This window comes from Salmonella sp. SJTUF15581 (assembly GCF_043356775.1).
Classification (GTDB): Bacteria; Pseudomonadota; Gammaproteobacteria; order Enterobacterales; family Enterobacteriaceae; genus Salmonella; species Salmonella enterica.
The window spans coordinates 1-57,671 of record NZ_JBEUJY010000020.1; the positions used below are offsets into that span (position 1 = coordinate 1).

Here is a 57,671-nt window from a genome sequence, read left to right on the forward strand (position 1 = left end):
CACCACCATCAACGACGGCACGCTGATTGCCACTAGCGTTGATGCGCTGGGAAGTGGCGACGTCACCGACAACGCCGTGCTGGAACTGAACACCGGCGGCGATTTTGACAACGCCATCAGCGGCAGCGGGCAGGTGGTGAAATCCGGCGACGAGACGCTCACGCTTTCCGGCACCAATTCTTACACCGATGGCACCCTTATCAGCGGCGGCACGCTGGTTGCCACTAACCTTGAGGCGCTGGGCACCGGCGATGTTACCAACAACGCCACGCTGGAACTGAACACCGGCGGTGACTTCATCAATAACATCGGCGGTACGGGCCGTGTGGAAAAATCCGGCGACGAGACGCTCACGCTTTCCGGCAGCAATACTTACACCGGCGGCACGCTCATCAGCGGCGGCACGCTGGTCGCCACTAACGTTGAGGCGCTGGGTACCGGCGACGTCACCGACAACGCCGTGCTGGAACTGAACACCGGCGGTGACTTCATCAATAACATCGGCGGTACGGGCCGTGTGGAAAAATCCGGCGACGACACGCTCACCCTCTCCGGATCCAATTCTTATACCGGTGGCACCCTTATCAGCGGCGGCACGCTGGTCGCCACTAACGTTGACGCGCTGGGAAGTGGCGACGTCACCGATAACGCCACGCTGGAGCTGAACACCGGCGGCACGTTCGACAACGCCATCAGCGGCAGCGGCCAGGTGGTGAAATCCGGCGACGAGACGCTCACACTCTCCGGCGCCAATTCTTACACCGGCGGCACCCTTATCAGCAGCGGCACGCTGGTCGCCAACGATGTAAACGCGCTGGGCACCGGTGACGTCACCGATAACGCCGTGCTGGAACTGAACACCGGCGGTGATTTTGACAACGCCATCAGCGGCAGCGGCCAGGTGGTGAAATCCGGCGACGAGACGCTCACACTCTCCGGCGCCAATTCTTACACCGGCGGCACCCTCATCAGCGGCGGCACGCTGGTCGCCACTAGCGTTGAGGCGCTGGGAAGTGGCGACGTCACCGACAACGCCGTGCTGGAACTGAACACAGGCGGCACGTTCGACAATGCCATCAGCGGCAGCGGCCAGGTGGTAAAATCCGGCGATAAGACGCTCACGCTTTCCGGCGCCAATTCTTACACTGGCGGCACCACCATCAGCGGCGGTACGCTGGTCGCCAGTAACGTTGAGGCGCTGGGCAGCGGTGATATCGACAATTACGCCAGCCTGCAACTGAACGCCAGCGGCCAGTTCGTTACGGCAAATCTCACCACTCACGATAACGCCACCACCGCAATCGGCGCAGGCAGCGCATTGCGGGCAAATACGCTAACGCAGGAGGCGAACAGCACCCTGGCCGTACACCTGACCGACAGCAACAGCGGCGCCATCGTCACCGCCGACCGCGCCAACCTGGGCGGTACGCTGGATATTACCGGCATCGGCAACGTGGCGAAATCCTGGACCCGCGACGCGTACGCCTACACGCTGATTGACACGGACAGCGCCATCAATAGCGATTTTGCGCAATTCACCGTAGCCGGTATGGACGCCAAACAGGTGGATTTTCTCACCGTCGATGGGCGCGTGAACGCCGACGACGACACCCGCTATGACGTAACCGCCTCGTTGTCCTGGTATGCCGACAGCGACAACGCCGCCACCGACGCCCACGGCACCTTCACCCTGAGCGAGCAAGGTCATAGCTTCACGTTGAACACCGCGCTGACGGACGTTGACGCCACGCTCAATCCCGACAGCGCCACCTACTGGGACGGCAAATCGCTCATCAAACGGGGCGCTGGCACGCTGATCCTGGGGGCGCAAAATACCTACAGCGGCGACACCGACGTGCAGGAGGGCACGCTATGGCTGGCCGAAACGGCGACTATCGGTTCTGCGGGGAGCGCGCAGGCGGTTAATATCGCCGCGAACGCCGCCTTTGGCGGCCACAACGCCACGGTGAACGGCCATGTTAACAATCTGGGCAACCTGTACTTTGTCGATACGTTCACCGTCAACGGCGATGTCGTCAACAGCAGCGCGATGATAAGCGGCAGTGACCAGCCCAACAATACGCTGACGATCGCGGGAAACTATACCGGCAACGACGGTCATCTCTATCTCAATACCCAACTGGGCGATGACAACTCGCCCACCGATAAACTGATCGTCACCGGCGACACCGCCGGCAGCACCACGCTGCATATCACCAACGTCAATGGCTTGGGCGCACAAACGGTTAACGGTATTGAAGTCATTGAGGTGGGCGGCCAGTCCGACGGTGATTTTACGCTCTACAAAGGGCATGTTGATATTAACGCCTGGACTTACACGCTGAAACAAGACGGCGGCGACTGGTACTTGCGCTCCGAGTCTGATGACGTGCCGGACGACGGCGGTGACGTCACTCCGCCGGACGATGGCGGCGATGTCACTCCGCCGGACGACGGTGGCGATGTCACTCCGCCGGACGACGGTGGCGATGTCACTCCGCCGGACGACGGTGGCGATGTCACTCCGCCGGACGACGGTGGCGATGTCTCTCCGCCGGACGATGGCGGCGACGTCACCCCGCCGGACGATGGCGGCGATGTCACCCCGCCGGACGGTGACGGCGATATCACTCCGCCTGACGGCGGCGACGTCACGCCCGTGACGCCGCAGTACCGCGCCGACATTGGCGTTTATCTCGGCAACCAGTGGATGGCGCGCAACCTGCAAATGCAGACCCTCTACGACCGGGAAGGCAGCCAGTACCGTTCCGCCGACGGCAGCGTCTGGATGCGTTTTAAGGCCGGTAAAGCCGAATCGCAGGCGGTTAACGGCAATGTAGATATCGACAGCGACTACTCGCAGTTCCAGCTCGGCGGCGACATCCTGACCTGGAGCGACGGCGCGCAGAGCGTCACCGTTGGCCTGATGGGCAGCTACATCAACGCCAGCACCGACAGCACCGGCAACCGGGGGGCGGACGGCAGCCAGTTCTCCGCCAACGGTAGCGTGGACGGCTACAACCTCGGCCTCTACGCCACCTGGTTTGCCGATGCGCAAAGCCATCGCGGGGCTTACATCGATAGCTGGTATCAGTACGGCGCTTACAACAACAGCGTGGATAACGACGGACTCAGCGCCAGCCGTTACGACTCCGCCGCGCACGCCGTCTCGCTGGAAACGGGTTATCGCTATGATATTGCGTTAAGCAACCGTAACACGGTCAGCCTGACACCGCAGGCGCAGGTCACCTGGCAGCGCTACAGCGCTGACACGGTTATTGACGATGGCGGTACCCGCATCAGCGGCCAGAACGATGATAGCTGGACGACGCGCTTAGGCGTGCGTGTGGACGGTAAACTGTACAAAGAGAGCGGCAGGATCCAGCCGTTTATGGAGGTCAACTGGCTGCACGCCAGCGACAATGCCTCGGCCACCTTTGGCGACACGAAGGTATCGCAGGATTTGCCGAACGACCGCGTGGAAGTGAAAGTGGGGATTCAGGCAAACGTCAGCGAACGGCTAAGCGTCTACGCCCAGGCCGCCGGTCAGAAGGGAAAGAACGACTACGGCGACGCCAGCTTTAGCCTGAACATGCGCTATAACTGGTAGGTTGCTGACCAGGCATAGTACAACATTTATGCCGGATGGCGGCTACGCCTTATCCGGCCTGCAGGGTTATCAATATGTGATAATTCGTAGGCCTGATAAGCGAAGCGCCATCAGGCGTTGGGTGAGGCATAGGTTGGGTAGAGCGCAACGCAACATTCGGTATCCGGTTCCGCAAGCAGGCAGTGGAACAACTCTCCCAACTGTTTTCGTGACCCGTTTCCCGGATAAATGTTTATTCATCGACTTCAATGGGAAAAATTTGATCTGAAGCGTATTTCTGTCAGCGTTTTTCAGGGTGTCCGATCGCGCTCAGTTCATTATTTCGTGTGACGGCGGCATATAATCTCTTTCCATCAATAACGTGAGTGTCGGCACGGCTTAATGGATTGCTGTTTGGTGGGTTGTAAAAGGAAGTATCGGCGAGGACACAGTGCAGATAGTCCCCCATCTTATATATTCAATTTTGGTAAATCGGTCACCTGTAAATAGTGTTCTTCACGCAGAATCTGTGGGTCGAACGGCAGCAACTGATTAAGCCGTTCATCTTAAACGTAAATATTATTTGCCTCAAAAATATAATTATCTTTTTTATTATGGGTGGTTATTAACGCAGATAATACCATTTTCTACTTTCGTCATGCTGATAATAAAAGTAAAGCGGAATATAATGCAGGACATCTGCAGAGAATTACCCGAATATAATTGAAAAGGAATTTGTATGCTTAATGGAAAAACATTAATGCTGTTGTTGGGTGGGGTTGTTCTCTCGGGCTGTGGGCCGGAGCCCTCCGACCCACAGGGAAATGATCCGGCTGAGTTAAAACAGGAGCAGGCTATCCAGAAAGAAAATAGCGCTCAGGCCGGGGATGACACTGTCCAGAAAAGACAAGCCGAGGCCGCCCAACAGGCTGCGAAAAAAGCAGCCGAATATAAAGCGAAAGCTGAAGCCAAAGCCCTGGCAGATGCCAAAGCGGGATCTCTGGCAACAGCCGAAGCACCGCAACATGAAATGCGGACACGTGCCGCGGCATCAAAAGCGTTCGCTGCACAAGGCGGTAATGTAATGGGGACCGCGCGTTACGAACACTACGATGAAAATCCGATTAAACAGGTAAGTCAGGCGCCGCTCGCCACGTTTAGTCTGGATGTAGACACTGGCAGCTACGCTAACGTGCGGCGCTTTCTGAATCAGGGACAACTGCCGCCGCCGGAAGCCGTGCGGGTAGAAGAGATGCTCAACTATTTTCCCGCGCCTCAGCCCGTTGCGGATAAGCAGGATAACACGAAACCCATTGCGGCCTGTATACCGATGCCATTTGCGGTTAAATACGAACTGGCTCCCTCGCCGTGGAACGCGCAGCGTACGCTATTAAAAGTTGATGTTCAGGCCCAGGACATGCAGACCAGAGATCTGCCACCTGCCAACCTGGTTTTTCTCATTGATACTTCCGGCTCTATGCAGCCAGCGGAACGCCTGCCGCTGATCCAGTCGGCGCTAAAACTGCTGGTGAACGATCTGCGTGCGCAGGATAACATTACGATTGTGACCTACGCGGGCGGCACTCACGTTGCGCTGGCGTCTACAGCGGGAAATAACACAACCGCGATTAAAGCGGCAATTGATAATCTGGATGCTTACGGGAGTACCGGTGGTGAAGCGGGATTACGACTAGCCTACGAGCAGGCCGAAAAAGGGTTTATCAAAGGCGGCGTTAACCGCATTTTGTTGACCACCGACGGTGATTTTAACCTCGGTATTACCGATCCCAAAGACATCGAAGCGCTGGTAAAAAAAGAGCGCGAGAAAGGTATTACTTTATCTACGCTGGGCGTCGGCGATGACAATTTCAACGAAGCCATGATGGTGAGAATTGCTGATGTGGGTAACGGTAATTACAGCTACATCGACTCCCTCTCCGAGGCGCAAAAAGTCCTCAAAGATGAGATGCATCAAACGCTGGTCACCGTTGCCAAAGATGTAAAATCGCAAATCGAATTTAATCCGCAGTGGGTGACTGAGTACCGGCAGATTGGTTATGAAAAACGCCAACTGCGCGACGAGGATTTCAATAACGATAAGGTTGATGCCGGCGATATCGGCGCGGGTAAACACGTCACGCTATTCTTTGAACTGACGCTTAACGGGCAGAAAGCCTCGGTGGATAAACTGCGCTACGCTCAGGACAAAGCCGCCTCAAAGCCAACAAAATCAAGCGAGCTGGCGTGGATCAAATTGCGCTGGAAAGCGCCGCAGGGCAGCGAAAGTACATTAGCCGAGTTCCCGGTCGTTATGGGAAAAATGCCGATCTTTGCTGACGCCTCTGAAGATTTTCGTTTCCGCGCGGCGGTAGCGGCTTTCGGGCAAAAACTGCGTGGTTCAGAAACGCTGGCAGATACGACCTGGCCGCAAATTATTAAATGGGGTGAACAGGCGCGCGGGGAAGATAGACAAGGCTATCGCGCGGAGTTTATTAAACTGGTAAAACTGGCGGAAGGCTTGTCTCACTAAGCGTCAGGGGATGCCTGTACTGTAGGCATCCCCTGTTACGTTAGGCGCTTTTGCGGCTGATCAGTGGTCCCTGGCTGTTTGTTGCTGCGCGCTCCAGCACTTCCTGAATGACCGAAGAGAGTTCGTTAATCTCAAACTTGGCCACGTAGCCGTCGGCCTGCACTTTACGTATATGATCTTCATTGGCGCTGCCGGAAAGGGAAGAGTGGATAACGACCGGGATCTTTTTCAGCCGTTCATCGGTTTTAATTTTACGCGTTAACGTAAAGCCATCCATCTCCGGCATCTCAAGATCTGTCAGGACCAGCGCGATTTTCTCGCTAATTGGCTTACCTTCGGCCTCCGCTTCCTGCGCCAGTTGCTGGATTCTCTCCCATGCATCCTTGCCGGTCACATGCATCTGATGCGGAATTCCCATCGCGTTCAGCCCTTTTTCCAGCATCGCGCGGGCGACTTTGGAGTCTTCCGCCACAATGGCTACCGCGCCTGGGGTAATATAAAATTTATTGGTCTTCAGATTGGTGGCGCGCAGATCGTGGCTGGAGGGGACAATATCATAAAGGATCTGCTCAACGTCGAGCACCAGCGCCAGGTTGTTGGTTTCTTTGTTGTCATCCAGGCAGGCAATACTGGTGATGTAGCGACCGTTGACGGCTTTCTCGGCGGTATGCACCTGTTGCCAGTCAAGACGCATAATATTTTCCACCGACTCGACGGCAAATGCCTGTACGCTGCGCGCATATTCGGTGATCAGCAAAATATTCAGCCCGGTTTCCGGCTTGCAGCCCGCTACCGCTGGCAAATCAATCACCGGAATGACCTGATCCCGAATATTGACCATGCCCAATAGCGGCGCTTTCATGCCTGCCGGGCGCGTAAAGGCGGGCATTGGTACGATTTCGCGCAGCTTAAATACATTGATGCCGAACAGCTCTGACTTCTGTTCATGCAGCGATGTACCAAGACGGAATAACAGCAGTTCAAAACGGTTGGACAGGGTTAAATTGGCCCTGTCATCAATATCTTTCTGAAAATTGTCCATCCTAACCTCATTATGAAAGCCTGCCTTTTTTAGTGTTATCGGCAATGAGGACAAAAAATGGAGCGCTAAACCGGGAAAACAGAAAAATCGTAAGCCAGCTCCGTCGCCGGGAAAATAGCACGGCATTCCGCCAGTAAGCGCTGACAGCCTTTATCGTCATAGCGTGAGCTAATATGGGTCATGATCAGCCGACCGACGGCAGCTTCCCGCGCCAGCGTCGCGGTTTGACGGGTGGAGCTGTGTCCGCGAGCGTTGGCTTTCTCCTCCATTGACGCATCCAGCGTGGTTTCATGGACCATCACATCCACGCCTTGCGCCAGCGCGAGGGCGGCCTCGCAGGGCGCGGTATCGCCGAAAATCGCCACTGATTTCCCGGCCACGGCGGGAGCAAGGTAGTCGGCGCCATTGATCTGCCTTCCATCGGCAAGCGTGACGGTTTTTCCTGCCTTCAACGCCTGAAACAGCGGGCCGGGCGTAACGCCTGCGGCTTTTAATGCCCTGGCATTCAGCGCGCCAGGCTTGTCATGTTCAACAACACGATATCCGTAGCACTCCAGTGGATGCTCCAGCCTGAACGCGGTCACTTTACGCAGACCGTCGTCAAGAATATCGCCTGCGCTAATTTCTTCAATTTGCAACGGAAAATCGGTCCATGAACCGCTAAGGCGCAGTGTGGTTGCAATAAACTCACGCACGCCTTGAGGCCCGTATACGGTTAGCGGATGGGGATTCCCCGCCATCGACCGGCTGCATAGCAGACCCGGCAGGCCAAACAGATGATCGCCGTGAAGATGGCTGATAAAAATGCGCTCAAGCTTACCGGGATGAAACGCGGTATTAAGCATTTGATGCTGTGTCCCTTCGCCGCAATCAAAAAGCCATACTCCCGGCTGCGTTGGATGTTGCAGATGTAATAAAATTGCCGTTACATTGCGTGAGCGCGTGGGAACGCCTGCGGACGTACCTAAAAAAATTAATTCCATCTTGTCCATACACGTTTGGTTATCGTTTAACCCAAGATTACCACAACACAGGAGCGCATCATGATTGACTGGCAGGATCTCCACCATAGCGAACTTACCGTTCCTCAACTTTACGCGTTACTCAAATTGCGCTGCGCAGTCTTTGTGGTAGAACAGCGCTGTCCTTACCTGGATGTGGATGGCGATGATTTAGTCGGCGACAATCGGCATATTCTGGGCTGGCACCAGGATGAGCTGGTGGCGTATGCGAGGATTCTGAAAAGCGATAACGAATCAGACCCGGTTGTCATTGGCCGGGTGATCGTCAGCGATGCCTGGCGAGGGGCGAAACTGGGCCAGCAATTAATGGCGAAAACGCTGGAATCTTGTGGGCGGCACTGGCCGGATAAGCCGCTATATCTGGGAGCGCAGGCGCATCTGCAACCTTTTTATGCGCGGTTTGGTTTTATTCCCGTCACCGATGTTTATGACGAAGATGGCATTCCGCACCGGGGAATGGCGCGGGAGGTTCATCAGGCATAAACCGAAACCGTTGACTATAGTTAGGAGCAGGTGTTAACACAACGGAGAATGAGAATGTCATATCAATTTGGTGAATCACGTGTTGATGATGATCTGACTTTGCTCAGCGAAACGCTGGAAGAGATTTTACGTTCCTCAGGCGATCCCGCCGATCAAAAATACATTGAGCTGAAAGCCCGCGCGGAACAAGCGCTGGAAGAGGTGAAAAACCGCGTAAGCCATGCGTCGGATAGCTATTATTACCGGGCAAAGCAGGCCGTTTATAAAGCGGATGACTACGTTCATGAAAAACCCTGGCAGGGTATTGGCGTAGGCGCGGCGGTAGGACTGGTACTTGGACTGCTGCTGGCGCGGCGCTAAATCCCCCCACTGAACAGAATTGCAACCCTCCCTAAATGAGGTACTGCTTTTTTAGGGCAGTACCCCGTATAATGTGGGGTTTTTAACAGGGAGGGTCCGCGTGCATTCTATTACTACTGCGCTGGAAAATCTGACGCGTCAGCTATCGCAAGAGATACCGGCGACGCCAGGGCTTTGCGTTTTCGATGCGCCTTTCCCTTTAAACGATGCCTTCGATGCATTGAGCTGGCTGGCCAGCCAGTCATCCTTTCCGCAATTCTACTGGCAACAGCGCAATGGCGACGAAGAAGCTGCCGTTCTCGGGGCAATCACCGTTTTTTCATCGCTCGATCTGGCGCAACGGTTTTTACGTCAGCACGCGCAGCCTGACTTACGTATTTGGGGGCTGAATGCGTTCGAGCCGAAAGAGGGCTACTTATTGCTGCCGCGGCTGGAGTGGCGACGTAGCGGGGGGACGGCGACCTTACGCTTACATCTGCACAGTGACGTTTCGCTACGCGATGATGCGCGCCAGGCGAAAGCGTTTCTCGCTTCTCTGGTCGGCATTAAGCCTGTTCCGGCGCTACGCCTTTCGCTCACGAGCGAACAACACTGGCCGGACAAAGACGGTTGGGTGAAGCTGATTCAGCAGGCCACCCACACCATTGCGCAAGAGGCGTTTGATAAAGTTGTGCTGGCGCGGGCCACCGACTTACAATTCTCCCGTCCGGTCAATGCCGCCGCGATGATGGCGTCCAGTCGTCGTTTAAATCTCAACTGCTACCACTTTTTTATGGCTTTTTCCGCCGATACCGCCTTTCTGGGATCATCGCCGGAGCGGCTCTGGCGGCGGCGTGAAACGGCGCTGCGTACCGAAGCGCTGGCCGGGACGGTGGCGAACCATCCGGATAACCATAAAGCCTGGCAGCTTGGCGAATGGTTAATGAAAGACGATAAAAACCAGCGAGAAAATATGCTGGTTGTCGAAGACATCTGCCAGCGACTGCAAAACTGCACCCACTCGCTGGATGTGCTGCCGCCGCAGGTGCTCAGACTGCGCAAGGTACAGCATTTGCGCCGCTGTATCTGGACGGCGCTTAATCAGGCGGACGATACGCTCTGCCTGCACCAGTTACAGCCTACCGCAGCGGTCGCCGGGATCCCTCGTGAACCCGCGCGTTGTTTTATAGAACAATATGAGCCGTTCGAACGTGAATGGTATGCCGGGTCGGCAGGCTATCTCTCCACGCGGCAAAGTGAGTTTTGCGTGACGTTACGTTCAGCCAAAGTGACGGCCAATGTGGTGCGATTGTATGCCGGCGCGGGAATCGTCCGCGGCTCCGATCCGGAACAGGAATGGCAGGAAATAGATAATAAAGCGGCCGGGTTACGTACCTTATTGCAGATGGATGCGTAATGAGTCACATATTCCCGACCCATATCAATAATCCATTTTTGCAGCTCTTTATACTTAGTCCCAATGATTGATACCGGACAAACTCATGTCAGTAAGTGCATTTAACCGGCGCTGGGCGGCGGTCATCCTGGAAGCCTTAACCCGTCATGGCGTCAGGCATGTTTGTATCGCCCCTGGTTCCCGTTCCACGCCGCTCACGTTGGCGGCGGCAGAGAATCCTGCTTTTATTCACCATACGCACTTTGATGAGCGTGGGCTTGGTCATCTGGCGTTAGGGCTGGCGAAAGTCAGCCAACAGCCGGTTGCCGTTATTGTCACTTCAGGCACCGCCGTGGCGAACCTCTATCCGGCGCTGATTGAGGCGGGTCTGACGGGCGAGAAGCTCATTTTACTTACCGCCGATCGCCCGCCGGAGCTGATTGACTGCGGCGCCAACCAGGCGATCCGTCAGGCGGGGATGTTTGCCTCGCACCCCTCCCAAACTCTGTCGTTGCCGCGTCCCACGCAGGATATTCCGGCGCGCTGGCTGGTGTCGACCATCGACAATGCGCTCGCCATGCTTCATGCGGGCGCGCTGCACATTAACTGTCCTTTTGCCGAACCGCTGTATGGCGATATGAATGATACCGGTCTGGTCTGGCAGCAGCGTCTCGGCGACTGGTGGCAGGATGAAAAGCCCTGGCTGCGCGAAGCGCGTCGACTGGAAAGCGACAAACAGCGCGACTGGTTCTTCTGGCGACAAAAACGCGGCGTCGTTGTCGCCGGGCGTATGAGCGCGGAAGAAGGCAAAAAAGTGGCGCAGTGGGCGCAAACTCTGGGATGGCCATTAATTGGCGACGTATTGTCGCAAACCGGGCAGCCGCTGCCGTGCGCCGACCTGTGGCTCGGCAACGCCAAAGCGGTGACCGAACTGCAGCAGGCGCAGATTGTCGTCCAGCTTGGCAGTAGCCTTACCGGAAAACGCTTACTGCAATGGCAGGCAACCTGCGAGCCGGAAGAGTACTGGGTAATCGACAATATTGAAGGTCGTCTGGACCCGGCGCACCATCGTGGACGCAGACTGGTAGCGAAAATCGCCGACTGGCTGGAGATGCATCCGGCGGAAAAACGTAAACCGTGGTGTGTAGAGATCCCGCGTCTGGCGGAACTGGCGTGGCAACGGGTGGTCGCGCAGCGAGACACCTTTGGCGAAGCGCAGCTGGCGCACCGTATCCGCGACTATCTGCCGGAGCAGGGGCAATTGTTCGTGGGCAATAGTCTGGTGGTGCGTCTGATCGACGCGCTGTCGCAGCTGCCGGCCGGCTATCCGGTATACAGCAATCGCGGGGCGAGCGGCATTGACGGCCTGCTTTCCACGGCGGCGGGCGTGCAGCGCGCCAGCGCCAAATCGACGCTGGCTATCGTCGGCGATTTATCCGCGCTGTACGATCTTAACGCTCTGGCGTTACTACGTCAGGTATCCGCGCCGTTTGTGTTGATTGTGGTCAACAATAACGGCGGGCAGATCTTTTCCCTGCTGCCGACGCCGCAAAGCAAACGTGAGCGCTTTTATTTGATGCCGCAAAACGTCCATTTTGACCATGCGGCCGCCATGTTTAACCTGCGCTATCATCGCCCGGAAAACTGGGAAGAACTTGAATCTGCGCTGGCTGGCGCGTGGCGAACCCCGGCGACAACGGTGATTGAGCTGGTGGTAAACGATACGGACGGCGCGCAGACGTTGCAGCAACTTTTGGCTCAGGTAAGCCATCTATGATGTTGCACGCGCAGCACATGCCCGGACAGCCTGGGGCGCCCTCGCTGGTTTTCCTGCACGGTTTTTCTGGCGATTGCCGTGAATGGCAGCCGGTTGGCGAACAGTTTCACGGCTGTTCGCGGCTTTATATTGACTTACCGGGACATGGCGGATCTGCGGCTATTCCGGTCGGCGGATTTGCCGATGTCATCAGATTGCTGCGCGCTACGTTAATTAGTTACAACATACTAAAGTTTTGGTTGGTGGGATACTCCCTTGGCGGCCGGGTGGCGATGATGGCAGCCTGCCAGGGAATACCAGGCCTGTGCGGCCTGGTGGTCGAAGGCGGTCATCCGGGGCTGCAAAATGAACAGGCGCGCGCTGAAAGACGATTGTCCGACGGGCGCTGGGCAGAGCGTTTTCGTCGTGAACCCCTGACTGAGGTTTTTCACGACTGGTATCAGCAGCCGGTGTTCGCCTCGCTGACGGCGCAGCAAAGGCAGACGCTGACGGCGCTGCGTAGCCAGAATAACGGCGAAACGCTGGCTGCGATGCTGGAGGCGACATCGCTTGCCGCCCAGCCGGATTTACGCGAGGCGCTCAACGCGCTGGCATTTCCGTTTTATTATTTATATGGCGAACGCGACAGCAAATTCCGCGCCCTGGCGCAGGAAGTGGCGGCGACATGCCATGTTATTCGTAACGCCGGACACAACGCGCATCGGGAAAACCCCGCAGGCGTGGTAGACAGTCTGGCTCAGATTCTGCGTCTCTGACTAAAGGACACACTATGATCTATCCTGATGAAACAATGCTTTACGCACCGGTAGAATGGCACGACTGCTCGGAGGGTTACACCGACATTCGTTATGAAAAATCCACCGACGGTATTGCAAAAATCACCATTAATCGTCCGCAGGTGCGCAATGCATTTCGTCCGTTGACCGTCAAAGAGATGATTCAGGCGCTGGCGGATGCCCGTTACGACGACAGCGTGGGCGTGATTATTCTGACCGGCGAAGGCGATAAAGCGTTTTGCGCGGGCGGCGACCAGAAGGTGCGCGGCGATTACGGCGGTTATCAGGATGACTCCGGCGTGCATCACCTGAACGTGCTGGACTTCCAGCGCCAGATTCGCACCTGTCCAAAACCGGTTGTCGCGATGGTCGCGGGGTATTCTATCGGCGGTGGTCATGTGCTGCACATGATGTGCGACCTCACCATCGCGGCGGAAAACGCCATCTTCGGCCAGACCGGTCCGAAAGTCGGCTCCTTTGACGGCGGCTGGGGCGCTTCATATATGGCGCGTATCGTTGGTCAGAAGAAAGCGCGTGAAATCTGGTTCCTGTGCCGCCAGTACGATGCGCAACAGGCGCTGGATATGGGGCTGGTTAACACCGTCGTTCCGCTGGCGGATCTGGAAAAAGAGACCGTGCGCTGGTGCCGCGAAATGTTGCAAAACAGTCCGATGGCGCTGCGTTGCCTGAAAGCGGCGCTGAATGCCGATTGTGACGGTCAGGCCGGGCTGCAGGAGCTGGCCGGCAACGCTACTATGCTGTTCTACATGACGGAAGAAGGGCAGGAAGGCCGTAACGCCTTTAACCAGAAGCGTCAGCCTGACTTCAGCAAATTCAAACGGAACCCATAATGCGTAGCACGCAGGTATACCGCTGGCAGATCCCCATGGACGCGGGGGTGGTTCTGCGCGACAGGCGGTTAAAAACTCGCGACGGGCTGTATGTTTGTCTGCGTGACGGCGAGCGTGAGGGATGGGGAGAGATCTCTCCGCTGCCGGGGTTCAGTCAGGAAACGTGGGAAGAGGCGCAGACGGCGCTACTAACATGGGGGAACGACTGGCTTCAGGGGAGCGAGGGATTACCCGAGATGCCTTCGGTCGCGTTTGGCGCAAGCTGCGCGCTGGCGGAACTGACTGGCGTCTTGCCGGAGGCGGCGGACTATCGCGCTGCGCCGTTATGCACTGGCGATCCTGACGATTTGGTGCTGCGGCTTGCCGATATGCCCGGCGAGAAAATCGCTAAGGTCAAAGTGGGTCTCTATGAAGCGGTACGCGACGGTATGGTGGTTAATTTGCTGCTGGAGGCGATCCCGGATCTGCATCTGCGTCTGGATGCGAATCGCGCCTGGACGCCGCTAAAAGCCCAACAGTTCGCAAAGTATGTTAATCCGGACTACCGCGCTCGTATCGCCTTTCTCGAAGAACCATGTAAGACGCGGGATGATTCCCGCGCCTTTGCCCGTGAAACCGGCATCGCGATTGCCTGGGACGAAAGTCTGCGCGAAGCGGATTTCACCTTTGAAGCCGAAGAGGGCGTCAGGGCTGTGGTTATTAAACCTACGCTGACCGGATCGCTTGATAAAGTGCGTGAGCAAGTCGCTGCCGCCCATGCGTTGGGACTGACGGCGGTCATCAGCTCTTCGATCGAGTCCAGCCTCGGCCTGACGCAACTGGCGCGGATTGCCGCCTGGTTGACGCCGGGAACGCTGCCCGGACTGGATACCTTGCATCTGATGCAGGCGCAACAGGTTCGCCCCTGGCCCGGTAGCGCGTTGCCTTGTCTGAAGCGTGATGAGCTGGAACGACTGTTATGACATTCACGGACTGGCCGTGGCGCCACTGGCGTCAGGTTCGCAGTCAGGCGCCCGCTCTGCGCCTGAACGATGAAGTGCTAAGCTGGCGCGCCCTCTGTGAGCGTATTGATGCGCTGGCGGGCGGGTTTGCCGCGCAGGGCGTACGGGAGGGCGACGGTGTCCTGCTGCGCGCCGGGAATCAGCCGCGCACTCTGTTGGCATGGCTTGCGTTGATGCAGTGCGGCGCGCGGGTTCTGCCCGTCAACCCGCAGTTGCCCCAGACGTTGCTGGAGGCGCTGGTGCCGAAGTTAACGCTGCGTTTTGCGCTGACACTGGAAGGCGAAAACGCGTTTTCCGGGTTAACCGCGTTGCAGATACAAAAGAGCACAGCGGCGTATGCCGTGGCCTGGCAACCGCAGCGTCTGGTTTCCATGACGCTGACATCGGGTTCCACAGGATTGCCAAAAGCGGCCGTACATACGTGCCAGGCGCATCTTGCCAGCGCGCAGGGGGTGCTTTCGCTAATGCCGTTTGGCCCGCAGGATGACTGGCTGCTATCGCTGCCGCTGTTTCATGTATCCGGGCAGGGTATTATGTGGCGTTGGCTCTTCGCCGGGGCGCGCATGACGGTACGCGATAAGCAACCGCTGGAGCAGATGCTGGCAGGGTGTACTCATGCTTCGCTGGTGCCGACGCAGCTGTGGCGGCTGCTGGCGAATCGGGCGGCGGTGACGCTGAAAGCCGTTTTGCTCGGCGGCGCGGTGATTCCGGTTGAACTCACCGACCAGGCCAGCAAACAAGGGATTCGCTGCTGGTGCGGGTATGGGCTCACGGAGTTCGCGTCTACGGTATGCGCCAAAGAGGCCGATGGTTCGGATGATGTTGGCGCGCCGCTTCCCGGCAGAGAGATCAGAATCGTCGATAATGAAGTCTGGCTGCGCGCCGCCAGTATGGCGGAAGGTTACTGGCGTGATGGCAAACTGATCCCGCTGGTTAATGACGAGGGCTGGTTTGCCACGCGCGATCGCGGCGAGCTGAACCACGGCAGGCTAACCATCGCCGGGCGGCTGGACAACCTGTTCTTTAGCGGCGGCGAAGGCATTCAGCCGGAGGAAGTCGAACGCGTTATTAACGCGCATCCGCTGGTGCAACAAGCCTTTGTCGTGCCGGTAGAAGATAAAGAGTTTGGCCATCGTCCCGTTGCGGTTGTGGAGTATGCATCGCAGGCCGGAGACGTGAACCTCGCTGAATGGGTTCGCGATAAGCTGGCGCGTTTTCAGCAGCCGGTTCGCTGGTTGACGCTGCCTTCAGAACTGAAAAACGGAGGGATTAAAATATCTCGCCGTGCGCTCCAGCAGTGGGTGTGTAAGATCTGTAAAAATTAATGTTAGGTTAATATACAACCATTCCATCGCTATTGCCGTTTTGTTTATCCGTTGATGTGTAACGTGTTATGAACAATCAGCGTGAAACGGGGGCGCTATGGAATGGTTGGTTAAGAAATCGCATTATGTCAAAAAGAGGGCGTGCCATGTTCTGGTGCTGTGCGATAGCGGCGGTTCGCTAAAAATGATCGCCGAGGCGAATTCCATGATATTACTGAGTCCCGGCGATATCCTGTCGCCTTTACAGGATGCGCAGTATTGTATTAATCGGGAAAAACACCAGACCTTAAAAATCGTTGATGCACGCTGTTATTCCTGCGACGAATGGCAGAGGTTGACGCGCAAGCCTTCATGATCTGGTGGGCAGAAAAATCAGCATTACCCCTGCCATAATACACAATACGCCGAGCATCGCTTTTAGGCTGAAAGCGCCTTGCAAACCGGGTAACAGCATTGAGGCTACCCAGACAAGCACATAGCTGAGACTCAGTAGCGCATAGGCTTTGCTGAGCGCGAGCGTGTGTAATGTTTTATGCCAGCAGAAGACGGAAACCAGATACCCCGCCAAACCGGCGAATAGCGCCAGGGTCGCGGCATTAAATGCGCCCAGTCCGGAAATAAACGCCAGTGGATGCGCTATCGATGGCAGCCGCATCATGGCGAATCCTAAACTCAACTGGGCGAGGGAGGCAATCGCAACGCTTATCAGTCCCCACATTACGCCCATTATGCCGCACTCCCCAGAATGATAATGCCGCTGATAATCAATGCGACGCCCAACCAGTGGCGGGGCGGAACCTGTTCATGCCAGATTTTCCAGGCCGCCAGCGTGACCCAGACAAAATTCAGACTCAACATCGGGTAAGCAATTCCCACCGGCAGGGTTTGTAGCACCAGCAGCCACAGCACCATCGCTGCGCCCATGCATATCAGCGCCAGGCCCAGCCACAGCATCAGGTGACGGCGGCGTCCGCCCGCCGTCAATGGCCGTGTCGCTTGCTTCTGGCAGAGCTGACCGCCAACGCTGAGCAGACTGGCAAGCACCAGAACGACGCCGATCATTTAGGCCGATACTGAATTAACACCAGACGCCCCTGATAATCAATATTGTCCGCAGGGGGAAGGGAAAGAGCGCTGATGTCTTCATCTTTGGCTATTGAAAGTACTAGCGTAATAATGCCCTCCTGACGATGCTGGTTGAGCCAGGCGTTAAAATCGTCGGCTTTAACGAATTTATCCTGCACATCAGGATAGCTAAGACCATACCTGAGTTCGCCCGCGTGTCCGTAGAGCATAATATCGTCTCGTTTCAGACTCCAGGCCAGCCCGGCGGCGACGCCCACGTTGTCGGCAAGAATATAGCGGCTTGATGCCAAAGGCGCCTGGGTCATTTCGACAAAAAACTGTGGCTGTTTGGACTCCATCACCCTGTCGGGGATGGAAAAGCCGAACAGCAGCGCCAGTCCCAGCGGACAAAACGCGGGTAATAGGTATTTTTGGCTATGACAGAGGCTATACCAGCCCACAAACGCCCAAACAGTAAAGACGCCCCAGACGCAAAAAACTTTATAGGTTTCGATATGCGTCCACACCGGCGATTTCAGCGGGCCCCATGAGGAGACGACAAACGCCGCGACGATCCCGATTATCCCGAACACCAGGTTGATCCCGCCGTTGACACGTAGCGCGGCGACGCCTTCTTTTACGTTATGCAGGACGAAGCGCGCCATGAGTATCGCTATCGGTGCGAAACAGGAAAGAACATAGGTGGGCAGTTTCCCTTTCGCAATGCTGAAAAAGAGAAGCGGCATGATCGTCCATCCGAGCAAATAGAATGCGCCGTTTCGCTCGCGCCAGCCCAGTTTAAGCGCGCCAGGCAGTAACCCCAGCCACGGTAAACTTCCCGCGAGCAGTACCGGCAGATAGTACCAGAAAGGGGCTTTATGCTGGGCATCGCTCATGGCGAATCGCTGGATATGCTCCACCCAGAAAAAGTAATGCCAGAAATCGGCTTCGCGTCGCGCAATGGCGATCGCCCAGGGAAGGACAACCACAAAGCAGCTCAAGACCGCCAGCCAGCCGTAAAGCAAAAAGTCCTTCCAGCGTTTCTGAACAATGACCCACGGCAGCACGCTCACTACCGGTACGGCCAGGGCGAGGAAGCCTTTAGTTAATACACCCAGACCGCAGGTTGCACCCAGTAGCAAAAACATCCCAATCTTGCCCATTCGGGTCGTGGCCTGCATCCCCTGCCAGAAACAACACATCCCGGCCGTAAGCCAAAGGGCGATCATCGGGTCGAGTACCGCATACGTCCCGATACTGTAAACGGCAAAGAGGGAGAGAAAGATCACGGAGGCGAGCAACGCGGTACGTTTATCCTGCCATAAGCGGAACGTCAGCCACGCCACCAGCGCTGCGGCCAGCAATGTCGTTAAAATAGCGCCAGCCCGCACGCCAAAATTGGTAGTGCCAAAAAGCCACTGACCCAGACTGTTTATCCAGTAACCGGCTATCGGTTTTTCAAAATAACGTAATCCCAGAAAATGCGGCACGATCCAGTCGCCAGACGCCAGCATCTCCCGACTTATTTCGGCATAGCGCGTTTCATCCGGCTGCCAGAGCAGGCGGCTATTGGCAGGAATAACATAGTAGAGCGCAATAAACGCGGCGAAAGCCAGATAATAGCGTATCGATTTCATCATGAGGCGCTCGCTGCCTGTTGGCACCCCAGCCAACCTTCACGGCCAGGGATGTGTCCACGTACAATTTGCCCCAACGGCAGAGACTCAGGCGATGCCGGCAGCAGTTCGCCCAGAGGGCAAAAGGTGATCCCCGCGTCGCGTGCACGAACGAGCAAATCTTCAAACAGCGGCTGATGGACAATACCTTCGACTTCCGCATGGATGGTATATACCGGCGTGCCTTTGTCCTGCAACATACGGGAGATAATCCAGGTATTGAACGACTGCGCCTGAACGGCGGGGCCGATAACCTCATCCCACGTGGGTAAGGTGACGGGGATTTGCGGCGTCCCTGTCTGGCCCGGCATCAGTAGCGGACGGAATAAGGTGGTTCCACGGCAATCGCTGTTATACCGCAGGTTGAACGGCTCTTTCGCACGAACAACGCGCCCATCCGCTCGCCAGCCGGCCGCGGCTGAGCAGGTGACGGGTTTTCCGATAATGGCCTCAAGCGCCGTTATGCCGCGCGCGATATCTTCTTCAAGCTGGCGGATACTCCAGTGGCCGCTGTGAGTCTGCCACGCATGGTGATCCCAGGCATGTAGTCCCGTCTCATGGTATGTTGCCGTTTCACGAATAATCCCGGCATTGGCGTTGCCGATATTTTTTCCCGGCCAGGCGGTACCGGCCAGCAGGATATCCCAGCCGTAGAGCGAGGCGGCGTTTGAACGTAGCATTTTCCATAAAAATCGCGGTTTTATCAGACGCCAAAGATGGCGTCCCATATTGTCCGGCCCGACGCTGAAGAAAAAGCTGGCCTGAACGCCGTGGCGATGCAATGTCGCCAGCAGCCGGGGAACACCTTCACGCGTTCCTCGCAAGGTATCAACATCAATGCGTAAACCGACTTTCGTCATGATGCGCGTTCCGCGACATCTACGCTGCGCAGGAAGAAGTCCAGCGTTTCTTCAACCGTATCACACATCGCAATAGACGGTTCCCAGCCCAGACAGCGCCTGGCATTGTCGATGCTGGGTTTCCGGTGTGCGACATCCTGATAACCCTTGCCGTAATAACTACGGCTTTCGACGACCTGGAAACCGGCAAACGGTGGGAAATGACAGCGCAGCGGATGCTTATCAAAACTGTCGAGCAACAGCGTCGCCAGTTCCTGAATACTGGCTTCGTTGTCAGGATTGCCGATATTAATGATTTTGCCATCGCACCGATCGCCATCATTCACAATAATGCGGAATAAGGCTTCGATCCCGTCACGAATATCGGTGAAACAGCGCTTCTGCTGACCGCCGTCGATAAGCTTGATCGGCGTCCCTTCTACCAGGTTCAGAATCAACTGCGTTATCGCGCGTGAACTGCCGATACGCGCCGCGTTCAGGCTATCCAGCCGCGGCCCCATCCAGTTAAAGGGACGGAAAAGCGTGAAGCGCAATCCCTCTTTTTCGCCATAAGCCCAAATCACCCGGTCGAGAAGCTGTTTGGAAACGGAGTAAATCCAGCGTGGCTTATTCACCGGCCCGACGATCAGATTCGATTTGTCTTCGTCAAAAGAGGCGTCCGTACACATGCCGTACACTTCAGAGGTAGACGGGAAAACTACGCGTTTACGGTATTTCACGCAATAACGAATAATCCGCAGATTTTCTTCAAAATCAAGTTCAAAGACGCGCAGCGGGTTGCGGGTGTATTCAATCGGGGTAGCAATCGCTACCAGCGGCAGTACGACATCGCATTTTTTGACATGATATTCGATCCATTCTGAGTGGATGCTGATATCTCCCTCCACGAAATGAAAGCGAGGGTGGAGCAGGAATCGGCTAATGGCGTTGCTGCCGATATCCATACCGTAGACCTCGTAATTCTCTTCATTCAGTAACCGTTCGGTCAAATGATTGCCGATAAAACCGTTGACGCCGAGGATGAGAACGCGAATGCGACGTTTACCGCTGGTCGCTGGTGGACGGTTCAAACGCGCGCCCGCCACCAGACCAAGCGTCTGTGCAAGCTGCGAGCCCTGTACAGTAATGCCGTCTCCGGCCTGGCCGGTAATAATCTCCAGCGCGCCATCGGCGCAGGCGACCCGCAGCGGAGACACCGAAATTACCGAGCCGGGAAGCGCGCCTTGCGCATCCGGACAAATTCGGGAAGACCAGATAGTGAATTTTTGCGAGCCGTTATAGCTGAACGCGCCGGGCCAGGGGGCGGCTACCGCCCGCACCAGGTTATGCACCGTGGAAACCGGTTTGTGCCAGTCGATAAGGCCATCTTCCGGCCTGCGGCGACCATAATATGTAGCGTCAGACTCACGCTGAGGAACAGAAGGTATATCGCCGCATTTCATGGTGGGCAGGATGCTATTAAGCAACTGGCGCGCGGCCTGACATAGCTTATGATGCAGGGTAAGCGCAACATCGTCCTGCGCAATAGCGACGCGTTGACTGGCGACAATCTCTCCGGCGTCGGCACGTTTGACCATACGATGCAGCGTTACGCCCGTTTCGCTTTCGCCGTTAACCAGAACCCAGTTTAGCGGCGCACGGCCACGATAGGCAGGCAATAGAGAACCGTGCAGATTGAACGCGCCAGCCGGGGCGAGGTGCAGAATTTCTTCGCTTAACAGGTTGCGGTAATAGAACGAAAAAATAATATCCGGCGCAAGCTCAGCGATGCGGTCGACCCAGATAGGATGGTTTACGTTATCCGGTGCATAAACCGGAATCCCTAATTCTGCCGCCAGCCGGGAGACGGAGCCAAAAAAGGTGTTTTCCGCAGGATTGTCGGCATGAGTAAAAATCGCGGCAATCTCATACCCGGCATCCAGTACGGCCTGCACGCCCTGACATCCCATATCGTGATAGGCAAAAATAACGGCTTTCATTGGTGACTTTCCTCAGTAAACGGCGTGCTTTCCGGGTAGATAACTTGTTGAACAAAATAGCGGGGGCGGGCGCGGACATCGTTATAAATGCGACCGATGTATTCGCCCAGCAGTCCCATACCGATGAATTGCGCGCCGATGAAGGTAAACAGGACGGCAAAGAGCATAAATACGCCTTCCGCCGCCCACTGCGGCCCCAGCGCCAGGCGAAGTACAATAAGCAATACCGACAGGCTAAACCCGCCGATGGCGATAACGCTGCCCAGCAGACTCAACAGGCGCAGCGGCGTCGTCGTCAGGCAGGTCACCAGGTCATACATCAGGTTAATGAGACGCATAAAACTGTATTTAGAGTCGCCAAATTCACGTTCAGCGTGATGCACCGGGATCTCGGTAGCCCGACGAGCGAAAATGTTGGCCAGAATAGGGATAAAGGTGCTGCGTTCATGGCAGCGCAACATAGTATCGATAATAGGGCGGCGATAGGCGCGTAACATGCAGCCGTAATCGCCCATCGCTTTGCCCGTTGTGCGCTGGATCAGTAGATTAATGATTTTTGACGCCGATTTGCGAAACAGGCTGTCCTGTCGGTTCTGGCGCACGGTGCCTACCACATCGAACCCTTCATCGGCTTTCGCCACCAGACGTGGGATCTCTTCCGGCGGGTTTTGCAGATCGGCATCCAGCGTAATGATAAGATCGCCGCTTACATGGCTAAACCCCGCCATAATCGCTGCATGTTGACCGTAGTTACGGTTGAGTAAAATAGAGATGATATGGCTATCGGCCTCCTGGGACGCCTTAACCATCAGCTCCGCCGAGCTATCGCTGCTACCATCATCTATCAATAAAATCTCCCACGCTTTGCCCAGACTCTCGCAGGCGGCGGTGGTGCGTCTTATCAATTCCGGCAGGCTTTCCTGTTCGTTATAGACAGGAATAACCACCGAGACTTTTTTTATGGGGGCGGCGTCAAACATGCTTATTGTCCTGCTATCTGATGAAGGGCGGTAATGACCCGATCAAAGTCACTCTCGGTCATGTCCGGGAAGAGCGGCAGTGAGCAGATCCGCTCGCTGTTCCACTCGGTGTCAGGCAGCGTGAGCGTTGGGAAACGTTCGCGATAATATTTTTGCGTATGCGCGGCGCGGAAATGCAGTCCTGTGCCGATGCCTTTCGTTTTCAGCGATGCCATCAAAGCATCCCGGGTAATACCGCAGCGGGCTTCATCGACCCGGATAATGAATAAATGCCAGGCGTGAATATGTTCCCACGACGGAAGGCTCAGAGGCTGAAAAGGCAGGTCTGCCATTGCCTGGTGGTACTGCGCTGCGATGGCGGCGCGGCGAGCGTTAAGCGCATCCAGTTTCTGTAACTGAGCAAGCGCGATAGCGGCGTTGAGGTCGGGCAAATTATATTTGTAGCCCGGCGCCAGGACTTCCGCTTGTGGCGCGCGTCCTCCGCTCTGTCGATCCCAGGCATCAACGCCAAGCCCGTGAAACTTGAGACTGCGCAGTTTATCGGCGAATTGCGGGTTATCCGTGACGACGATACCGCCTTCAGCGCAGGTAATGTTCTTAATGGCGTGGAAGGAGAAAATCGCGGTGCCCCGGGCGCCAATGTGGCGACCTTTGTAGCTGGTTCCTGTCGCGTGCGCCGCGTCTTCAATCACTGGAATGCCATAACGCTCGCCAAGAGCGTAAATAGCGTCCAGATCGGCGGGCGCGCCAGCGTAGTGGACGGGAATAATTGCTTTGGTTTGTGGCGTAATCGCGGCTTCGATATGTTCAGGCGTGACCATCAGCGTATCGCGATCGACATCGACCATGACGGGGTTCGCGCCGAGTAAAACGATCATATTTAGCGTAGAAACCCACGTCATTGACGGTGTAATGACCTCGTCGCCTTCACCAATGCCCAGCGCCATCAACGCGATGTGCATACCGGCAGTGGCTGAACTGACGGCAACGGCATATTGATTGCCTGTTAGCCGACAAAACGCCGCTTCCAGTTCCTGATTTTTCGGGCCAGTTGTTATCCAACCTGAGTCCAGTACGGTCTTAACGGCAGCAAGCTCTTCCGCGCCCATCGCCGGACGGGAGAAAGGCAAAAAGTCCGACATCATTTTTCCTTCAGCCATTGAAAGCCGCTTTTCAAATATTTCGGCAATAGAAAAGGGCTTATTTTTTAACGCATTTAGCTGAACCCTACTGGATGAATATTAAATTAACATTAAGAAATTAAGGTGAAGTAAAAAGATAATTTTTAACGGAATTATGCTTTGCTTTCGCCGAAAGTTTAAGGCATTTTATGCATGCCCAAAAGCTGTTTTTATGTTTCTGGTCTGGTCTTCCGTCGCGGAATTTCATTTTAATTGTATTGCTATTAAGTTAGCTGCACTGTCTGCCTGAGAGGTTAATGTGCTGGCATTTACCCTACGCTTTATTAAAAACAAACGCTATCTCGCGACTCTGGCGGGGGCGTTGGTTATTATCGCCGGGTTGACCTCACAACATGCCTGGAGTGGTAACGGTCTACCGCAGATTAACGGTAAAGCGCTGGCGGCGCTGGCGAAGCAGCATCCGGTAGTCGTGTTATTCCGCCATGCCGAGCGGTGCGATCGTTCCGATAATACCTGCCTGTCAGACAGCACGGGGATTACGGTCAACGGTGCGCAAGACGCCAGAGCGCTGGGTAAAGCCTTCAGTGCCGATATACAAAATTACAATCTCTATTCCAGTAATACGGTGCGCACCATCCAGTCGGCAACCTGGTTTTCTGCGGGCAGGTCGCTTACGGTGGATAAAAAAATGATGGATTGCGGCAGCGGTATTTATGCTTCAATCAATACGTTACTGAAAAAGTCGCAGAATAAAAATATAGTCATTTTTACCCATAATCATTGTTTGACGTATATTGCAAAAAATAAGCGCGGCGTAAAGTTTGATCCGGACTATCTTAATGCGCTCGTTATGCATGCGGAAAACGGAAAACTCTTTTTAGATGGTGAATTTGTTCCCGGCTAGCCGCATGTTAAAAGCGTAAAGACAGCCTGAAGCGGCTGTCGTCATTATAATAACCCTTTCAATGCTAATGTGTGGCGTGTCGCTACATTCAAATCATACAGCGCCAGTTCTTCTGGCTTGACCCAGGCGTAGTCCTGAAATTCGTCGTTAATACATATATCGCGATTAGCGGAAACACAGTCGAAGATGAGATAAATCATATAAATCTCTTCTTGTCTGCCATCAGCGTAGGTTTTAACGCGGATATCGTCGCGGAAGGTCCACGGCGTAATATCGCTCAGAATCAGTTGTTCGCCGAGTTCCTCCCGAATCTCCCGACGCAGCGCCTCTTCAATGCGTTCGCCCGGCTCGACCCCGCCGCCCGACAGCGCCCACTGACCGGGAAAGACGCCGCGGTTGTCGGCCATTTTGCACAGCAGATAACAGCCATCATTTTGAATTAAAGGGCAAACTATAGTTCGTTGACGCATAAGTCGCTTCCTTAAACCACCAGGTCATCAGCTTAACAAATCGTTCTGCGAAATTCTTTGTGAAAAATGGAAGCGATAACGCAGACTGCGTTTTTTGTTAATCCAGTTGATGCAGGCGCCGCCATGTGATGGCGCAATGATGCGGCATGGCGAAAGTAGTATTTCGTTACAATATGTTTTTGGAATGGTTTTTTAGTGCATTGATTCCTCAGCGTCTGGCAGTACAATTCTGCCGTTTTGGGGAGTTTTTCTTTATGTGCTTGCTGGAAAGGGTAAAAATGAAAAAAAGCATATTATTAGGTTTTGCCGGAATGCTGTTCGTTTCTGCATCGGCGCAGGCCATCAGTATTAGCGGCCAGGCGGGCGAAGATTACACCAACATTGGCGTGGGTTTTGGTACGGAATCGACGGGACTGGCGCTAAGCGGCAACTGGATGCACAACGATGATGATGGCGACGCTGCGGGCGTGGGTCTGGGGCTGAACATTCCGGTGGGACCTCTGCTGGCGACGGTCGGCGGTAAAGGTATTTATACCAATCCGAAAGACAGCGATGAAGGCTATGCGGCGGCTGTCGGCGGTGGGCTACAATGGAAAATCGGCAACAGCTTCCGTCTGTTCGGCGAGTATTATTATTCACCAGATTCGCTGTCCAGCGGTATCGACAGCTATGAAGAAGCGAATGCAGGCGCGCGTTTCACCATTATGCGCCCGCTGAGCATTGAAGCCGGTTATCGTTACCTGAACCTGGCGGGTAAAGACGGCAACCGCGATAATGCGATTGCTGACGGCCCTTATGTTGGCGTAAACGCCAGCTTTTGATGCTAACGGCGCGGCAATCGTCGCGCCATATTCCTCCTGTTCCCGTCATTCTTCTTTCCACGTCATATTCGTCTTTGCGTTATAGTGTTTTCATCATAAGAGCAGGAGAACACAATGCTAAATGTGGAAATGCTATCCACCGGGGATGAGGTGTTGCACGGACAAATCGTTGACACCAATGCCGCCTGGCTGGCTGATTTTTTCTTTCATCAGGGCGTTCCGTTATCACGGCGAAATACGGTAGGCGATAATCTGGACAGTCTGGTCGCTATCTTGCGTGAACGCAGTCAACATGCTGATGTTTTGATTGTTAATGGCGGGTTAGGGCCGACCAGCGATGATTTAAGCGCGCTCGCCGCGGCAACGGCAAAAGGCGAAGGATTAGTACTGCACCAGGCGTGGCTGACCGAAATGGAACGTTACTTTCAGCAGCGCGGTCGCGTGATGGCGCCGAGCAACCGTAAACAGGCGGAACTGCCTGCCAGCGCGGAGTTTATTAATAATCCGGTCGGCACTGCCTGTGGATTTGCGCTCCAGCTCAACCGCTGCCTGATGTTTTTCACCCCCGGCGTACCGTCGGAATTTAAGGTTATGGTGGAGAAGGAAATCTTACCGCGGTTACGCGCGCGTTTTTCGCTGCCGGAGCCGCCGCTTTGCCTGCGGTTAACGACTTTTGGACGTTCAGAAAGCGACCTCGCGCAGCGTCTCGATTCACTGCCGTTGCCGCCCGGCGTGACGATGGGGTATCGCTCATCAATGCCGATCATTGAACTGAAATTGACCGGCCCGGCTACGCAACGGGAGGCGATGCTGGCGTTATGGCCAGAGGTCAAACGGGTTGCCGGGCAGAACCTGATTTTTGAAGGTACGGAAAACCTGCCGGCGCAAATAGCCCGCCGCCTGCAGGAAAGGCAGTTGAGTCTGACGTTGAGCGAGCAATACACCAGCGGCTTACTGGCGCTACAGCTTTCCCGCGCCGGGGCGCCTGTTCTTGCCAGCGAAGTCGTTCCTTCTCAGGAAGAGACGCTGGCGCAAACGGCGCACTGGACGACAGAACGGCGCAGCAATCATTATGCCGGTCTGGCGCTGGCCGTGTCGGGGCTGGAAAACGAACATCTTAATTTCGCGCTGGCGACGCCGGATGGCACGTATGCCTTACGCGTGCGTTTTAGCGCCAATCGGTATAGTCTGGCAATACGTCAGGAGGTCTGCGCGATGATGGCGCTAAATATGCTGCGCCGCTGGCTTAATGGCGAGGACATTACCAGCGAGCATGGCTGGATAGACGTGGTTGAATCATTGACATCATAATCCCTTTCTCTTATCTGCGATGGGAACGACATCGTGAGCCGGATAAGGCCGCTATGCCATTATCCGGCAATATTATCTGCTTTTTTGTCCAGCCAATTGTACTGAATACAAAGTAATACGTGCGTTAATTCACATTTATATGGTTAACCCTTCCACTCCGTTGGAAGGCGGATAAGCTTTGACGCGCTTCACAATTTTTTCCCTACTGACCTTTCACACTGATTCCAGTGTCTCAGACTGGAGTCCAATATGTTGGAATCAAGTAAAGTCCCGGCTCTTACTCGCGCAATCGACATCCTCAATTTGATCGCGCGTATTGGCCCATGCAGCGCGGCAATCATTATTGAAACGTTGCGTATTCCAAAAAGCACCGCGTACCTGCTGTTGAATGAATTAAAACGTCAGCGATTTATTAGCCTCGATCATCAGGAGAACTACTGCCTGTGGACTAAGCTTGTTGAATTGTCGGGTCATGCGCTCAGCAAGATGGATCTGCGGGAGCTGGCGCGTCCTCGTCTAACACAACTGATGGATGAAACCGGGCTGCTGTGTCACTTGGGGATCATCGACCACGAAAATGCGTATTACATACTGAAAGTGGAATCCTCATCCACTATCAGCGTGCGCTCGCATGAGGGGAAAAGCCTCTCTCTTTATCGTTCCGGCATCGGCAAATGCCTGCTGGCATGGCAGCCGGCCGCCGTACGCAAAGCCATTATTGAAAAAATGGTATGGGAGCGAGCCACGCTGACCACCATCACCGAGCCGCAACAATTGAATGATGAGCTGGAACGCATTCGCCAGCGTGGATGGAGCTTTGATAACGGGGAGGATTATCCGGATGTCCGCTGCGTTGCCGCACCGGTATTTAATGCCAGAAACGAACTGACCGCGGCAATTTCAGTGGTCGGCACGCGCCTGCAAATCAACGAAGAGAATCTTGATTATTTGGCCGGTAAAGCTATTGCCTGTGCCAAAGATATTTCACGCCTGTTGGGATGGAAAAGTCCCTTCGACTCACTCGCATCTTAAAATGGAGAATATTATGACTCTTCCTAAAATTAAACACGTTCGAGCCTGGTTTATTGGGGGCGCTACCGCAGAGAAAGGGGCTGGCGGCGGGGATTATCACGACCAGGGAGGAAATCACTGGATTGATGACCATATCGCCACTCCCATGAGCAAATATCGCGACTATGAGCAGTCTCGTCAGTCTTTTGGGATCAACGTGTTAGGGACGCTGATTGTCGAAGTAGAGGCGGAAAATGGGCAGACGGGGTTCGCCGTTTCGACAGCAGGGGAGATGGGCTGTTTTATCGTAGAAAAACATCTTAACCGGTTTATTGAAGGCAAATGCGTAAGCGATATCAAACTTATTCACGATCAGATGCTCGGCGCGACCATGTACTACTCCGGTTCCGGCGGTCTGGTGATGAACACGATTTCCTGTGTGGATCTGGCGCTGTGGGATCTGTTTGGCAAGGTGGTTGGGCTGCCGGTTTATAAATTGCTGGGCGGAGCGGTACGCGATGAAATTCAGTTTTACGCCACCGGCGCACGCCCGGATCTGGCTAAAGAAATGGGCTTTATCGGCGGTAAAATGCCGACTCACTGGGGACCGCACGATGGTGATGCGGGGATCCGTAAAGATGCCGCGATGGTGGCGGATATGCGTGAAAAGTGCGGGCCGGATTTCTGGCTGATGCTCGACTGCTGGATGAGTCAGGATGTGAACTATGCGACTAAACTGGCTCACGCCTGTGCGCCATTTAATCTCAAATGGATTGAAGAGTGTCTGCCGCCGCAGCAGTATGAAGGCTATCGCGAATTAAAACGCAACGCGCCTGCAGGGATGATGGTTACCAGCGGCGAACACCATGGTACGCTGCAATCCTTCCGCACTCTGGCAGAAACCGGCATTGATATTATGCAGCCGGATGTTGGCTGGTGCGGCGGATTAACCACGCTGGTTGAGATCGCCGCGCTTGCCAAATCGCGCGGGCAACTGGTGGTGCCGCACGGTTCGTCTGTCTATTCGCACCATGCAGTTATTACTTTCACTAATACCCCTTTCAGCGAGTTCCTGATGACCAGCCCGGACTGCTCCACCCTGCGTCCGCAATTTGACCCGATTCTCCTGGATGAGCCGGTGCCGGTGAATGGACGCATCCATAAATCAGTGCTGGATAAGCCGGGCTTCGGCGTCGAGCTTAACCGTGACTGTCACTTGAAACGCCCTTATAGCCACTAATAACTCGTGCGTTGCCTTTGTACGGCAACGCCCTCATCCTGTTGAGGATATTGCTATGAGCATCACTTTACTTGACGGCGTAGTGAAGAAAAACCGCGCACGTTTAATTCCTTTTATGTTGGCGCTGTATGTACTGGCGTTTCTGGATCGTTCAAATATTGGTTTTGCCAAAGAGACCTATCAGATAGATACCGGGCTAAGTAATGAAGCCTACGCGCTAGGGGCCGGTATTTTCTTTGTGGTTTACGCTTTCCTTGGCGTACCGGCTAACCTGCTGATGCGCAAATTTGGCGCAAGAACCTGGATCGGCACGACTACCCTGCTGTGGGGCTTTCTCTCTGCTGCGATGGCTTGGGCGGATAGTGAAGCAAAATTCCTGATAATCCGCACGCTATTGGGCGCGGCGGAGGCTGGATTTTTCCCCGGCATGATCTATCTAACTTCACAATGGTTCCCGCAGCGTAACCGTGCCAGCATTATGGGGCTATTTTATATGGGCGCGCCGCTGGCGTTAACGTTGGGTTCGCCGCTCTCCGGCGCTCTGCTGGAGATGCATGGTTTTATGGGGCACCCGGGATGGTTCTGGATGTTCGTTATCGAAGGCCTACTGGCGATTGGCGCAGGGATATTCACCTTTTTCTGGCTTGATGACACTCCGCAGCAGGCGCGTTTTCTTAGCCTGGAAGAAAAGAACGCGCTTATCAGGCAACTGGCGAGCGAAGAAGAGAAAAAGGTCACGTCAAGGCTTGCGGATGCGCTGCGTAATGGACGCGTCTGGCAACTGGCTATTATTTATCTGACGATTCAGGTGGCGGTATACGGACTCATCTTTTTCCTGCCGACCCAGGTTGCCGCGCTATTGGGCACTAAAGTGGGCTTTACCGCTTCGGTGGTAACAGCGGTTCCCTGGGTGGCGGCTTTGCTTGGCACATGGCTTATTCCTCGCTACTCCGACCGTACCGGCGATCGCCGTAACGTTGCGGCAGTGACGTTACTGGCTGCGGGTATTGGCATTGGCCTGTCAGGTCTGGTTTCTCCGGTGCTCGCTATTCTGGCGCTCTGTGTTGCAGCAGTAGGATTTATTGCCGTTCAGCCCGTATTCTGGACCATGCCGACGCAGCTACTTTCCGGTACGGCTCTGGCGGCAGGAATTGGTTTCGTTAATCTGTTTGGCGCTGTGGGCGGTTTTATTGCCCCAATTCTGCGCGTAAAAGCGGAAACGTTGTTTGCCAGCGATGCGGCGGGTCTGCTGACGCTGGCCGGAGTCGCCATCATTGGCTCATTAATTATCTTCACGCTGAGCGTTAATCGTCCGGTGGCGCAATCCGGCGCTGCGCATCATTAATCTTATCTACGTTGTAAGGATCGCTATGAACGCATTGTTATCAAATCCTTTTAAAGAAGGATTACGTAAAGGGGATACGCAAATTGGTTTGTGGCTCAGTTCAACCACCTCTTATATGGCGGAGATTGCGGCGACGTCGGGTTATGACTGGTTGTTAATAGATGGCGAGCACGCGCCTAATACGGTGCAGGACTTGTATCATCAGTTACAGGCCATCGCCCCATATGCCAGCCAGCCGGTGATTCGCCCGATCGAGGGAAGTAAAGCGCTCATTAAACAGGTACTGGACATCGGGGCGCAAACGCTACTGATCCCGATGGTTGACACCGCAGAACAGGCGCGCCAGGTCGTTTCCGCTACCCGATACCCGCCGTTGGGGCAACGAGGCGTTGGCGCGAGCGTGGCGCGTGCGGCGCGCTGGGGAAGAATCGACAACTATATGGCACAGGCCAATGAGTCGCTCTGCCTGTTGGTGCAGGTTGAAAGCAAAGTGGCGCTGGAAAACCTTGACGCGATTCTGGAGGTTGAAGGCATTGATGGCGTCTTTATCGGTCCGGCAGATCTCTCTGCTTCATTGGGTTACCCCGATAATGCCGGACACCCGGAAGTGCAGCGGATCATTGAAGCGTGTATTTATCGTATTCGCGCCGCCGGAAAAGCGGCGGGTTTTTTGGCGGTCGATCCGGCAATGGCGCAGAAATGTCTGGCGTGGGGCGCGAATTTTGTCGCGGTCGGGGTAGATACGATGCTCTACACCGAGGCGCTGGATAGCAGGTTGGCGATGTTTAAATCTGTTCAGTCAGTAAGCACGGCAAAACGTAGTTATTGAGAAAAATGCCGGATGGCACGTATGCCTTACGCGTGCGTTTTAGCGCCAATCGGTATAGTCTGGCAATACTTCAGGAGGTCTGCGCGATGATGGCGCTAAATATGCTGCGCCGCTGGCTTAATGGCGAGGACATTACCAGCGAGCATGGCTGGATAGACGTGGTTGAATCATTGACGGCATAGAACTTTTAGTGGGAAGGCCTGGCCTTCCCATCCTTATATACTTATAAATTCTTCGCAGAGCATCATTTCAGGATAAGAGCCTATCCCACCAGGCGTAATTGTTGAAGCCAGTTTGGGGTTGGCCAGCGTGCAGAAACCGGAGCGTACACGTAGTACGTGAGGATTTTGAGCACTGCCCGGTCCCAAAATGGCGAATAAAATAGCCTAATGGGATAGGCTCTAAGTACTCACCATTACTGGAGACTGTATTCATATATTTGTCGCCGGGTTTGGGTGTTAAATAGTGTTTGTTCCTCTACTGAAAGCGTTAAGAAATTTTCCGCAAATTCTCGTAGTGTGGTAGCAGGATCGTTTTGCCCGGCATTCAATAAGAGTTGAATTGTATGGTAACAAAATAGACCACAGCCGTTGGGTACATTATTCTGTAAATTAATTTCGATAAAATTAACCTCATCGCTTTCTGATATACCTGCAATCTTTGCTGCTTCTATAATCTCTTGCTTAGTATTTTCATTTAAATCATGATAACTGTTAAATATGAGACATTTTATTTTTTCTGCAAGTTTATAAAATAAACAGAGAAGCCAGTGATCTCCTGTATTTATCAGAAAGATTTCATTTTCACATAATCCTGATTGAGCAATCTTTTCAAGTAGCTGAGTGCTTAATATATTTTCTTTGGTGGTAGGATGAATAAGCCCAATGGGATAGTTTACCGAGAGAAAAGGTGATTCTTGAACCAGACCTTGCGTTGCAGCTGCCAACTCATCTGAAGACATCATTCGCACACCACACCAAAGATTTTCAACTCCAACCTGTTCTTTATCTGTCTGAGCGAACTGGTTGCCCATAATTTTATGTGCTATTTCTATTTTTTTAGAAAGGTCGGTTGTCGCGGAACCGGCCATATAAAGTAATCTGGAAGGGGCATGTAGCTTTTTCCACTCAGTATTATTTTTTGTTATATCGTTATTGGCAATTTGATGTAATACAAGGCAAGCCTGATTGATTTTTTTATCTATATCTGGTGAGCCCGATCTTTTTCCGCTAAAGAGTTCAAAAAGAAATTTCTCAACTCTATGTCCCAGGTCATCGTTGCGTAACGCAAGATTGCATAACAGATCAATACAATTCTGATCACCGTTCTCTACTGAGCTAAGCAACAACGCAAGCGTCTCATCGCTCACCTCTCCTGCATATAGGCTGTGAAATTGCGATATGCTCAATCGGTAAAGTGAATTTACACATATATTCATTTTGCTCTGTTTCCTGATAGGTGAAAGTAGCGAATATGATGTCATGTATAATTATTTGTAAAAATATTATTATTAGTGGGGATATATTAAATCAGGCATAGACCTGATTTTCTTATTATTCACATAACACTCAATTATTATTGGGGATATTCAGTTATCCCCCTCTTTAAAGGGGGCTGGTAACGCGTCGATACAAGAGATATTGCTCTATACACAGTAACGTCGTTATCTGTCATGCCACCATGGGTTAGCGGTCATGGTTAACCAAATAGGGCAGGTTATTGCAAAGAGACATCCGTGTTTATACCCAAAATAATCCGTAGCCAACACATAAGCAACTTGAAGTATGAAGGGTATATGTCTGATGGAAAATCGGCCCTGGTGAGTAGGGTAATAGCGCCGGAGGGACTCCGGCGCTTTTTACTTAGCCGAGCGCCTGGGCCAGTAGCGTAATGGGGTGTTCGCAGCGTTTGCTTGTAGACATCTCAATTTGCCACTTACAGGTTTCACAATCGGTGACGACAATGTCGGCGCCGCTCTCTTCAATCTGGCGGAACAGCGGCGCGCCGATGGACTGTGATGTCGGATAGTTTTCCTTTTTAAATCCATACGTACCGGCAATGCCGCAGCACTGTGAATCAAGTACCGTCAATTCAAGCCCCGGAATTTGCCGCAATAGTTCAAGCGTGTAAAGCGTCCAGCCCATTTTTTCCATATGACACGGCGTATGGTAGACCACTTTCAGCGGCAAAGGATTAAGCGGCAGCGTTTTCCCGGCATCCAGTTTGCGCCATAGCCAGCGGGTGGCCAGCTCGATATGTTCGCGCAGCCCGGCGTTGTCCACGTCCAGCACTTCAGGATATTCATCGCGCAACGCAAACGTACAGGTGGATGACGTGGCGATGACCGGAATACCTTTGACGGCAATCGCCTCGCGTAGCGACTCCACATTGCTGATAGCCTGCTTGCGAGCTTTATCCGTAAAACCGTTAGCGATCAGCGGTACGCCGCAACACTTCTCTTTACTCAGTAGCTGTACGCCGGTACCCATTGCGTTCAGCACCTTAATCAGATCTTTTCCGAGCTGCGGATGGTTGTAATTCACAAAACAGCCATGGAAAAAGGCGACCTGATCTTTGTATTTAGCCTGCTGCGCCGCCACGCTACGATACCAGCGGCGGAAGGTGCCGAAAGAGTATTTTGGTAAGGTGCGGCGATGATCGATTTTGAGCGCGTAATCAAGCAACTGGCGCACTGGCTTTAATGCGGTGGCGGTATTGACCACCGGCGCGAACGGCGTTGAAACGCTGCCCATCAGATCGGTATGGCTGAGAATAAAGTTACGCAATGACGGGCGCGTCGTATCGTATTTCGCGCGGGCGCGCTGGATGATATCGCCAATCTTCACGTCCGACGGACAGGCGACCTCACACCGTTTGCAGTTAATGCAATATTTCAGCGCCTCATCATACAGTGCGCCGTCTTTCAGACGCAGGCGTTCGCCATCCGGTCCGGCCTGTTTAGGGCCAGGGTAGCCAGGATTAACGCGGCTGACCGGGCACGCGGTGGTGCACACCGTACATTTAATACAACTTTCAAAACGTGTGTCGCTCATTGCTGTTCTCCTGCACGCTCAGCGATATGGTGCGCGGCCTGGAGGGCGCTGACTGCGCAGACGCCGCCGCCGCATCCCTCAGCTATAGGATCGAATCCCGCCAGCACAGAACCTATTGCATACAGATTTTCTACCGTGTTGCCCGCAAGGGAGGGGCGGAAGGCGTCATCCGTCACGACGCCAAACTGCTGCCAGGGCTGTGGGTCGAAGAAATGTTGTTGATACCATTCGGCGCGGGTGGCCGTTTGCTGTACGTCGAGCCCTAAAATAGGTTCGCGGATCCCTTCGCGCTCGGCAACCAGACCGCTACTAAAGAAGCTACCGCTGGCAAGTACGGCAAAACGCGGGCGCAGTGGGATATCGGCATGGTTGCGGGTCCATATTTCGCTCACGGTACCGCGACGGCAGGTGACTTTCTTCACTTCATCGCCCGGCATCCAGATGCCGCCCTGACGGACAAACTGGCGCTGGAGCTGATTGTGCAGACGAATACCGAGCACCGATGGCGGCAGCGTCGGCAGCAGCGTGAGCGCGCAGGGCAGACGTTCGTTAAGCCAGCGCCACAGCGTATCGTTCGCCAGCCCGAAACAGGCGGGCATGATGATCATGTCGCAGTTTGTCGCTATTGGCGACAGCGCGTCGTACAACAGTGGCCATTTTTCTTCGTTATCAAGCAGACGCGCAATATTGACCGCGCGAAATTCCGTCGGGTTATCACGCAGTACGTCCAGTTCCGGAAGGTCGATTTCTGCGGTTTCCACGTTGAGGTCGCGTTGGCGCAGCGACGCTGCCGCAAGGTGCGCCTGGAAATCCAGTAATCCGCTAACGCCGACGACGCAAATTCGCTGTGCGGATAACGGCCAGACCGGTACTTCCGGCGAGCTAAGCCAGGTTGAACGCAATGTGCCAAGCGGCGTGACACGCTGGTGCGCCTGCTGTACGTCGCCGTATAACTGCGCGCCGCTGGCGTTAAGTAGCGTTTGCGCCTGTTGCGCCAGCGTAAGGACTTTTTGCGCGCCTAAACGCGAATAAGGATGTTCAGGCGCCTGGCGGCACAGCGCATCAAGCCCGGCGGTAATGTCGGTTACCGGTTGGCCGTCGGGCAGGGTGCTGAGCAGATCCAGCGAGCCGGAAGAAAAATGCAGCGCGCTTTGTCCGCGGGTGACGATGGCGCAGCGTAATCCATGCTGCTGGAGTTGCAGTCCGCATAGCAAACCGGCGAGACCGCCGCCCATAATAACCGTATCAAATTTCATCCTGGTGCTCCTTCTCCAGACCGCATAATCCCTGATAAACCCAGCGCGTGAATTCGCTTTCGCGCAGCGCGTCTCCCCAGGCGACAGGTTGTACGCCTTTCCAGCGCTCATTCAGAAATTCAGAGAGTTGCGTAATAGATTGCGCCGCGGTCGTCACATTAAAACGCTGCAATAGCCCGGCCGCGCGGCAGGCGCACAGTTCGCCCTGGCAAGTGCCCATCCCTACGCGGGTGCGACGGCGCAGATCCAGCAGGCTATTCACGGTTAAGTTTTCGACGGCATACTGCACTTCCCCCGCCGTGACGGCCTCGCATTCACAGACCAGGCTACGGTGTTGGCGGCCTTCGCTCAGCCACCCCGGCGTGCGATCGCCATGCCGATAAACCGCCGATCCGCGTAGCGGCGCGGGAAGCGAGATAATGCGTTTCAGCGTATGTTCCGTAGACTCTTTTGAGCCAGGCAACGGCGTATCCGCCGTGATGCAGGGGCGAGTATTACCCAACTTGCGGCACACGGCGTCGGTTGCCCATTCCGCCATCAGGCGGTAAGTCATTAGCTTCCCGCCGGTAATGGTAATGAAGCCATCAAGCCCGTCGCGTTCGGCGTGGTCGAACAACACAATACCGCGGCTGACGTTACGACCGCTGGGATCGTCATCGCTGGCCACCAGCGGGCGGACGCCGGAATACGCGCGCAGAATACGCGTCTTCGCCATGACAGGGGCCAGTTTTTCCCCTTCACGCAGCAGGATATCGACTTCATCTGCGGTGACGCGGTTGCTGTCTATCTCATTGTAATCAATGTGGGTAGAGGTGGTGCCGATCAGTGAAATCGTATCGCCAGGTACCAGAATGTCGGCATCCGATGGTTTCCGACAGCGGTTAATGACATGCTGGTTGATCCGATGGTCCATGATCAACAGCGAGCCTTTCGCCGGGAACATGCGAATACTCAGGTCGGCGTATTCGGCGATCCGTTGCCCCCAGATACCTGCCGCATTGACCACCACCGGCGCGTGAAGCGTCTGGGTTTCGCCAGTGAGATGGTTGCGCACATGGACGCCGCAGACCGTTGCGCCTTCACGAATGAGCCCGGTCACTTCATGCGCCGTTAACACGATTGCGCCATGTTCTCTGGCATCCAGCATATTGGCGGCGGTAAGGCGGAAAGGGTCCACGGTGCCATCCGGCACTTTTACCGCACCGATGAGCGCAGGGTTAACGGAAGGTTCGATGATGCGAGCCTGCTGCGGATCGATGGCTTCAGCGCGAATGCCTGCCGCTTCACAGGCGCGAATAAAGGTGGCCTGAAACGCAAGATCATCTTCCGGCAACGTAATAAACAGACCATCCGTCGGTTCGACGCAATGGCGGGCGATCCGTTTTAAAATCTGGTTTTCACTAATGCACTCGCGCGCGGATTCCGCGTCGGTAACCGCATAACGAGCGCCGCTGTGCAGCAGCCCGTGGTTACGCCCGGTCGCGCCGGTCGCTATATCATGCCGCTCCACCAGAATGACACGTAAACCGCGCAGCGCGCAGTCGCGGGCGATCCCTGCGCCTGTTGCTCCACCGCCAATGATAATCACGTCACTTGCTTGCGAGTCGCGAGTTTTCATTGTTTTTCCTCACAGTTCGTTTTTTATCATTTAGCCATACAAATCATATGGAATGTTTGATTTCGCGCATAATCGCTCAGTATTCGAAAATGAAACGTGATTTCGTGCGCCTTTCTGAACATTAGTCATAAATCTGTAACAATATGTGCTGTAATTCACATTAACGTGACGTATCTTTACTTAACATCGCGGCCACACTGGGAGCAGCGGGGTTGTTTGAACAAACTGCGGTGTTTACCTCTAAATAAAATACGGGCCACGGAGGCTACAATATGTTGAGTATTTTTAAACCAGCGCCGCATAAAGCGCGCTTGCCTGCGGCGGAGATTGATCCGACCTATCGCCGATTACGCTGGCAGATTTTCCTGGGGATATTCTTTGGCTATGCCGCGTATTATCTGGTGCGCAAGAACTTTGCCCTCGCGATGCCCTACCTGGTAGAACAGGGTTTTTCACGCGGCGATCTGGGCTTTGCGCTGTCCGGGATTTCCATCGCTTATGGTTTTTCGAAATTTATAATGGGTTCGGTGTCCGATCGCTCGAATCCGCGCGTTTTTCTGCCGGCAGGGTTGATTCTGGCCGCAGCAGTCATGTTGTTTATGGGCTTTGTGCCGTGGGCGACATCCAGCATCGCCGTGATGTTTGTACTGTTGTTCCTTTGCGGCTGGTTCCAGGGGATGGGGTGGCCGCCGTGCGGACGTACGATGGTTCACTGGTGGTCGCAGAAAGAACGCGGCGGCATTGTGTCGGTCTGGAACTGTGCGCATAACGTCGGCGGCGGGATCCCGCCACTGCTGTTCCTGCTGGGGATGGCGTGGTTTAACGACTGGAAAGCGGCGCTCTATATGCCAGCCTTTGGCGCGATTGTGGTGGCGCTGTTCGCTTTCGCAATGATGCGCGATACGCCGCAATCCTGCGGTCTGCCGCCTATCGAAGAGTATAAAAACGACTATCCGGACGACTACAACGAAAAAGCGGAAGAAGAGCTGACTGCGAAGCAGATCTTCATGCAGTACGTACTGCCAAACAAACTGTTGTGGTACATCGCTATCGCCAACGTGTTTGTTTATCTGCTGCGCTACGGCATCCTCGACTGGTCGCCGACCTACCTGAAAGAAGTGAAGCATTTCGCACTGGATAAATCCTCCTGGGCCTACTTCCTGTATGAATACGCGGGTATTCCGGGCACGCTGCTGTGTGGCTGGATGTCGGATAAAGTCTTCCGCGGCAACCGTGGCGCGACCGGCGTGTTCTTTATGACCCTGGTGACTATCGCGACCATCGTTTACTGGATGAACCCGGCAGGCAACCCGAACGTTGATATGGCTTGTATGATTATCATCGGCTTCCTGATCTACGGCCCGGTAATGTTGATCGGTCTGCACGCGCTGGAACTGGCGCCGAAAAAAGCGGCGGGTACGGCGGCGGGCTTTACCGGTCTGTTTGGTTACCTGGGCGGTTCTGTCGCTGCAAGCGCCATTGTGGGTTATACCGTTGACTTCTTCGGTTGGGATGGCGGCTTTATGGTGATGATTGGCGGCAGCATTCTGGCGGTAATCCTGCTGGTGGTCGTGATGATTGGCGAAAAACGCCATCATGATGAGCTGCAGTTAAAACGCAACGGAGGCTAATAACATGAAAACCACACTGAAAAACCTTAGCGTGGCGTTAATGTTGGCAGGAATGACCATCGGAAGCGGCGCCGTGGCGGCTGAAAAAGTCGTTATCGCCCACCGTGGCGCCAGCGGTTATCTGCCGGAGCATACGCTACCAGCGAAAGCGATGGCGTATGCGCAAGGGGCAGATTATCTGGAACAGGATTTAGTGATGACAAAGGACGACCATCTGGTCGTCCTCCATGACCACTACCTTGACCGGGTGACTGACGTCGCTGATCGTTTTCCGGACCGGGCGCGTAAAGATGGGCGCTATTACGCTATCGATTTTACGCTGGATGAAATTAAATCCCTGAAGTTTACCGAAGGGTTTGATATTGAAAACGGCAAAAAAGTACAAACTTATCCGGGCCGTTTCCCGATGGGAAAATCTGATTTCCGCATTCATACCTTTGAAGAGGAAATTGAATTCGTTCAGGGATTAAATCACTCTACCGGTAAAAATATCGGTATTTATCCGGAAATTAAAGCGCCGTGGTTCCATCATCAGGAAGGGAAAGATATTGCCGCGAAAACGCTGGAAGTGCTGAAGAAGTATGGTTACACCGGCAAGCAGGACAATGTCTATTTGCAGTGTTTTGATGTCGTTGAGCTGAAACGTATTAAGAACGAACTGGAACCCAAAATGGGGATGGATCTCAATCTGGTTCAACTTATTGCGTATACCGACTGGAATGAAACACAGCAGAAACAGCCGGACGGTCGTTGGGTAAATTACAACTACGACTGGATGTTTAAGCCGGGCGCTATGAAGCAGGTGGCGGAATATGCGGACGGTATTGGTCCGGATTACCATATGCTGGTCGCGGAAGGCTCAACGAAAGGGAATATCAAGCTGACTGGAATGGTGCAAGACGCGCATCAGAATAAGATGGTAGTGCATCCTTACACTGTGCGTGCCGATCAATTGCCGGACTATGCCACAGACGTCAATCAGTTGTACGACATCCTGTATAACAAGGCGGGCGTCGACGGGCTGTTCACTGACTTCCCGGATAAGGCGGTCATGTTCCTGCAAAAAAATGACTAAAGGTTTGCCATAGTCGAAGTGACGCGCCGGATGAGGGCATAAACGCCTCATCCGGCCTGGCGCAACGTTTGCCAGCGTAAGTCTGGTAAACGCAATGCCATCAGGCGGGGTTGTTTTATAGCAACCCCTCATCGGTCAGTGTTTCCATACATTTTTGTAATAAAAATAGCGGACTTCCTTCTACCGGCGGTTCTTTTGCTAACAGGGAAATTTGTCGATAAAAGGTGGGTTCCAGCGCCACGGAGCATAATTTTCCTGTCGTGGCTTTTAAGGTTAATTCTGGCAATAAGGCGATACCTAATCCCTGGCGAATAAAATTCAGCGCAGTATCGGGATGGTTAAATTCATATTTAAATATCGGCTCAATACCCTTTTCTTTAAACAACGCCATAATGCTTAATTCATAACGACCTTTACTGACAATAAGTGGTTCGTCCATCAGTTCTTCGACCGTTACTGTACTATTGGCCGCCAGGGGATGATTTTCAGGCACCACTACGGTGAATTTATCCCGGTAAATGGGGACGCAATACATACCGTTGACCGGAAAAGGAACGAAACCGGCATCAATACTTCCGTCCTGCAGCGAATCAATAATAGCCGTACTGTTCTCTTCATAGGGGATAATTTTTACATTTGGATGATGGCTTTCAAAATAACGAATGACGCCGGGTAAAATGCAGGCGCAGGCGCTGGGAAAACAGCCAATCCGTAGCGTACGGGCCGGGTTCTTTTTTTCTTGTTCGGCAATCTCTTTTACCGCGTTGACGTCGCGCTGGATCGCGCGTAAGTGCCTGACGATGCGGCTACCGGCGGCGGTAAGCTCAATCTCTTTACGACGCTCACGAATTAATATATCAACGCCGAGCTCCTCCTCAAGCGCGGAGATGGCCTGGCTGACGGCGGATTGCGTCATGTATAGCCGTTTGCTGGCTTCGGTAAATCCGCCGTACTCCAGTACGGCAAGCAGGGCATGGATTTGGGTTAGCGTCATTAGTAAAACCTAATCAATATAATTAAAACGATTAATTTTTCTAATAGAGTGCACTTGTTTATACTGCGATTCTATCGAATACATCACATTTTGACGCACCTGATAGGTGTTCAGTTGAGCTGAGCGTTGCCTGCGTGCGCCATCTGAACGGGTCGTTAAGAATGAAAGAAAAATTATGGACGAAGGATTTTTGGGCAATCACCATAGTCAGTTTTATTATCTTTTTTGTTTTTTATGTACTGCTAACTTTATTACCCATTTATATCGCTGACCGCCTGCATGCTTCTGCAGATAAGGCCGGGCTGTTAGTGACATGTTTCCTGGCCGCGGCAATTGTTATTCGGCCATTTGCCGGACAATGGGTGGGAAAATATTCGAATAAAAAGATTCTGGTGCTCTCTTCTCTGGCTTTTTTGGTGATTACCGCGCTGTATCCGGTTTGCCATTCTATCGAGTCGCTGCTCTTTATCCGCGTACTTCATGGGATTACGTTTGGTGTTATTACCACGGTAAAAGGAACTATTTCAGCGCGGTTAATTCCGGCCTCCCGACGTGGAGAGGGCATCAGCTTTTTCTCTTTAGCGATGGGCCTGGCGATGGTCGTAGGACCGTGGATCGGTTTGAATATGGCCCGCTGGAACGCGTTCACTGCCGCATTCTGGCTTTGTTCCGCTGTAGCGGCGTTAGGGATTGTGCTTTCCCTGATTGTGACGGTCCCTCCGGTAATTCGTCATGCCGATGGTTCGAAACCGAATCTGGGTTTTGCCGCGATGTTTGACCGCGCCGCCTTGCCTTTTGCGCTGGTCACCTTTTTTATGACTTTCTCCTATGCCGGCGTGTCGGCTTTCCTGGCGCTGTATGCGCGTGAGCTGGATTTAATGGCGGCGGCCAGTAATTTCCTGCTGTGCTACGCGATTTTCCTGATGATATGCCGTACTTTCACCGGGAATATTTGTGATAAAAAAGGGCCGAAATACGTTGTTTTCCCATGCCTGTTGGCTTTTACCATCGGTCTGGTGGCGTTGGGCTACACCAATGGCAGCATCATGATGATTATTTCCGGTGGTCTCATCGGTATCGGCTACGGTTCGGTCACGCCGGTTTTCCAGACGCAAATTATCAGCTCGGTTGAACCGCATAAAATCGGCGTGGCGAATTCACTGTTCTTTAACGCGATGGACGCCGGAATGGCGATTGGCGCCTTTATCATGGGAATGATGGTTGAGTCGGTTGGCTATCGTATGATTTATGTCGCTGGCGCGGTGCTGGTGGTACTCGCTGGCGCACTGTATGCCGTGCAGATGAAAAAACGTGGCGTGATGCCTTTGGTTTCCACCAGCGAGTTGCACTGAGTTACATCTCGATTTCGATATCGCCTTTTGCCCTGCAGCAGCAGGGCAAAATCTCTCCCGGCTGGATAAACGCTAAAGGTTCCGTAATCCAGTCAACCTGACCGGCAACCAGCCGGGTACGACAGGAGCCGCAATAACCTTCGCGGCACTGATACTCCACCTCAACGTTATGCGATTCCAGCGCGGCCAGCAGAGAAGGGTGTTCATCCTGGCACAGCAGCTGTGTGCCAGTGATACGCAGCGTGACGCGTCCCATCAGAGCTGGAAATTACTCAGATCGTCGGTATCGACTTCCGAATCGATTTGTCCGACCAGATAAGAGCTAACTTCCACTTCCTGTGGCGCGACCTGAACGTTATCGGACACCAGCCAGGTATTGATCCACGGGATTGGGTTGGAGCGGGTCTGGAACGGCAGATCCAGCCCTACCGCCTGCATACGAATATTCGTAATATATTCAACATATTGACACAGGATATCTTTATTCAGGCCGATCATCGAACCGTCGCGGAACAGATAGTCCGCCCACTCTTTTTCCTGCTGCGCCGCCTGCACGAACAGGTCATAACATTCCTGTTTACACTCTTCGGCGATTTCCGCCATCTCCGGGTCGTCCACGCCGCTACGCAACAGGTTCAGCATATGTTGCGTGCCGGTCAGATGCAGAGCTTCGTCACGGGCGATCAGACGGATAATTTTGGCGTTGCCTTCCATCAGTTCACGCTCGGCAAATGCGAAAGAGCAGGCGAAGCTGACGTAGAAGCGGATGGCTTCCAGCGCGTTCACGCTCATCAGGCACAGATACAGTTTTTTCTTCAGCTCACGCAGATTCACGACAACCGTTTTGCCATTAACGGTATGGGTGCCTTCACCGAGCAGATGCCAGTAGCTGGTCATCTCAATAAGTTCGTCGTAGTAGGCGGAGATCCCTTCGGCGCGCTTCTGAATTTGCTCATTGGTCACGATATCGTCAAACACGACCGCCGGATCGTTGACGATGTTACGAATAATGTGGGTGTAGGATCGTGAGTGAATCGTCTCAGAAAACGCCCAGGTCTCTACCCACGTCTCCAGCTCCGGGATGGAAATGAGCGGCAGCAGGGCGACGTTCGGGCTACGTCCCTGAATGGAATCCAGCAGCGTCTGGTATTTGAGGTTGCTGATGAAGATATGTTTTTCGTGCTCCGGCAACGCCTGATAATCGATACGATCGCGGGAGACGTCGACCTCTTCCGGACGCCAGAAGAAAGAGAGCTGTTTTTCGATCAGTTTTTCGAAGATGTCATATTTCTGCTGGTCATAGCGTGCAACGTTGACCGGCTGGCCAAAGAACATGGGTTCCTTGAGCTGATCGTTTTTCGTCTGTGAAAAAGTGGTGTATGCCATTGAAGTGAATCCTTTATGGGATGAGCGCCGGATGGCGGCGCAAGCGCCTTATCCGGCCTACAAACCGTACAATCGTAGGCCGGGTAAGCATAGCGCTACCCGGCACTATTCATCAGATCTTACAAGCGCCGCTTTCGCAGCCATCGTCCTGAATAGAAGGCGCCAAATCGTCCTGCGCATCTTCCGCGCCGTCGCGGGTATTTTGATAGTACAGAGTTTTCACGCCAAACTTATACGCGGTGAGCAAATCTTTCAGCAGTTGCTGCATCGGCACTTTTCCTGACGGGAAACGTGACGGATCGTAGTTGGTATTGGCGGAAATCGACTGATCGATAAACTTCTGCATGATACCCACCAGTTGCAGATAACCGTCGTTGTTCGGCATCTCCCACAACAGTTCGTAAGCGTCTTTCAGATGCTCATAATCCGGCACGACCTGACGCAAAATACCGTCTTTCGAGGCCTTGATGCTGACGTAGCCGCGCGGCGGCTCAATGCCGTTGGTGGCGTTGGAGATCTGGGACGACGTTTCCGACGGCATTAGCGCCGATAGCGTGGAGTTACGCAGACCGTGGGTTTTGATCGACTCACGCAGCTGTTGCCAGTCGTAGTGCAGCGGTTCGTTGACGATCGCATCCAGATCTTTTTTGTAGGTGTCGATCGGCAAAATGCCTTTTGCATAGGTGGTTTCGTTGAACCATGGGCAGGCGCCTTGCTCTTTCGCCAGTTCGTTGGACGCTTTAAGCAGATAGTACTGAATGGCTTCGAAGGTTTTATGCGTCAGATTATTGGCGCTGCCGTCGGAATAACGTTTACCGTTTTTCGCCAGCCAGTAGGCGAAGTTAATCACGCCAATGCCCAGCGTACGACGACCCATTGCGCCGCGTTTGGCAGCCGGAATCGGGTAATCCTGATAATCGAGCAGAGCATCCAAAGCGCGTACTGCCAGAATAGCCAGTTCTTCCAGCTCGTCCAGAGTTTTAATGGCGCCCAGGTTGAATGCAGACAGCGTACACAACGCAATTTCGCCGTTTTCATCGTTGACATCGTTCAGCGGTTTGGTTGGCAGGGCAATCTCCAGACACAGGTTAGACTGGCGTACCGGGGCGACAACCGGATCGAACGGACTGTGAGTATTGCAGTGGTCAACGTTCTGGATATAGATACGACCGGTAGAGGCGCGTTCCTGCATCATCAGCGAGAACAGTTCGACCGCTTTCACACGCTGTTTGCGGATGCTGTCGTCGTTTTCATATTTCACGTACAGGCGTTCGAATTCGTCCTGGTCGGCGAAGAACGCATCGTATAGCCCGGGTACATCGGACGGACTGAACAGCGTAATGTCGCCGCCCTTCAGCAGGCGGGTATACATCAGTTTGTTGATCTGTACGCCGTAATCCATGTGACGTACGCGGTTGCCTTCCACGCCGCGGTTGTTTTTCAGCACCAGCAGGCTTTCCACTTCCAGGTGCCACATCGGATAGAACAGTGTCGCCGCGCCGCCGCGCACGCCGCCCTGCGAGCAGGATTTCACCGCCGTCTGGAAGTGCTTGTAGAACGGAATACAGCCGGTGTGGAAGGCTTCGCCGCCACGAATCGGGCTGCCCAGCGCACGAATGCGGCCAGCGTTGATGCCGATACCGGCGCGCTGAGAAACGTATTTCACAATCGCGCTGGAGGTGGCGTTGATGGAATCCAGACTGTCGCCACACTCGATCAGTACGCAGGAGCTGAACTGACGGGTTGGGGTACGCACACCGGACATGATGGGCGTCGGCAGCGAGATTTTGAACGTAGAGACCGCATCGTAAAAACGTTTTACATAGTCAAGACGCGTTTCACGCGGATAGTTCGAGAACAGGCAGGCCGCTACCAGAATGTAGAGGAACTGCGCGCTTTCATAGATTTCGCCGGTCACGCGGTTTTGCACCAGATATTTCCCTTCCAGCTGCTTAACGGCAGCGTAGGAGAAGGTCATATCGCGATCGTGAACGATAAACGAATCCATCTGCTTGAACTCTTCTTCCGTGTAGTCTTCCAGCAGATGATTGTCGTATTTGCCAAGCTCAACCATTTTTACCACATGGTGGTAAAGTGCGGGCGGCTCAAACTGGCCGAAGGCTTTCTTACGCAGGTGGAAAATCGCCAGACGCGCAGCCAGGTATTGATAATCCGGCGCATCGCGAGAGATCAGGTCTGCGGCGGCCTTAATGATAGTTTCATGGATATCGGAGGTCTTAATCCCATCATAAAACTGAATATGCGAGCGTAGCTCGACCTGAGAAACCGATACGTTATTCAGTCCTTCTGCCGCCCAATCAAGCACGCGATGAATTTTGTCGAGATTGATGCGCTCAGTACGGCCGTCACGCTTTGTCACCAGCAGACTCTGATTCATGTGGTTTTCTACCTGTTTACCTGTCCGTGAAAGAAAAATATCCCCCCGCTTATCCACAACGCCACGTTGTGACTAACTCTGTGGATAAATACTATATATAGGGGGTAATCGATAAGTGAAACGCTATATGGTGAGTATTCTAGTAGGGATTCTTTTGAGTACAAGAGTTGATTTTGGCGTTAAATTGCGGTTGCAAAAGCGTAAGAATCGCTAAATGCGCGTCTGATAAGGCCTGGAGAGGATGTCAACAATTCATAAAAAAAAATCAAAATTTGATCGAATGCTGATTTCTTCATCGAAGAGAAAGGTTGCGCCCGATGATCTAACGCAACCCTTATAGGAAAATTCTTTGATGTCAGGCTTTTTTAGCGCGGGTATGCAACATGTAGTTAACGTCTACTCCGGGACCGAGTTTGAAAGTATTGGTTATCGGGTTGTAGTGCAGCCCGGTGATATGTTGCTCTTTCAGGACGGTTTCATCTACCCAGCTTAACAGTTCAGCAGGCTTAATGAATTTCTTCACGTCGTGCGTGCCTTTTGGCACCATGCGCAGAATATACTCAGCGCCGACGACCGCCATCAGCCAGGATTTCCCATTGCGGTTCAACGTTGAGAAGAACACCTCGCCGCCGGGTTTAACCAGTTGGGCGCAGGCGTGGACGACCGATTGCGGATCGGGAACGTGCTCCAGCATTTCCATACAGGTGACGACGTCGTATTGCTGGGCGTGTTTTGCCGCATGTTCCTCAACCGTCTCCTGCACGTACTCTACCTCAATGCCGCTTTCCAGCGCATGCAGTTTGGCTACCTGCAAAGGCTCAAAGCCCATATCCAGCCCGGTAACGGTAGCGCCTTCGCGTGCCATACTTTCCGCCAGAATGCCTCCGCCGCAGCCGACGTCGAGTACCTTTTTACCAAACAGGCCGCCTGAGCGCTCAGTAATGTAGCCAAGGCGTAGAGGGTTGATGCGATGCAATGGCTTGAATTCGCCCTCCAGATCCCACCAGCGCGACGCGACGGCTTCGAATTTGGCGATTTCATTATGGTCAACGTTGTGAGCTACCGACGGTTTTTCAGTGTTCATGAGTACATGAGATTCCGCTATTGATCTATCGGGGCAGTATAGCAGGTGCAAAGTCGCTGCGTTATATCTACTGCCGTCTTTATTACGCTTTCAGCGCAAGAAGTTTTCTTGCGCGTTCTGTAAAACCGCTACCGATGTGGTGCGTGATAAAATTACAGACGCCCTCGACGTTGTTGTTTTTTAACATATCCAAAATAGTGGCATGTCCACGGTTAGAGCTGGTGATATATTCAGCGGTAAAATCCAGTCTGTAGCGAATTGCCAATAAACGTGCTGAGATCAACAGGTGTGCTTGTGAAATGTATTTATTATCGGCATATTTCACAAAAACATAATGAAAATCATGATCCAGTTTGAGGTAAGCTTGCGTATCTCGCTCTGCATTAATTTTTGCTGACTTCGATAAAATATTGCTTAATTCGACTATGACATTGTTAGCATTTTTCTCCATCGCTTCACGAATTGCACCCTGTTCAAGGATAACCCTCATTTTGATGAGATCATTGATATCCTCGTCGGTGACAGAAAAAACAAATGTCCCACTGCGGGGAATGATGTTGACTAAGTTTTCATTATAGCTCAGCCAAATAAAAGCTTCACGAATTGGTGTTTTACTTACCATCAGAATATTTGATAGTTCATTTTCACTGATCGCTTGCCCAAGATCGAAATCGCCATGGATAATCATCTCCCTTATTTTCTCTTTAATCACCTGGGTGATAGATTTGGGTATTTCAATTGATATGTGACTAAAATCACACTTTAATCTATTTTTCATTTTCTTCTCCTCCATGGTTAAACCCGGCTCCATTGTAATTAATTTATTCAAAATTAACGGATCTAATATATCAGATATAAGAAAATTTACATACTTTATTGTTGTTATTGTATATTTCATTAAGTTTGCTTGCTGATATATCAGATATGACACATTAGCTTTTGAATTGTATTGTTTTTTACGTAACATCGATTCCGGTCAATACCCTTATTCATTGAATCATAAAAGGTGATGCAAAATGAGTAGTCCACAAGAAAATTTATACGATGCAATTCGTATTGTAAAAAGGAAAATCATTCCTTTGGCTTTTATTCTTTACTTTTTTAACTATATGGATCGTGTCAATATTGGGTTTGCTGCATTACGCATGAATGAATCTCTCGGTATTACGCCTGAGGATTTCGCTAATATTTCTTCTATATTCTTCATATCATATTTAATCTTTCAAATTCCGAGTAGCATTGGCTTGCAAAAGCTTGGTGCAAGAAAATGGATTAGTTCCATTATTATCGGCTGGGGAGCGGTAACAGGGCTGATTTTTTTTGCTAAAGATACTCAACATATTTTGCTGGCTCGCATTTTTTTGGGGGTATTTGAAGCTGGCTTTTTCCCGGGCATGGTTTATTATCTTGCATGCTGGTTCCCGGCTCGTGAACGCGGAAAAGTCAATAGTTTCTTCATGTTATCTATTGCTGTTGCATCGGTATTGGCTGCGCCGATGTCTGGTTGGATCATCGAGCATTTGAATACCCCGGATTATGAAGGCTGGCGCTGGCTTTTTGCTATTGAAGGTATCCCTACCGTATTCCTTGGCATCCTGACATTTTATTTACTGCCTGACAGTCCAGAAAAGGCTAAATGGCTTACGCCACAGCAGATATCGGCCTTAGTTAATAAATTACGCACTGACAATGAAACCGCAGCTGCATTAAATAAAAATACCAACTCATCCTTTCTTTCCGTAATCAAAAATCCAGTTTTGCTTCAGCTTTCTTTCGCCTACATGTTGATTCAGGCGGCTGCTCTGGCGGCAAACTACTGGTTGCCGGGGTTGGTGAAGGGATTTTCAGCTGATTTTACGGATACTGACGTTGGTTTAATCATGAGTATTCCGTTTATTTTCGCTATGTTCAGCATGCCCTGGTGGGGCTGGCATTCCGATAAAAAGAATGAACGAAAATGGCATGCTGCATTACCCATGTTTCTGGCAGGCTGTGGTTTTCTGATGATTGCTCTTGTCCCCTCAATGTCGTTGAGAATGCTGGGGCTAACGTTCTATGGTGTTGGGATCCTCAGCTATTACGGACCTTACTGGGCGCTGCCTTCTGCATTATTGTCGCCGTCAGGGTTGGCTATCAGCATTGCGTTTATTAACTCATGTTCAAGTCTTGGTGGATTCCTGATTAATAAATCACTGGGATTCGTTTCTACTCATTATGGTGCGACAGGAATATTTATTGTAGAGGCAATACTTTGCTTCGCTGCGGTAGCCGTTCTGGCGTTAATGAAAATTGATGTGAAAAAAGAAAAAAGCCAACAAACAAATGTTGTATCACGAACCTGATAAATGGAGAAATTATGAAAATTACGTCTATTGAAGTTTTTGACTGTGAATTAAAAAAAAGAGATCAAACGATGTCCTCCTATAATCCAGTACTTATCCGGGTGAATACCGACTCAGGATTAAGTGGTATTGGCGAAGTAGGACTGGCCTATGGCGCAGGCGCTAAAGCTGGCGTAGGGATCATCAGAGATCTGGCGCCATTGATTGTGGGTGAAGATCCACTAAATATCGAAAAAATTTGGGAGTTCTTTTTCAGAAAGACTTTTTGGGGGATGGGGGGCGGGAACGTTTTTTATGCCGGAATGAGCGCTATTGATATTGCTCTTTGGGATATCAAAGGTAAATATTTAGGTGTACCTGTTTATCAGCTCCTTGGCGGGAAAACTAATGAAAAATTAAGAGCCTATGCTAGTCAGTTACAATTTGGTTGGGGGGATAAACGCCAGATATTAGTGACACCTGATGAATATGCTGAGGCGGCGCGTGCGGCTCTTGACGATGGATATGATGCGATTAAAGTGGATCCACTCGAAATCGATCGTAATGGTGATGACTGTGTTTTTCAGAATAAAAATCGTAACTATTCAGGATTGTTACTGGCCGATCAATTAAAAATGGGGGAAGCGCGAATTGCCGCTATGCGTGAAGCAATGGGGGATGATGCTGATATTATCGTGGAAATCCATTCTCTTCTCGGTACAAACTCAGCTATTCAATTTGCGAAGGCGATAGAAAAGTATCGTATCTTTCTTTATGAAGAACCGATTCATCCATTAAATTCTGATAATATGCAGAAAGTTTCCCGTTCAACAACGATTCCAATCGCCACTGGCGAGCGTTCCTACACAAGATGGGGATACAGGGAATTACTGGAGAAGCAGTCTATTGCCGTAGCGCAACCTGATTTGTGTCTCTGCGGCGGAATTACCGAAGGAAAGAAAATCTGTGACTATGCTAATATTTATGACACCACTGTACAGGTGCATGTTTGCGGCGGTCCTGTTTCCACAGTAGCCGCGCTGCATATGGAAACAGCAATTCCCAACTTTATTATTCATGAGCATCATACCAATGCGATGAAAGCATCTATTCGGGAACTTTGTACCCACGATTATCAGCCGGAAAATGGCTATTATGTCGCGCCGGAACAGCCCGGATTGGGTCAGGAATTAAACGATGAGGTAGTGAAAGAATACCTGGCCTATGTGATTAAATAGCATCTGGTGATACTGATTATGGTTTATGCCTTCCGGCATATCCCCTAAATAATTCGAGTTGCAGGATAAAATGGTTAACCGTCTTGAACAGCGCTTGCGCTAACCCCGACGGGGCGAGGCCCAGGGATGGGCCGAGTAACTTGCCGCCAACGCACATGAAACTTGAAGTATGACGGGTATACATGGGAGGTATTGATTTTCCAGCCTCTTCCTGGCCAGACCCCGATCTCCCCTGTGTCGCCTCTGAAGCCGATCGCCGATAAACGCCGAGACCACGCTTATAAATGAAGAGAGCATGCGGCACCCGAATAAAGCATTGTCTGGCTGCATTCCGTTTACCAGTACGTGGGCGAATGTGTTATAATTTGCGACCTTTGAATCCGGGATACAGTAGAGGGATAGCGGTTAGATGAGCGACCTTGCGAGAGAAATTACACCGGTCAACATTGAGGAAGAGCTGAAGAGCTCCTATCTGGATTATGCGATGTCGGTCATTGTTGGCCGTGCGCTGCCGGATGTCCGAGATGGCCTGAAGCCGGTACACCGTCGCGTACTTTACGCCATGAACGTATTGGGCAATGACTGGAACAAAGCCTATAAAAAATCTGCCCGTGTCGTTGGTGACGTAATCGGTAAATACCATCCCCACGGCGATTCCGCAGTGTATGACACCATCGTTCGTATGGCGCAGCCATTCTCGCTGCGTTACATGCTGGTGGATGGTCAGGGTAACTTCGGTTCTATTGACGGCGACTCCGCGGCGGCAATGCGTTATACGGAGATCCGTCTGGCGAAAATCGCCCACGAACTGATGGCCGATCTCGAAAAAGAGACGGTGGATTTCGTGGATAACTATGACGGTACGGAAAAAATTCCGGACGTCATGCCGACCAAAATTCCGAATCTGCTGGTGAACGGTTCTTCCGGTATCGCAGTAGGTATGGCGACGAATATCCCGCCGCACAACCTGACGGAAGTGATTAACGGCTGCCTGGCGTATATCGACAACGAAGACATCAGCATTGAAGGGCTGATGGAACATATTCCGGGGCCGGACTTCCCGACCGCCGCGATCATCAACGGTCGTCGTGGTATCGAAGAAGCCTACCGTACCGGTCGTGGCAAAGTGTACATTCGCGCCCGCGCGGAAGTTGAAGCTGACGCGAAAACGGGCCGTGAAACCATCATCGTCCATGAAATTCCCTATCAGGTGAACAAAGCGCGCCTGATCGAGAAAATCGCCGAGCTGGTGAAAGATAAACGCGTGGAAGGCATCAGCGCGCTGCGTGACGAATCCGACAAAGACGGGATGCGCATCGTGATTGAAGTGAAACGCGATGCGGTGGGCGAGGTGGTGCTTAATAATCTCTACTCCCAGACCCAGCTACAGGTTTCCTTCGGTATTAACATGGTGGCGCTGCATCACGGCCAGCCGAAGATCATGAACCTGAAAGACATCATTTCAGCGTTCGTGCGCCACCGCCGTGAAGTGGTGACGCGTCGTACTATTTTTGAACTGCGTAAAGCCCGTGACCGCGCGCATATCCTTGAAGCTCTGGCGATTGCGCTGGCCAACATCGACCCGATTATCGAACTGATTCGCCGCGCGCCAACGCCGGCAGAAGCAAAAGCGGCGCTGATTTCGCGTCCGTGGGATCTGGGCAACGTTGCTGCGATGCTGGAGCGCGCTGGTGATGACGCCGCGCGTCCGGAATGGCTGGAGCCAGAATTTGGCGTGCGTGACGGTCAGTATTACCTGACTGAGCAGCAGGCGCAGGCGATTCTGGATCTGCGGTTGCAGAAACTGACCGGCCTGGAGCATGAAAAACTGCTCGACGAATACAAAGAGTTGCTGGAGCAGATTGCTGAACTGCTGCACATTCTGGGCAGCGCCGATCGCCTGATGGAAGTGATCCGCGAAGAGATGGAGTTAATTCGCGATCAGTTCGGCGATGAGCGTCGTACCGAAATCACCGCCAACAGCGCCGATATTAATATCGAAGATCTGATTAGCCAGGAAGATGTTGTCGTGACGCTGTCTCACCAGGGTTACGTCAAGTATCAACCGCTGACGGATTACGAAGCGCAACGTCGTGGTGGGAAAGGTAAATCTGCCGCGCGTATTAAAGAAGAAGACTTTATCGACCGCCTGCTGGTGGCCAACACCCATGACACCATCCTCTGCTTCTCCAGCCGGGGCCGTCTGTACTGGATGAAGGTCTATCAGTTGCCGGAAGCCAGTCGTGGCGCGCGCGGTCGTCCGATCGTCAATCTACTGCCGCTGGAAGCCAACGAACGTATCACCGCGATTCTGCCGGTTCGTGAGTACGAAGAAGGCGTCAACGTCTTTATGGCGACCGCCAGCGGTACCGTGAAGAAAACGGCGCTGACCGAATTCAGCCGTCCGCGTTCCGCCGGTATTATCGCGGTAAACCTCAACGACGGCGACGAGCTGATTGGCGTTGACCTGACTTCTGGTTCTGACGAAGTCATGCTGTTCTCGGCCGCGGGTAAAGTGGTGCGCTTCAAAGAAGACGCCGTCCGTGCGATGGGGCGTACCGCGACCGGTGTGCGCGGTATTAAGCTGGCGGGAGACGATAAAGTCGTCTCTCTGATCATCCCACGCGGCGAAGGCGCTATTCTGACCGTAACGCAAAACGGCTACGGGAAGCGTACCGCAGCGGACGAGTACCCGACCAAGTCTCGTGCGACGCAGGGCGTTATCTCTATCAAAGTGACCGAGCGCAACGGTTCCGTTGTCGGTGCGGTACAGGTAGACGATTGCGACCAGATCATGATGATCACGGATGCCGGTACTCTGGTGCGTACCCGTGTGTCCGAGATCAGCGTAGTGGGACGTAATACCCAGGGCGTTATCCTTATCCGCACGGCGGAAGATGAAAACGTGGTGGGTCTGCAACGCGTTGCTGAACCGGTAGATGACGAAGAACTCGACGCTATCGACGGCAGCGTGGCGGAAGGGGATGAGGATATCGCCCCGGAAGCGGAAAGCGATGACGACGTTGCGGATGACGCTGACGAGTAATGTTATTGCTGTGCGAGGGCCGGATATCCGGCCCTTTTTCTTTGCCGTTGCGGGCTACGTCATTTACCGCTACCTTAGTCACACTCTATTTACATCCTGAGGCGGAGCTTCGCCCCTTTGAAATACCTTGCTTCCTTTCGAACTACGCTGAAAGTCTCGCGCTACTTATTCAGAGCGTTAGCGTTACTCATTTGGCTCTTAATCGCCTTTGTTTCGGTGTTTTACATCGTCAATGCCCTGCACCAGCGGGAATCTGAAATTCGTCAGGAGTTCAACCTTAGCTCCGATCAGGCGCAGCGTTTTATCCAGCGCACGTCGGATGTGATGAAAGAGCTCAAATATATCGCCGAGAACCGTTTAACGGCGGAAAACGGCGTCATGTCGTCGCGTGCGCGTGATGACAAAATGGTGGTGCCGGACTTTGAACCGCTATTTGCCGACTCAGACTGTGCGGCGATGGGCTCCGCCTGGCGCGGATCGCTGGAGTCGCTGGCCTGGTTTATGCGTTACTGGCGCGATAACTTTTCAGCGGCGTATGATCTTAACCGCGTTTTCCTGATTGGCAGCGATAACCTCTGTATGGCGAATTTCGGCCTGCGTGAAATGCCCGTGGAGCGCGATGATGCGTTAAAAGCGTTACATGAGCGGATTATGAAATACCGCAACGCGCCGCAGGAAGAAAGTGGGAATAACCTTTTCTGGATAAGCCAGGGCGCGCGTCAGGGCGTGGGCTACTTTTATGCGCTGACGCCGGTGTATCTGGCCAACCGTCTGCAGGCGCTGCTGGGCGTCGAGCAGTCCATCCGTATGGAAAATTTTTTCACGCCCGGCAGTTTGCCGATGGGCGTCACTATTATTGATGAGAACGGCCATTCGCTGATTTCGTTGACCGGTCCTGACGGCAATATTAAAGCGGAGCCGCGCTGGATGCAGGAGCGCTCCTGGTTTGGTTATACGCCAGGTTTTCGCGAACTGGTACTCAAAAAAAGCCTGCCGCCATCCTCGCTCAGTATTGTCTATTCTGTGCCTGTAGATTTAGTCCTGGAGCGTATTCGTATTCTTATCCTGAATGCTATCCTGCTGAACGTGCTGGTGGGCGCAGGGCTGTTTACGCTTGCGCGGATGTATGAGCGGCGAATTTTCATTCCGGCGGAGAGCGATGCCCAGCGTCTGGAAGAGCATGAACAGTTCAACCGTAAAATCGTTGCCTCCGCGCCGGTGGGGATCTGTATTCTGCGCACTATTGATGGTGTCAATATTCTGAGTAACGAACTGGCGCACACCTACCTGAACATGCTCACGCATGAAGACAGACAGCGCCTGACGCAAATCATTTGCGGCCAGCAGGTCAACTTTGTTGATGTATTGACCAGCAATAATACCAATTTGCAAATTAGCTTCGTCCATTCCCGCTATCGTAATGAAAACGTCGCGATTTGCGTGTTGGTAGATGTGAGTACGCGCGTCAAAATGGAAGAGTCGCTGCAGGAGATGGCGCAGGCGGCAGAACAGGCGAGCCAGTCTAAATCCATGTTCCTTGCGACGGTCAGCCATGAATTGCGCACACCGCTGTACGGTATCATCGGCAATCTCGATCTGCTGCAAACCAAAGAGTTGCCAAAAGGCGTGGATCGGCTGGTCACGGCGATGAATAACTCCTCCAGCCTGTTGCTGAAAATTATCAGCGACATTCTCGACTTCTCGAAAATTGAGTCGGAACAGCTAAAGATTGAGCCGCGCGAATTTTCACCGCGAGAGGTGATGAACCATATCACCGCCAATTATCTGCCGCTGGTGGTGCGTAAGCAGCTCGGCCTGTATTGTTTTATTGAGCCTGACGTGCCGGTATCGCTGAACGGTGACCCGATGCGTTTACAGCAGGTTATTTCAAACCTGTTGAGCAACGCCATTAAGTTTACCGATATTGGCTGCATCGTGCTGCATGTGCGCTGTGATGGGGATTATCTCAGCATTCGCGTGCGGGATACCGGCGTCGGTATTCCGGCAAAAGAGGTGGTTCGCCTGTTCGATCCCTTCTTCCAGGTGGGAACCGGCGTACAGCGTAACTTTCAGGGGACCGGTCTGGGGCTGGCGATTTGCGAAAAATTGATCAGCATGATGGACGGCGATATTTCCGTCGATTCGGAGCCTGGCATGGGAAGCCAGTTTACGCTGCGCATCCCGCTTTATGGCGCGCAATACCCTGTGAAAAAGAGCGTGGAAGGACTCGCCGGAACCTGCTGTTGGCTGGCGGTGCGCAATACTTCTTTGTGCCAGTTTATTGAGACCAGTCTGGCGCGTAGCGGCGTTCATACGCAGCGTTATGAAGGGCAAGAACCCGCCGCGGACGATATTTTGATTGTCGATGACGCGCTGGAGCATACCTGGCAGGGGAGGGCGGCGGTCGTCTTTTGCCGCCGTCATATCGGGATTCCGTTGGAAAGAGCGCCGGGCGAATGGGTGCATAGTGTGGCGTCGGTGCATGAGTTGCCCGCGCTGTTGGCGCGTATTTATAGTATTGAGCTGGATAGTGAAGCGCTTTCCAGCGCATTGCCGACGACGGATAAAACCGCAGATTCAAATGACGACATGATGATTCTGGTCGTTGACGATCATCCGATCAATCGCCGCTTGCTGGCCGATCAATTGGGATCGCTGGGGTATCAGTGTAAGACAGCCAATGATGGCGTGGACGCTCTGAATGTGCTGAGTAAAAATGCTATCGATATTGTTCTGAGCGATGTGAACATGCCGAACATGGACGGCTATCGCCTGACGCAGCGTATCCGTCAGCTTGGGCTGACGCTGCCGGTCGTCGGCGTGACGGCGAACGCGCTGGCGGAAGAGAAACAACGTTGCCTGGAGTCCGGTATGGACAGCTGTTTGTCGAAACCTGTGACGCTGGATGTGTTGAAACAGACGCTGGCGGTGTATGCCGAGCGGGTACGTAAAACGCGGGCATAAAAAATGCCGGATGGCGGCGTCGCCTGTCCGGCCTGTAAAAGATGAGTCGACTGGTAGGCCTGATAAGCGTAGCGCCATCAGGCTGGGTAACATAAAAGCGATTTATTCTTTGTCTGTCGGACTCAGGGTGACGGAAGAGAGATAGTTGAGCAGCGCGATATCATTCTCTACGCCCAGTTTCATCATCGCCGATTTCTTCTGGCTGCTGATGGTCTTAATGCTGCGGTTGAGCTTCTTGGCGATTTCGGTGACCAGGAAACCTTCGACGAACAGGCGTAATACTTCGCTCTCTTTTGGCGACAGGCGCTTATCGCCGTAACCGCCTGCGCTGATTTTCTCCAGCAGGCGAGAAACGCTTTCTGGGGTGAATTTTTTGCCTTTTTGCAGCGCGGCCAGCGCCTTAGGCAGATCGGTTGGCGCACCCTGTTTGAGTACGATCCCTTCAATATCAAGATCCAACACGGCGCTCAGGATCGCCGGATTGTTGTTCA

At 53.2% G+C, this 57,671-nt stretch carries 47 protein-coding genes (1 of these 47 running past the window's edge); 26 read left to right on the forward strand and 21 right to left on the reverse strand.

From position 1 onward, the window contains the following. Both ABVN36_RS22415 and ABVN36_RS22420 read left to right on the forward strand, forming a co-directional pair. A partial coding sequence (locus tag ABVN36_RS22415; RefSeq protein WP_393923701.1) for an autotransporter outer membrane beta-barrel domain-containing protein occupies window positions 1–3,610 on the forward strand: 3,610 nt, incomplete at its 5' end. Window positions 3,611–4,328: 718 nt separating this feature from the next. After that, window positions 4,329–6,119: a VWA domain-containing protein gene (locus ABVN36_RS22420; protein ID WP_023138030.1), complete on the forward strand. Its 1,791-nt coding sequence runs from the start codon at window positions 4,329–4,331 to the stop codon at window positions 6,117–6,119. 40 nt (window positions 6,120–6,159) lie between these two features. Here the strand turns inward: ABVN36_RS22420 and ABVN36_RS22425 are convergent, their stop codons facing one another. Continuing rightward, window positions 6,160–7,161: a chemotaxis protein gene (locus ABVN36_RS22425; protein WP_000368560.1), complete on the reverse strand. Its 1,002-nt coding sequence runs from the start codon at window positions 7,159–7,161 to the stop codon at window positions 6,160–6,162. Between the two features lie 65 nt (window positions 7,162–7,226). After that, window positions 7,227–8,144 (reverse strand): ribonuclease BN, encoded by a 918-nt coding sequence (gene rbn / locus ABVN36_RS22430; RefSeq protein ID WP_000419093.1) that lies wholly within the window; start codon window positions 8,142–8,144, stop codon window positions 7,227–7,229. Between the two features lie 60 nt (window positions 8,145–8,204). Here rbn and ABVN36_RS22435 point away from each other — a divergent pair, with 60 nt between their 5' ends. The 9 genes from ABVN36_RS22435 (at window position 8,205) to pmrD (ending at window position 16,486) form a co-directional block, all read left to right on the forward strand. Further along, the gene (locus ABVN36_RS22435) at window positions 8,205–8,666 is read left to right on the forward strand and encodes a GNAT family N-acetyltransferase (RefSeq protein WP_000568155.1); all 462 of its coding nucleotides are present in this window, start codon (window positions 8,205–8,207) and stop codon (window positions 8,664–8,666) included. 54 nt (window positions 8,667–8,720) lie between these two features. After that, window positions 8,721–9,026, forward strand: a complete 306-nt coding sequence (gene elaB, locus ABVN36_RS22440) for a stress response protein ElaB (protein WP_001519663.1) — start codon at window positions 8,721–8,723, stop codon at window positions 9,024–9,026. 100 nt (window positions 9,027–9,126) lie between these two features. Further along, window positions 9,127–10,422: an isochorismate synthase MenF gene (gene menF, locus ABVN36_RS22445; protein WP_000555676.1), complete on the forward strand. Its 1,296-nt coding sequence runs from the start codon at window positions 9,127–9,129 to the stop codon at window positions 10,420–10,422. Between the two features lie 85 nt (window positions 10,423–10,507). Next, window positions 10,508–12,178, forward strand: a complete 1,671-nt coding sequence (menD, locus tag ABVN36_RS22450; RefSeq protein WP_000116395.1) for a 2-succinyl-5-enolpyruvyl-6-hydroxy-3-cyclohexene-1-carboxylic-acid synthase — start codon at window positions 10,508–10,510, stop codon at window positions 12,176–12,178. Beyond that, entirely contained in the window at window positions 12,175–12,933 is a 759-nt protein-coding gene (gene menH, locus ABVN36_RS22455) for a 2-succinyl-6-hydroxy-2,4-cyclohexadiene-1-carboxylate synthase (protein ID WP_023138031.1), read from the forward strand. The genes menD and menH overlap by 4 nt, the downstream gene beginning before the upstream one ends. 14 nt (window positions 12,934–12,947) lie before the next feature. Then, window positions 12,948–13,805 (forward strand): 1,4-dihydroxy-2-naphthoyl-CoA synthase, encoded by an 858-nt coding sequence (gene menB / locus ABVN36_RS22460; protein ID WP_000640014.1) that lies wholly within the window; start codon window positions 12,948–12,950, stop codon window positions 13,803–13,805. Then, window positions 13,805–14,767, forward strand: coding sequence for an o-succinylbenzoate synthase (menC, locus tag ABVN36_RS22465; protein WP_023138032.1), 963 nt, complete (start codon window positions 13,805–13,807; stop codon window positions 14,765–14,767). The genes menB and menC overlap by 1 nt, the downstream gene beginning before the upstream one ends. Further along, window positions 14,764–16,131 carry an o-succinylbenzoate--CoA ligase gene (gene menE, locus ABVN36_RS22470; protein ID WP_000144660.1) on the forward strand — a complete coding sequence of 456 codons (1,368 nt, stop codon included), beginning with the start codon at window positions 14,764–14,766 and terminating at the stop codon, window positions 16,129–16,131. The genes menC and menE overlap by 4 nt, the downstream gene beginning before the upstream one ends. Before the next feature lie 97 nt (window positions 16,132–16,228). Continuing rightward, the gene (pmrD, locus tag ABVN36_RS22475; RefSeq protein ID WP_000455132.1) at window positions 16,229–16,486 is read left to right on the forward strand and encodes a signal transduction protein PmrD; all 258 of its coding nucleotides are present in this window, start codon (window positions 16,229–16,231) and stop codon (window positions 16,484–16,486) included. On the opposite strand, the gene arnF is transcribed toward pmrD, so the two are convergent. From arnF to arnB, 7 genes are read right to left on the reverse strand one after another with little or no spacing between them, the layout of a single operon-like run. Then, the gene (gene arnF / locus ABVN36_RS22480; protein WP_023138033.1) at window positions 16,481–16,858 is read right to left on the reverse strand and encodes a 4-amino-4-deoxy-L-arabinose-phosphoundecaprenol flippase subunit ArnF; all 378 of its coding nucleotides are present in this window, start codon (window positions 16,856–16,858) and stop codon (window positions 16,481–16,483) included. The genes pmrD and arnF overlap by 6 nt on opposite strands. After that, window positions 16,858–17,193 (reverse strand): 4-amino-4-deoxy-L-arabinose-phosphoundecaprenol flippase subunit ArnE, encoded by a 336-nt coding sequence (gene arnE, locus ABVN36_RS22485; RefSeq protein ID WP_000580685.1) that lies wholly within the window; start codon window positions 17,191–17,193, stop codon window positions 16,858–16,860. Before arnE ends, arnF begins: the two co-directional genes overlap by 1 nt. Next, window positions 17,190–18,836, reverse strand: a complete 1,647-nt coding sequence (gene arnT, locus ABVN36_RS22490) for a lipid IV(A) 4-amino-4-deoxy-L-arabinosyltransferase (protein ID WP_241371390.1) — start codon at window positions 18,834–18,836, stop codon at window positions 17,190–17,192. The genes arnE and arnT overlap by 4 nt, the downstream gene beginning before the upstream one ends. Beyond that, window positions 18,833–19,732, reverse strand: coding sequence for a 4-deoxy-4-formamido-L-arabinose-phosphoundecaprenol deformylase (gene arnD / locus ABVN36_RS22495; protein WP_000169758.1), 900 nt, complete (start codon window positions 19,730–19,732; stop codon window positions 18,833–18,835). The genes arnT and arnD overlap by 4 nt, the downstream gene beginning before the upstream one ends. After that, entirely contained in the window at window positions 19,729–21,711 is a 1,983-nt protein-coding gene (gene arnA / locus ABVN36_RS22500; RefSeq protein WP_023138035.1) for a bifunctional UDP-4-amino-4-deoxy-L-arabinose formyltransferase/UDP-glucuronic acid oxidase ArnA, read from the reverse strand. The genes arnD and arnA overlap by 4 nt, the downstream gene beginning before the upstream one ends. Beyond that, window positions 21,708–22,691 (reverse strand): undecaprenyl-phosphate 4-deoxy-4-formamido-L-arabinose transferase, encoded by a 984-nt coding sequence (gene arnC, locus ABVN36_RS22505; RefSeq protein ID WP_000458887.1) that lies wholly within the window; start codon window positions 22,689–22,691, stop codon window positions 21,708–21,710. Before arnC ends, arnA begins: the two co-directional genes overlap by 4 nt. Window positions 22,692–22,693: 2 nt before the next feature. After that, window positions 22,694–23,833: a UDP-4-amino-4-deoxy-L-arabinose aminotransferase gene (arnB, locus tag ABVN36_RS22510; protein ID WP_001279284.1), complete on the reverse strand. Its 1,140-nt coding sequence runs from the start codon at window positions 23,831–23,833 to the stop codon at window positions 22,694–22,696. Window positions 23,834–24,131: 298 nt separating this feature from the next. Between arnB and pmrG the strand changes: the two genes are divergently transcribed. Then, entirely contained in the window at window positions 24,132–24,737 is a 606-nt protein-coding gene (gene pmrG / locus ABVN36_RS22515) for a lipopolysaccharide core heptose(II)-phosphate phosphatase PmrG (protein ID WP_000879258.1), read from the forward strand. Between the two features lie 44 nt (window positions 24,738–24,781). Here pmrG and nudI read toward each other — a convergent pair whose 3' ends face one another. Further along, entirely contained in the window at window positions 24,782–25,207 is a 426-nt protein-coding gene (gene nudI / locus ABVN36_RS22520) for a nucleoside triphosphatase NudI (protein ID WP_001249902.1), read from the reverse strand. A gap of 278 nt (window positions 25,208–25,485) precedes the next feature. Between nudI and ABVN36_RS22525 the strand changes: the two genes are divergently transcribed. From ABVN36_RS22525 to ABVN36_RS22555, 7 genes are all read left to right on the forward strand, one after another. Continuing rightward, the gene (locus ABVN36_RS22525; protein WP_001670658.1) at window positions 25,486–26,028 is read left to right on the forward strand and encodes a YfaZ family protein; all 543 of its coding nucleotides are present in this window, start codon (window positions 25,486–25,488) and stop codon (window positions 26,026–26,028) included. A 114-nt stretch (window positions 26,029–26,142) separates the two neighbouring features. After that, window positions 26,143–27,339, forward strand: a complete 1,197-nt coding sequence (locus ABVN36_RS22530) for a nicotinamide mononucleotide deamidase-related protein YfaY (protein ID WP_000935685.1) — start codon at window positions 26,143–26,145, stop codon at window positions 27,337–27,339. A 249-nt stretch (window positions 27,340–27,588) separates the two neighbouring features. Then, entirely contained in the window at window positions 27,589–28,371 is a 783-nt protein-coding gene (locus ABVN36_RS22535) for an IclR family transcriptional regulator (RefSeq protein WP_000894173.1), read from the forward strand. A 13-nt stretch (window positions 28,372–28,384) separates the two neighbouring features. After that, a complete protein-coding gene (gene rhmD / locus ABVN36_RS22540) occupies window positions 28,385–29,590 on the forward strand; it encodes an L-rhamnonate dehydratase (protein ID WP_001530644.1) in 1,206 nt (401 codons plus the stop codon). A gap of 55 nt (window positions 29,591–29,645) precedes the next feature. Then, window positions 29,646–30,935 (forward strand): MFS transporter, encoded by a 1,290-nt coding sequence (locus tag ABVN36_RS22545; protein WP_000028931.1) that lies wholly within the window; start codon window positions 29,646–29,648, stop codon window positions 30,933–30,935. A gap of 25 nt (window positions 30,936–30,960) precedes the next feature. Further along, window positions 30,961–31,764 (forward strand): 2-keto-3-deoxy-L-rhamnonate aldolase, encoded by an 804-nt coding sequence (gene yfaU, locus ABVN36_RS22550; protein WP_000992941.1) that lies wholly within the window; start codon window positions 30,961–30,963, stop codon window positions 31,762–31,764. Between the two features lie 5 nt (window positions 31,765–31,769). Then, window positions 31,770–31,946, forward strand: a complete 177-nt coding sequence (locus ABVN36_RS22555; RefSeq protein WP_001728027.1) for a hypothetical protein — start codon at window positions 31,770–31,772, stop codon at window positions 31,944–31,946. 233 nt (window positions 31,947–32,179) lie between these two features. Here ABVN36_RS22555 and sseL read toward each other — a convergent pair whose 3' ends face one another. The 4 genes from sseL to glpA all read right to left on the reverse strand — a co-directional run bounded on the left by sseL (window position 32,180) and on the right by glpA (window position 37,691). Then, complete coding sequence (sseL, locus tag ABVN36_RS22560) at window positions 32,180–33,202, reverse strand: SPI-2 type III secretion system effector deubiquitinase SseL (RefSeq protein ID WP_023138036.1); 1,023 nt, start codon at window positions 33,200–33,202, stop codon at window positions 32,180–32,182. Between the two features lie 424 nt (window positions 33,203–33,626). Next, window positions 33,627–34,817 carry an anaerobic glycerol-3-phosphate dehydrogenase subunit GlpC gene (glpC, locus tag ABVN36_RS22565; RefSeq protein WP_001285726.1) on the reverse strand — a complete coding sequence of 397 codons (1,191 nt, stop codon included), beginning with the start codon at window positions 34,815–34,817 and terminating at the stop codon, window positions 33,627–33,629. Then, a complete protein-coding gene (glpB, locus tag ABVN36_RS22570) occupies window positions 34,814–36,073 on the reverse strand; it encodes a glycerol-3-phosphate dehydrogenase subunit GlpB (RefSeq protein WP_000667161.1) in 1,260 nt (419 codons plus the stop codon). Before glpB ends, glpC begins: the two co-directional genes overlap by 4 nt. Continuing rightward, entirely contained in the window at window positions 36,063–37,691 is a 1,629-nt protein-coding gene (glpA, locus tag ABVN36_RS22575; RefSeq protein WP_000857205.1) for an anaerobic glycerol-3-phosphate dehydrogenase subunit A, read from the reverse strand. Before glpA ends, glpB begins: the two co-directional genes overlap by 11 nt. Before the next feature lie 272 nt (window positions 37,692–37,963). Here glpA and glpT point away from each other — a divergent pair, with 272 nt between their 5' ends. Further along, a complete protein-coding gene (gene glpT / locus ABVN36_RS22580) occupies window positions 37,964–39,322 on the forward strand; it encodes a glycerol-3-phosphate transporter (RefSeq protein WP_000948739.1) in 1,359 nt (452 codons plus the stop codon). A 4-nt stretch (window positions 39,323–39,326) separates the two neighbouring features. Next, a complete protein-coding gene (glpQ, locus tag ABVN36_RS22585) occupies window positions 39,327–40,397 on the forward strand; it encodes a glycerophosphodiester phosphodiesterase (protein ID WP_023138037.1) in 1,071 nt (356 codons plus the stop codon). Window positions 40,398–40,512: 115 nt separating this feature from the next. On the opposite strand, the gene ABVN36_RS22590 is transcribed toward glpQ, so the two are convergent. Further along, a complete protein-coding gene (locus tag ABVN36_RS22590) occupies window positions 40,513–41,391 on the reverse strand; it encodes a LysR family transcriptional regulator (RefSeq protein ID WP_000176719.1) in 879 nt (292 codons plus the stop codon). A gap of 161 nt (window positions 41,392–41,552) precedes the next feature. Between ABVN36_RS22590 and ABVN36_RS22595 the strand changes: the two genes are divergently transcribed. Beyond that, window positions 41,553–42,743: an MFS transporter gene (locus tag ABVN36_RS22595; RefSeq protein ID WP_000660247.1), complete on the forward strand. Its 1,191-nt coding sequence runs from the start codon at window positions 41,553–41,555 to the stop codon at window positions 42,741–42,743. A gap of 1 nt (window position 42,744) precedes the next feature. Here the strand turns inward: ABVN36_RS22595 and yfaE are convergent, their stop codons facing one another. The 5 genes from yfaE to ABVN36_RS22620 all read right to left on the reverse strand — a co-directional run bounded on the left by yfaE (window position 42,745) and on the right by ABVN36_RS22620 (window position 48,578). Continuing rightward, on the reverse strand, window positions 42,745–42,999 hold the full coding sequence (gene yfaE, locus ABVN36_RS22600) for a ferredoxin-like diferric-tyrosyl radical cofactor maintenance protein YfaE (RefSeq protein WP_000533921.1): 255 nt from the start codon (window positions 42,997–42,999) through the stop codon (window positions 42,745–42,747). Further along, a complete protein-coding gene (gene nrdB / locus ABVN36_RS22605) occupies window positions 42,999–44,129 on the reverse strand; it encodes a class Ia ribonucleoside-diphosphate reductase subunit beta (RefSeq protein WP_000332026.1) in 1,131 nt (376 codons plus the stop codon). The genes yfaE and nrdB overlap by 1 nt, the downstream gene beginning before the upstream one ends. 112 nt (window positions 44,130–44,241) lie before the next feature. Next, window positions 44,242–46,527, reverse strand: coding sequence for a class 1a ribonucleoside-diphosphate reductase subunit alpha (gene nrdA, locus ABVN36_RS22610; RefSeq protein WP_001076495.1), 2,286 nt, complete (start codon window positions 46,525–46,527; stop codon window positions 44,242–44,244). A 355-nt stretch (window positions 46,528–46,882) separates the two neighbouring features. Further along, window positions 46,883–47,611, reverse strand: coding sequence for a bifunctional 2-polyprenyl-6-hydroxyphenol methylase/3-demethylubiquinol 3-O-methyltransferase UbiG (gene ubiG, locus ABVN36_RS22615; protein WP_001091009.1), 729 nt, complete (start codon window positions 47,609–47,611; stop codon window positions 46,883–46,885). Between the two features lie 82 nt (window positions 47,612–47,693). Then, window positions 47,694–48,578, reverse strand: coding sequence for a GntR family transcriptional regulator (locus ABVN36_RS22620; protein ID WP_077908598.1), 885 nt, complete (start codon window positions 48,576–48,578; stop codon window positions 47,694–47,696). Window positions 48,579–48,627: 49 nt separating this feature from the next. Here ABVN36_RS22620 and ABVN36_RS22625 point away from each other — a divergent pair, with 49 nt between their 5' ends. The 4 genes from ABVN36_RS22625 to rcsC all read left to right on the forward strand — a co-directional run bounded on the left by ABVN36_RS22625 (window position 48,628) and on the right by rcsC (window position 57,180). Beyond that, a complete protein-coding gene (locus ABVN36_RS22625) occupies window positions 48,628–49,953 on the forward strand; it encodes an MFS transporter (protein ID WP_000098078.1) in 1,326 nt (441 codons plus the stop codon). Between the two features lie 14 nt (window positions 49,954–49,967). Continuing rightward, complete coding sequence (locus ABVN36_RS22630; protein ID WP_023138039.1) at window positions 49,968–51,170, forward strand: mandelate racemase/muconate lactonizing enzyme family protein; 1,203 nt, start codon at window positions 49,968–49,970, stop codon at window positions 51,168–51,170. A 409-nt stretch (window positions 51,171–51,579) separates the two neighbouring features. Next, complete coding sequence (gene gyrA / locus ABVN36_RS22635) at window positions 51,580–54,216, forward strand: DNA topoisomerase (ATP-hydrolyzing) subunit A (RefSeq protein WP_001281271.1); 2,637 nt, start codon at window positions 51,580–51,582, stop codon at window positions 54,214–54,216. A gap of 117 nt (window positions 54,217–54,333) precedes the next feature. Further along, complete coding sequence (gene rcsC, locus ABVN36_RS22640; protein ID WP_000876084.1) at window positions 54,334–57,180, forward strand: two-component system sensor histidine kinase RcsC; 2,847 nt, start codon at window positions 54,334–54,336, stop codon at window positions 57,178–57,180. 102 nt (window positions 57,181–57,282) lie between these two features. Here the strand turns inward: rcsC and rcsB are convergent, their stop codons facing one another. Next, on the reverse strand, window positions 57,283–57,671 hold the 3' portion of the coding sequence (rcsB, locus tag ABVN36_RS22645; RefSeq protein WP_023138040.1) for a response regulator transcription factor RcsB. 262 nt of this gene lie beyond the right edge of the window; 389 of the gene's 651 nt are visible here — the last part of the coding sequence; the start codon falls outside the window, past its right edge — the gene reads right to left on this strand; it ends in the stop codon at window positions 57,283–57,285.

What these genes read in the sequence shown, in the direction of transcription:
- ABVN36_RS22420 (WP_023138030.1), top strand. Translation starts at nt 4,329, where the DNA reads ATGCTTAATGGAAAAACATTAATGCTGTTGTTGGGTGGGGTTGTTCTC.
- ABVN36_RS22425 (WP_000368560.1), bottom strand. Translation starts at nt 7,161, where the DNA reads ATGGACAATTTTCAGAAAGATATTGATGACAGGGCCAATTTAACCCTG.
- rbn (WP_000419093.1), bottom strand. Translation starts at nt 8,144, where the DNA reads ATGGAATTAATTTTTTTAGGTACGTCCGCAGGCGTTCCCACGCGCTCA.
- ABVN36_RS22435 (WP_000568155.1), top strand. Translation starts at nt 8,205, where the DNA reads ATGATTGACTGGCAGGATCTCCACCATAGCGAACTTACCGTTCCTCAA.
- elaB (WP_001519663.1), top strand. Translation starts at nt 8,721, where the DNA reads ATGTCATATCAATTTGGTGAATCACGTGTTGATGATGATCTGACTTTG.
- menD (WP_000116395.1), top strand. Translation starts at nt 10,508, where the DNA reads ATGTCAGTAAGTGCATTTAACCGGCGCTGGGCGGCGGTCATCCTGGAA.
- menH (WP_023138031.1), top strand. Translation starts at nt 12,175, where the DNA reads ATGATGTTGCACGCGCAGCACATGCCCGGACAGCCTGGGGCGCCCTCG.
- menB (WP_000640014.1), top strand. Translation starts at nt 12,948, where the DNA reads ATGATCTATCCTGATGAAACAATGCTTTACGCACCGGTAGAATGGCAC.
- menC (WP_023138032.1), top strand. Translation starts at nt 13,805, where the DNA reads ATGCGTAGCACGCAGGTATACCGCTGGCAGATCCCCATGGACGCGGGG.
- menE (WP_000144660.1), top strand. Translation starts at nt 14,764, where the DNA reads ATGACATTCACGGACTGGCCGTGGCGCCACTGGCGTCAGGTTCGCAGT.
- pmrD (WP_000455132.1), top strand. Translation starts at nt 16,229, where the DNA reads ATGGAATGGTTGGTTAAGAAATCGCATTATGTCAAAAAGAGGGCGTGC.
- arnF (WP_023138033.1), bottom strand. Translation starts at nt 16,858, where the DNA reads ATGGGCGTAATGTGGGGACTGATAAGCGTTGCGATTGCCTCCCTCGCC.
- arnE (WP_000580685.1), bottom strand. Translation starts at nt 17,193, where the DNA reads ATGATCGGCGTCGTTCTGGTGCTTGCCAGTCTGCTCAGCGTTGGCGGT.
- arnT (WP_241371390.1), bottom strand. Translation starts at nt 18,836, where the DNA reads ATGATGAAATCGATACGCTATTATCTGGCTTTCGCCGCGTTTATTGCG.
- arnD (WP_000169758.1), bottom strand. Translation starts at nt 19,732, where the DNA reads ATGACGAAAGTCGGTTTACGCATTGATGTTGATACCTTGCGAGGAACG.
- arnA (WP_023138035.1), bottom strand. Translation starts at nt 21,711, where the DNA reads ATGAAAGCCGTTATTTTTGCCTATCACGATATGGGATGTCAGGGCGTG.
- arnC (WP_000458887.1), bottom strand. Translation starts at nt 22,691, where the DNA reads ATGTTTGACGCCGCCCCCATAAAAAAAGTCTCGGTGGTTATTCCTGTC.
- arnB (WP_001279284.1), bottom strand. Translation starts at nt 23,833, where the DNA reads ATGTCGGACTTTTTGCCTTTCTCCCGTCCGGCGATGGGCGCGGAAGAG.
- nudI (WP_001249902.1), bottom strand. Translation starts at nt 25,207, where the DNA reads ATGCGTCAACGAACTATAGTTTGCCCTTTAATTCAAAATGATGGCTGT.
- ABVN36_RS22525 (WP_001670658.1), top strand. Translation starts at nt 25,486, where the DNA reads ATGAAAAAAAGCATATTATTAGGTTTTGCCGGAATGCTGTTCGTTTCT.
- ABVN36_RS22530 (WP_000935685.1), top strand. Translation starts at nt 26,143, where the DNA reads ATGCTAAATGTGGAAATGCTATCCACCGGGGATGAGGTGTTGCACGGA.
- ABVN36_RS22535 (WP_000894173.1), top strand. Translation starts at nt 27,589, where the DNA reads ATGTTGGAATCAAGTAAAGTCCCGGCTCTTACTCGCGCAATCGACATC.
- rhmD (WP_001530644.1), top strand. Translation starts at nt 28,385, where the DNA reads ATGACTCTTCCTAAAATTAAACACGTTCGAGCCTGGTTTATTGGGGGC.
- ABVN36_RS22545 (WP_000028931.1), top strand. Translation starts at nt 29,646, where the DNA reads ATGAGCATCACTTTACTTGACGGCGTAGTGAAGAAAAACCGCGCACGT.
- yfaU (WP_000992941.1), top strand. Translation starts at nt 30,961, where the DNA reads ATGAACGCATTGTTATCAAATCCTTTTAAAGAAGGATTACGTAAAGGG.
- ABVN36_RS22555 (WP_001728027.1), top strand. Translation starts at nt 31,770, where the DNA reads ATGCCGGATGGCACGTATGCCTTACGCGTGCGTTTTAGCGCCAATCGG.
- sseL (WP_023138036.1), bottom strand. Translation starts at nt 33,202, where the DNA reads ATGAATATATGTGTAAATTCACTTTACCGATTGAGCATATCGCAATTT.
- glpC (WP_001285726.1), bottom strand. Translation starts at nt 34,817, where the DNA reads ATGAGCGACACACGTTTTGAAAGTTGTATTAAATGTACGGTGTGCACC.
- glpB (WP_000667161.1), bottom strand. Translation starts at nt 36,073, where the DNA reads ATGAAATTTGATACGGTTATTATGGGCGGCGGTCTCGCCGGTTTGCTA.
- glpA (WP_000857205.1), bottom strand. Translation starts at nt 37,691, where the DNA reads ATGAAAACTCGCGACTCGCAAGCAAGTGACGTGATTATCATTGGCGGT.
- glpT (WP_000948739.1), top strand. Translation starts at nt 37,964, where the DNA reads ATGTTGAGTATTTTTAAACCAGCGCCGCATAAAGCGCGCTTGCCTGCG.
- glpQ (WP_023138037.1), top strand. Translation starts at nt 39,327, where the DNA reads ATGAAAACCACACTGAAAAACCTTAGCGTGGCGTTAATGTTGGCAGGA.
- ABVN36_RS22590 (WP_000176719.1), bottom strand. Translation starts at nt 41,391, where the DNA reads ATGACGCTAACCCAAATCCATGCCCTGCTTGCCGTACTGGAGTACGGC.
- ABVN36_RS22595 (WP_000660247.1), top strand. Translation starts at nt 41,553, where the DNA reads ATGAAAGAAAAATTATGGACGAAGGATTTTTGGGCAATCACCATAGTC.
- yfaE (WP_000533921.1), bottom strand. Translation starts at nt 42,999, where the DNA reads ATGGGACGCGTCACGCTGCGTATCACTGGCACACAGCTGCTGTGCCAG.
- nrdB (WP_000332026.1), bottom strand. Translation starts at nt 44,129, where the DNA reads ATGGCATACACCACTTTTTCACAGACGAAAAACGATCAGCTCAAGGAA.
- nrdA (WP_001076495.1), bottom strand. Translation starts at nt 46,527, where the DNA reads ATGAATCAGAGTCTGCTGGTGACAAAGCGTGACGGCCGTACTGAGCGC.
- ubiG (WP_001091009.1), bottom strand. Translation starts at nt 47,611, where the DNA reads ATGAACACTGAAAAACCGTCGGTAGCTCACAACGTTGACCATAATGAA.
- ABVN36_RS22620 (WP_077908598.1), bottom strand. Translation starts at nt 48,578, where the DNA reads ATGTTACGTAAAAAACAATACAATTCAAAAGCTAATGTGTCATATCTG.
- ABVN36_RS22625 (WP_000098078.1), top strand. Translation starts at nt 48,628, where the DNA reads ATGAGTAGTCCACAAGAAAATTTATACGATGCAATTCGTATTGTAAAA.
- ABVN36_RS22630 (WP_023138039.1), top strand. Translation starts at nt 49,968, where the DNA reads ATGAAAATTACGTCTATTGAAGTTTTTGACTGTGAATTAAAAAAAAGA.
- gyrA (WP_001281271.1), top strand. Translation starts at nt 51,580, where the DNA reads ATGAGCGACCTTGCGAGAGAAATTACACCGGTCAACATTGAGGAAGAG.